This is a genomic window from Micromonospora polyrhachis, from assembly GCF_014203835.1.
GTDB classification, from domain to species: Bacteria; Actinomycetota; Actinomycetes; order Mycobacteriales; family Micromonosporaceae; genus Micromonospora_H; species Micromonospora_H polyrhachis.
Window position 1 is genome coordinate 230687 of record NZ_JACHJW010000001.1, and the last position, 57671, is coordinate 288357.

Sequence of the window (57671 nt, forward strand, 5' to 3'; positions counted from 1 at the left end):
CCAGTCCCGGTACCGCAACCGACGACTGGATCGCCGCCGGAGCGGCGGGCGGCGGGGCAATCGCTGGGTGGTTGGCCACCGGCGGCGGTACCGGCTCGGCGGGCACCCCGGGCGGTAGCGGAGACGGCGACTGGCCGGGCGGGGTACGACGGGCACGCACCGGCCCCAGCGGGGGCAGCAGGCGACCGGCCAACCCCGGTTCGTCCGCGCCGTTCGGGTGCCAACACCAGAACTGCCCGTCCGCGAAGGCACGCCCGAAGGTGAAGCGGATTCCGGCGTCCGAGGCGTACACCGGTGCGCCCAGGTCGACCGCGAGCTGGCGCAACACCGGCCCGGCACCGTCGGCCGGCGCGGACGCCTGGGTGACCAGCAGCACCGGCCGACCCCGCCACCGGGGACAGTGCCAGATCGCCCGGGCCAGGTCGGCGGCGACCATTGGCCGGCCGCCCAGCCGGAAGCCGGACCGGTCGGCCTCGACCACGAGCGCGAACCAGCCCGCCGGGCCCGGGGTGACCGATCCCGGGCTCTCCCACGGCCCCCAATTGAGCACCGGTACCCGCGAGCCGGCGTCCGGCAGGATGCGGGCCACGGCGGCCCCCACCACCTGGGTTGCCTGGCGCAGATACCGCGTCACGTGCTGTCCGGCCGGTACGGCCCGGTCGGGCTGCGGACGTCCCCAGAAGGACGGCAGGGGTACCCGCTGCACCGGAGCAAGCACCTCACCCACGGGATCTCCGGTTCGACAGCTCCACTTCGGTTTCGGGGGGTGAGTTCGTCCGCCACGGGTTCACCGGCACCACGCCGTCCGGCGACGCGACGTCGGCCGGGAGATCCTCGGCCGGTGGTACCGGGTCGGCGTCAGCACCGGGTACCTGCCACACGACCGCCTCGGAACGGTGCTGGTACAGGTGCGCCAGGGCACGGTGTAGGGAGATCTCGTCCAGTGGCTCGGCAGGCTCGGCCCCGGCCAGCAGCCCGGTCAGGTGCGCGGTCAGCTCCGGATCCGGCAACAGACCGTAGTTCTCCAGGTAGTACGTGGTCGCCTCGCTCCACACCCAGGTTCCGTCGGTGCGCAGATGTAGCGGAACCACGTCTCCCCGCTCCGGGGCCAGGATGTCGGCCATCGCGGCGCTGCTCCACGCGATGACCACCCCCGCGCGCAGGGCGGCAAGCAGTTCGTCGCGTTCCGTGGTGTCCGCGACCACCGGCCGGTTGGTGGCGAACCACGGGCCGCGTACCGGATCGACACCATCGAACACCCGAGCGGTGGTGATCGGCACGGCCGGCCGCGCCGCCCACAGCAGGACGCCACACGAGCGGGCCAAGGTCTGGTAGTAGGGCGCGTCCAGCCCGGCCCAGCAGACCTCCACCTGGGCCTCGGCGTCCCCGGCCTCGACCATGCTCCGGCGCAGGTGGACGGTGAGGGTGGGCAGAATGTCCAGGGTGCCATCGACACTGACGACGGCCACCCGTACCGGGTCCTGCCAGGGCTGGGCGCTGGGCGGCATCCGCCACGCCCGCCACACCGCCCGTACCGCCGGGACGGCCGACGCCGCGGCAACCAGCGCCCGGTCCACCGGGTCGCGGTCCTCAGCCGCGTCGGCGCTACGGTCCTGCGGCCTTATCACCAGGCCCGCGTCGTCCTGCGTGACTGGCAGCGCGGACAGGAACAGCCACGGTGCCGGTGGACGTTCCCCGCGCAACTCCTCCAGCGCCAGGGCGAGGTCGATGTCGCCGCCGAGGGCCAGTTCCTCGCGCAGCGCACCGATCTCGTCCGCGGCCAGTTGCAGCGGCTGGGAGATCGCCGCGAAGGTGACCACCTGTGCAACCTCCAGCCGCCGACCGGCGGCCAGCGCGTCCCGCGCGTCGGCCAGCACCCGGTCCGGCAGCGAACCGGCCAACCGCAGCAGGAGCGCGTGCATCGTCGCCTCGGCTCCCACGTCACGGTCGTCCCGCGTCACCTCCGATGCCACGTCCCGGTCAGTGTCCAGGTCCACGGTCACCCCCCTCCTTCGCCGACGCCCGGATGCAGCGCCTGGATTCATCTGTGGCACGCCCCGCGCGCCAGTCGGGGTTCACCTACCGTCACGGGTCGTCCGTCGGGCGGGCCTATTTGTGTCGCCACCATGACCGCGTGTTGGCCCGGTCGTACTTGCGGAACTCCGTGCTGACCTGGCGACCGTGCACGATCATTCCCGCGTACCAGGTGCGGGCCACGTAGTTGAACGGCCCCATGTCGACCGGGCCGGACTCCCGGCCGTTGGTGACGCAGAAGTCGAACAGGTCCCGGCAGAAGTCCAGCACCGTCTCCCGCCGGCCACCGGTGAGACCGGCGTTGAGCAGTGGGGCACCCCGGTTGTCGGACAGGAACTGCAACAGTTTGGCGCTGCCGCCGTGCTGGTACACCATCCACGGGATGCACAGGGGCGCGGGCTCGTCCCCCAGGTACAGTCGGTCGTCCATCTCCGGGAACGGATCGTGCAGCATCTCCACGTCGGTACCGTCGACGCACCACACCTGGTCGATCTCGGGGTGCTCGCGCAGGTAGCGCCAGTAGCACAGCCAGCGGTGGAAGTACGGCGAGCCGCCGGCCCCGCCCGGAGCCACCCGCACGTGCGTGACCAGATCGGTATCCGGCTCGTCGAGGCAGTCGTGCAGCACCACCAACCGTCGGCCGTGCCCTTCGACGGAGTGGCGCAACTCGGTCAGGTCGGCGTAGTTCGGCGTCCAGGCGGTGCCGCGCTGCGGGTCGGGCTGCGCGGTGAGGTAGGTCGTCAGCACCACGTTCTGGGCCGCCGCCGCACCGACCGGGCGGGTACGGAACTCGCGGTACTCGGTCGAGGTGTAGCTGGCCTCCGAGCGGGTCTTCAGGTTGCGCACCAGACGGAAGCGCTCGCTGTCGGCCACGCTGGAGCCGACCCTGGTGCGCTCGTCGCAGCTGAAGATGAGGTCCTCGCTGCCCACCACGTCGGCGAACCGGAACGAGGTCAGGCCGAGATTGTAGATCCGGTTGGAGATGTCCACGTGCTCGTAGCCCCACCGGCCGTACCGGGTGTCGTACCCGCCCACCCGGTCCAGCACCCGCCGCTCGAAGTAGAGCATGCAGCCACGGGGATGGGTGTACGCCCGAAGCTGCCCGTCCCGGTAGATCTCCATCGAATCGGTCAGCCGGCCGCGCGGGGTGTCGGTGAAGATGTACATCAGATGCGGCTCGGGGCTGTCGATGTACGGCCGCTCCCAGCCGTCCACGACCGGCCAGCAGTCGTCGTCGAACAGGAACAGGTGCGTACATCCTCGCTCGACCAGCAGTTCCAGACACTTGTTCTTGGCTCGGGCGATACCGGCGTTGCACTCGAAGCGGAACGTCGCCTCCTCCACCGGCTCGTCACTGGCGTCGTCGACCACGACGATCACGGCACCGCTGGGCGCGTACTTGCGGATCGCCTCCAACGCGATACGGAGCACGGCGCCCCGGTTGTGCGTCGTGATCCCGATGCCCACCGCCGGAAAGTCCGTCTCCTGCATGCCCACCTCATCGGTCGGGGCGCCATGGCGCCGTCACTCGGGATCGCCGCCGGGCAGCGGTGCCAGCCGTCACGGCGGTGCCGGACGACGGTTACCACCGGCCCACCGCCACCGGGTGCGAGGTCGTCCACATGGGGCACGGCATCGCGGCACCGTCGGGTTCACCGGTCGAACGGCGAACCGGCGGTGACACCCGGTGAACCGCCGGTACCGGCGGAAAAGGTAGGGATAACCCTCGCCAAGCCGCGGGTTGGCCCCCATCGGGAGCAGGGGCCGCACCATGTCGGGTCACCACCCTCCGGCGGCACTGTCATGGCATGGCCGATCGAGTGCAGAGCAGGCAGCACAGCAGCGCGCTGGCGAGCGAGTCCCAACTGCGCGAACTGATGGATACCTACCAGCAGCCGCTGCTGAGGTACGCCCAGCGGCTGACCGACGGCGACATCGGACACGCCGAGGACGTGGTGCAGGAGGCGTTCCTGCGGGCGTGGACGCACCTGGACCGGCTCACCGCCGACCGCGGGTCGGTGCTGGGCTGGCTGCGCCGGGTGGTGCACAACCTGGTGATGGACGGGTACCGCAGGAAGCGGGCCCGGCCGACCGAGGTGGACATCGAGATCGCCGCCGCGGAGGCCACGGCCGACCCGACGAGCGTCGTACTGGACTCCCTGGTGGTCGATCAGGTGCTGCGTGGACTGTGGCCGGAGCACCGGGCCGCGCTGGTGGAGGCGTACCTGAACGACAGGACCGCGGCCGAGATCAGCGCGGAACTGGGGGTACCGGTCGGCACGATCAAGAGCCGGGTGCACTACGCGCTGCGGGCGGCCCGCAAGGCGTCGGCGGCTCACCTGCTCTGCGCCGTGTGAACGCGCGGAAGCGACCACAGCCGCATGAGCGCCCTGAAGGCGACCACAGCCGCAGAAGCGCACCTGGAGGCGATCACAGCCGCAGAAGCGCATCTGGACCCGACCGTGGCACAAGGCCACCGAGCCCACGATCCGGGCCGGTACGGGTCGACCGGGGTCGCCTACAGTGGGCACATGCACCGCGCGACGGAGCAGACCAGCGGGTCATTCCCGGTGCCGATGCCATCGGACGAGGTGGCACGGGTGGTCGACGCGGTACATGGCCTGCCGGGGTGGGCGTCGCCGGGAACACAGGCTGAGGCCCTGGTTCGGGCGCTGGGTGGTTGCCTGGACGCCGCCGTCGTCACCATCGCGCTACGGCTGCCCCTGTCCGCCGATCGCGACGCGGACCCGCCGGGCGAACAGGTCGTACAGGAATACTGGTGGACCGCCGCCGGTACCGAAGCCGCGATATCCGTGACCGGGACGGCACCGATCCGGCTGTACGACGGCGAGCAGGTTACCGCCGACCTCGTGGTCGAGCCTCCAGCGGCAGCCGAGCGACTGCGCCGGTGGCCCGAGCTGGAAGCGGTGATCCGCCTGCTGGTCGACGACATCCAGGCACAGTTGGTCACCAGCAGTGCCGAGAGGCTGATCGCCCAGAACGCCGTACTGGTGGCCGACGCCCGGCTGCGGGCGGCGGGCGAGATGGAGCGCCAGCGGTACCAACTGGAGCGTGACCTGCACGACGGCGCCCAGCACCACATGGTCGCGTTGCAAATGTCGCTGGCCATGGTGGAGCACCAGCAGGAGGCCGGCAATGCCGCTGAGGCGGGGCGACACCTCGACCGGCTGCGTGAGCTGCTGGCCAGCACCGAGGAGGTCCTCCACACCACGGCGACCGGACTGCTGGCGCTGCCCCTGGCCGAGCATGGTCTGGTTGCCGCGCTGACGGCCCGGCTGGGCCCGTTGGAGACGGTCGCTCTCGACATCGACCCGCTGACGACCGGCCGGCGCTACCCGTCCGACGTGGAGGCCACCATCTACCTGACCTGCCTGGAGGCGATCAGCAACGCGCACAAGCATGCCCCCGGGGCGAGGGTCACCCTGACGCTGCGCACCACCGCTCGTGGCCTGTCGTTCGAGGTGGCGGACACCGGGCCGGGGTTCGATACCGGCGGACGCATGCCGCTGCACTACCTCGCCGACCGTCTGCGGTCGGTCGGCGGCACCCTGACGGTCCGGTCGAGCCCGGGCAGCGGCACCCGGGTAGCTGGGTTCGTCACGATCTGATCTGGCCGGCACCGGCCTCGGCGGAGCACCGACGGGCAGGCGAGAGCCACCACCCGGTCATCCGCCGTCGCCACCGGTGAGCAGCCGCTCGCAGGTACGGACCAGCGCCGCGCACGCACCCCGCACCTCCGGCCCGCATTCGGGCACCGTGGACTGGGCCCGCCAGAACGCGAGCGCCCGGCGCGCGGCCTCGGTCACCTGCGCCGCGTCGGCGTCACCGGCCAGACCAAGCCGGGCCCGGGAGTCCGATCCGTACGCGCCAAGCAGTCGCCGGGCGTCGTCGTCTCCGCGCGGCAGTCTGATCCGCTGCCGCTGCAGTGTCTGCAACAGATCCAGCTCTGCCACCTGGTAGGCACCGGCCACGGCCGCCTCCATCGCATGCGCGAGTTCGTCGTCCAACCGACCGACGGCGTGACAGGCAGCCAGGGCGCGCAGTACCCATCGGGCGGCCAGTACCCCGGCGTGTGCTGGCAGCAGAGCCCGCATTGTCTCGTCCACGGTGCGGCCACCGCCGGCCGACGGGTACCAGTCGACGACCGCGTCGCTCGTCGTCCGCAGCCATTGTCGTGCCCTGGGCGTCGCGGCGACCCCCTCGGCCAGCACACAGATCACCATCGGCGAGAACCCGTCCCCGTCGGGAGCCCGCAGCACCGTGAGGAACTCCGACTCTGCCGCGCTGGCCGGGCCGCCCAACGCGAGCAGGACCACGTCCGGTGAACCGTACGCTCCATCGGACCAGTGTCGCAGCCGGACGGCTAGATCGGCGTCGACTCGATCGCGACAGTGCAGCACCCGCAAGCCACGCAGCGCCTCGACGGGGATCTCGACCAAGAGCTGGTCAAGGCCGACCGCTGCGTCCGGCCAGAGGAAACCGGACCAGTCGGGGATCCGGACCGGCCGCCACGGTGCCACACCGGCCAGCGGGGCGAGGGTGATCCGCCGGCGCGGCCCGTACTCGTAGCAGGTGGGTATGGCTCGCGCCGCGACCGGCGGGGCCAGGTCGCTGTCCTCGGGAAGCGCGCACAGCACCCGCAGCAACTGCTCTGCCTGCGCCCCGACCACCAGGACCCGGGCACGGTGGTCCTGTCGCGCGAGGGCGACCCGCACCGGCACACTGTCCGCCAACGCTTCCCGGCGGTCCACGAGCAGGCGAAGCAGGCGACGCATGGCGGCACCGGCGGGGCCGCCCGCTCCGTCAAGGTCGTCGGATTCCCTGGCTGGTCCCGACGACACCGGTACGGTGTCGCGCATCTTCTCCGGCCGTTTCCCGTCGAGCCGAGGACCACCACCGAGCCGAGGGCCGCCACCGAGCCGAGCGTCCCCGCCGAGTCGTTCCGGCAACTGGACGTCCACCACCGTCGCCACTCGTCCGGGTGTCTGACCGACCCTGAGCCGCCCGCCGAGTGCGGCCAGCCGCCGAGAGTCGTGCCGCAACACCGCGGCGACGGCGGCCGGGTCGACCGCGGCACGGTGTGCCCGGACCACCAGAACGTCGCCGTCCCGGGACAGCTCGACGGACACCGGGCCGCTCCCACCATGGACGCCCAGGGCCGCCATCACCGAGGCAGCGGCCTGGTACAGGCTTGACTCGATCTCCCAGCCCTGGCGCCGGCCGAGATCCCCGTGGAAGACCACGGGTGCGGACAGGGACGCGGCGATCTCCTCCAACGCGGCGGCGACTCCGCTTCCCCGCAGGACCTGCGGATACACGCCGCGGACCACCGTCCGGAATCCCTCGATCATCTCGTGCAGACCAGCACGGATCGTGGCGGCGATCGCCTCGGCCTCCGCTGAACCGGCGGCCAGTGCGTCCTGCAGGGAGTGGGCGTGGCTCAGGATCGCCGCTAGCTGCCGGTCCGGCGTCGCCGTCACCGCCGTGGCAAGCCGGTCACGCTCCACGGCCTGCACCGCGGACAACTCCAGCCGCACGACATCGGCCTGCCGGACCGCCGGAAGGGTCCGGGCCCGCGCCGCCGTACCCGCCGCGAGATGTCGCGCCAGGCGCAGCAGCAGGCCGACACAGACCGCCGTCTCGCCCAGCACGGCCGGCGGTGTGGGCCAGGGCTCGGGCTGCTCCCGGTGGGCCAGCACCAGGATGCCGTACCGCGCCCCGCTGTCGGTCACCTCCACGGTCGCGACGACGCCGGGCGCGGTCAGCAACAGATCGGGCTCGTCGGCCCGGTCCGGTAGGTTCGCCCCTGGCGTCGGGCCCCGAAGCTGCCATGCAACGGCGGGAGCCCACTGCGAGCCGACGACATCATTGGTTGTCGGCAGCCACAGCGCCACGTACCGCACCTGGTAGGCATGGCCGAGTCCACGCAGCAGCATCCGCAGGGCCGATCGATATCCGCCGAATCCGTCATCCGACCGGTCCGCGCCGGGCAGCGCACCCAACGAGGCGAGCCGGGCCAGGATGGTGAACGGTCCGGACGGCTGCGGCAGGCACGTCGGCCCGCTACCCGGGGCGGGGGTTCGGGGCACCCGCTAACCTGCCATCCGGTTCGACCGGAGGTACGCCAGCACGGCCAGGACCCGCCGATGATGCGTCATGGGCTCGGTGGACAGCTTCAGTTTGGCGAAAATGCTGGCAATGTGTTTCTCGACCGACTTGACCGACAGAAACATCTCCCCGGCTATTCCCGCATTGGACCGCCCCTCGGCCATCAGTCGCAGCACACCACGCTCCCGGTCCGTGAGGTCCGCCAATGGGCCTCGGGTCTGCGGGCTCGGCCGGTCCACCAGGTTCACCGCCAACGCCGGCTCGATCACGAGTTCGCGGGCGGCGATACGGACAAGTGTGTCGGCGAGCACGGCCACCCCCGCCACCTGGTCCTTGAGGCGGTACCCGATGCCCTCGGTCCCGATCTCCAGCAGTCGGTAAAGGTAGTGGGCCTCGGCATGCTGGGAGAGCAGCAGCATTCCCACGCGGGGGTACCGCGCTCGAATCCGCTGGGCGGTGTCCAACCCGCCGTCCAGGCCCGGTGGCATCCGGATGTCCATGATGGCCACCTCGACCGGCGTTACGGCCAGCAGTTCGAGTAGCTGGTCACCGTCCTCCACACAGCCGACAACCCGGTGGCCCGCAGCGGACAAAAGCAGTTGCAGACCCTCCCGGAACAGCGCACCATCGTCCGCCACCGCTACATCCATTGGTCGGCCTCCTGAAACAGTGCCCGTCGTCTCGGAGCCGTCACCGCTCCGAGCACCATAATTTGTCTGGCCTCGATCCATTGTGATGGTGACTCAAACGTCGATAACCTATCGGTCCTGAACGAGGGGGCTGGATGTACGGGGTCGGTGTTGACTTGGGTACGAGTTTCGCCGCCGCAGCTGTGGCGTGCGACGGAGCCCTCGACATGATGCGGCTCGGCGGGCAGGCGATAGTGACCCCATCCGCCGTGTACCTCGACGAAGACGGCCAACTGGTGACCGGTGAGGCCGCCGATCGCCTCGGTCTCCAGGATTCCAGCCGGGTCGCTCGGGAATTCAAGCGTCGCCTCGGCGACCCCACCCCGGTGGTCCTCGGCGGCACACCACACTCCCCCAGCGCGTTGATGGCCGCCCTGCTCCATTCGATCGTGGAGCGGGTGACTCAGACCCGGGGCGCGCTGCCTGACCACATCGTGCTGACCCACCCGGCCGTGTGGGGCCCCTACCGGCGGGAGCAGTTCGCCGCCATCCCTCCCCTGGCGGGCCTGCCCCGACCGGTGAGCCCACACACCGACCCGGTACCGCCGGTCTCCGGCGAACCGACGATCCATACCGTCACCGAGCCGGTGGCCGCAGCAACCTACTACTGCTCCACCCATCCCCTGCCCCGGGACGGTCTGCTCGCCGTCTACGACCTGGGCGGGGGGACCTTCGACAGCGCCGTCGTACGCAACGGCGACGACGGACTCGAGATCGTCGGCACCCCGGAGGGCATTGAGTGGCTCGGTGGTGCCGACTTCGACCAGGCCATTCTGGATCACGTCAATCGTCAACTCGGCGGTGCCATCGACAAGCTGGATCACGTCGACCGCGACGCCGCGGCGCTGCTGGCCGCGGTCCAGCGCGAGTGCGTCCTGGCGAAGGAGGCTCTCTCCACGCGCTCGCAGGCGGATGTCACGGTGTCCCTGCCCGACGGCGATCGACACGTGACCATCACCAGGGAGCTGTTCGAGAGGACGATCACTCCCTCTCTGGACGCCACGGTCGAGGCGTTCCGGCGGACTCTGACGACCGCCGGCATCACGCCGCGAGACCTCACCGCGATCCTCCTCGTCGGTGGCTCGTCGCAGATACCGCGGGTCGCCGAGGTGCTGCGTGACACGTTACGACGGCCGATCCTGCTCAATACCCATCCGAAGCACGCGGTGGCGCTGGGCGCCGCCATGCGCGCCGCTGACACCATCACCGCGCGGATCGCGCCACCCGGGCGGCGCACCGTCATCGGTGTCATGCCGCCAGCGAACCCGCCGAAAGGTGCCACGGCCGGGGCTGAAGCCAGCCCGGCAGAAGCCGAGGCGACCACGACCGGGGCTGAAGCCAGCCCAGCGAAGGCCGACCCCGCCACGGCCGAAACTGGAAGCGGCACGGACACCCCGATCGCCACCACCACCACGGCGGGTTTGTCCGCGCCGCCTGCCCTCGCATCGGAGCCCACCGGAGCCCCCTCAGACGTACGCCGACAGGTGCCAACCACGCGCGGTCCGATACGACGCCGATTGCCGTCGCGATACCTCCTACTGCCCACCATCGTCGGTCTCGCCGCCCTGCTGGGCGCGTCGTTCCTGATCGCACCCATGCTGCGACCTGGTCAGACGCCGGTCTGCGGCACCGCCGACATCGCCCGATACCAGCCGGCGACGGCTTCCTCGACCGCGGGCATGGATTACGCCGCGGCCAACGCGGTCGACAGCAACGCCACCAGCCACTGGAGCAGCACCACCGGCGATCCACAGTGGCTCCAAATCGACCTGGGCAGGCAGGTCGACGTGTGCGGTGTGTCGATCCAGTGGGCAAGCACATTCGCGACGGCGTACCAGATCCAGATGTCGGTCGACGGCCGGACCTGGACCGACGTCTACTCCACCACAACCGGTGACGGCGGCAAGCAGCGATTCGCCGTCTCCGGCACCGGCCGGTACGTACGCGTGCTCGGCACCGCCCATGCCAACGGCTCCGGTTATTCGATTTCGGATCTCGCCGTCCACACCAACGGGGCCCCGGTCAACCCGAACATCGCGCTGCCCGGCACCACCCACTCGGCCAGCGCGAGCCCGACGAGGCCCGTCCCCACCACCGCCAAGTCGACCGCGTCCGACCGGAAGGCACAAGGTCAGGCCACCCGGAACACGGCTCCAACCGGGTCTGCGGAGGTTCCCGCCGGCAGTACCAGCGGAATACGGAGTGTGGCCACCGGACTCTGCGTGGACAGCAACACCGAGCCGGTGGTCACACTGAACGGCACGCCCATGGGTGGGCAGGCCTTCGCCGCTGCCTGCACCAGCGCGGTCAGCCAGAAGTGGCGCGAGGGACCGCCGCTTTCCGAGGACACTGCCCCGGGTGCCGACTGGTACCGGCTACTCAACCAGATGACCGGATTCTGCTTCGACAGCGATGGCAACGGTCTCGTCTACACCCTGCCGTGCCTGAACCCGAACCCGCATCAGCTCTGGCAGCGGGTCACCAATCCGCGCCCGGCCAGCGGGTCGATACGGTCCGGCACCGTGGTCGCCTACCGCAATCTGCAGACCGGACGGTGTATCAGCCTGGCGTCCGACAAGAAGGTGGAAACCCTGCCCTGCCCATCCGGCAACAGTTGGCCGACCAGCATGCTGTTCTGGCGCTGACCAACGGAGCCTCTGGCGCGCTGACCGACAGAGCCTCTGGCGCGCTGACCGACAGAGCCTGACCGGAACGCCCGATCGCATCCAAGTGGCACCGCGCTAGCTTTGCGCGGTGCACGAGTACCAAATCGGCATCCTCGGCCGGGTCGAGTTACGCGTCGACGGGGCAGCGGTGTCGCTCGCCCCACTGGAACGGGCATTCGTCGCCAGCCTTGCGGCCCACCAGGGACGCATCGTCTCCGTCGACCGCCTGATCGACGGCCTCTGGCCGAAACATCCGCCCGCGAGTGCCCGTAACCGGGTCCAGGCGATCGTCGCCTCGGTCCGACGCCGTACGACGCCAGAGCTGATCCTCACCAGGGCGCCTGGCTATGAGTTGAACACCGCGGTGGCCGTGGACGCGGCGGAGTTCGCCACCGCCGTGCAGGCCGCGGCGGCCACCACCGACGCGCGCTGCGCCGTGGAGCTGCTCGACCAGGCGCTCGCGCGCTGGCGCGACGACGCGTTCGTCGACGTCGACGCGAGGTTGGTCGACCTCGAACGCGATCGCCTGGGTGAGCTGCGCGAGCACGCGGTCGAGCTTCGCGTCGAGGCACTGCTGTCGCTCGGTCTGCACCAGGAGCTCGTGCCGGAGTTGACCACACTGGTGCGTGATCGGCCCCTGCGGGAGCGGCTACGCGGCCAGCTCATGGTGGCCCTGCACCGTTGCGGCCGGCAGGCGGAGGCACTGGCCGTGTACCGGGCCGGGGCCCGGATCCTCGCGGAGGAACACGGCATCGACCCGGGGCCGCGGCTACGGCAACTGCACCAGGAGATCCTCGGCAGCGAGCGGGAGCCGTCACCGCGAGCGTGGATACGCCCCAATCAGCTTCCCGGCGTCACCGGTGACTTCGTCGGACGGGGCAAGGAGCTCGGGCTGCTGCTGTCGTTGCTGGGTCGTATCCCACCGGCCGTCGGGGCCGCGCAGGTCGTCGTCGTGACCGGGCTGGCGGGAACGGGAAAGACCACGCTGGCCCTGCGCGCGGCACACGAGAGCCGCCATCGCTTTCCCGCCGGTTGTCTGTACGCGGACCTGCGGGGCAACACCCCGGAGCCGGCGCGGCCCGACGCGGTGCTCGGCGCCTTCCTGCGTTCCCTCGGGGTGGCCGGCGAGGCCGTCCCGACAGCGGCTGAGGAACGCGCCGCACTGTATCGATCCGTGCTCACCGACCAGCCCATGCTGGTGATGTTGGACAGCGCGGCGGACGCGACGCAGGTGCGTCCGCTGTTGCCACCCGGGGGTAGTAGTGCTCTCATCACCAGCACGTCGGCGCTGTCCGGGTTGCCCGGCACCGAGGTCGTCCCCCTCGACGTGCTGCCGGTCGGCGACGGCCTGGACCTGCTGGCCGGGCTCGCCGGCACCGAGCGGATCGACCGAGAGGCCGCGGCGGCGACCGACGTCGTGGAGCTGTGCGGTCGCCTTCCGCTGGCGTTGCGCATCGTCGGGGTGCGGTTGGCCGAGCGGGAGGCCATGACCGTGGCACGGCTGCGAGACCGGCTGCGCGACGAACGACGCCGCCTCGACGAACTGTCGCTCGACGGGCTCGACGTGCGCAGTAGCTTCACGGTCGGCTTCGAGCGCCTGCCACCGTCCGCCGCGCAACTGCTCGCAGTGCTCAGCCGGACGTCGCTGCACAGCTTCGGCATGTGGGACGAGACCACCGAGCCGCTACTGGAACAGCTGTGCCGCGCCCACCTGCTGACCGCCGACCCCGGCGGCCGGGTGCGCATGCACGACCTGGTCCGGCTGCATGCCCGGGAACGCACCGACGTCGCCGCCCAGCAGGTGATCGCCTGGTACGCACGACTGCACGCGTACGCCGCACGTGCCGACGCGTCGCTGCCCTGTAGGGCCCTGCCGGTGGCGGACGTGGTGTCCACGATCGACGCCTGGAACGCCGTCGACTGGTTCGAGGAGGAGCGGGAGAACCTGGTGGCGGCGGTGCGGGACCTGCTACGGCTGGACGCGGTCGACCTGGCCGGGCGGTTGGCCTGCACGATGGGCAACTTCGCGATGATGCGTAGCCAGCACCTGCCCGAGTTCGCCGACTGCCTGAGCGACGTGCTCGACCGTCACGCCGATCTACGGTCGGCGACCCGGATGTCGCTGCGGCTCCACCTGGGCACGGCCTACCGGCTGCTGAACCGGCAGGCCGAAGCCGTGCCGCTGCTGCGCGCGGCGCACCGGGACAGCCGTGGGTCACTGGTGGCGCACCGGCTCGTCGCTCTGCAGGGCTACTCGCTGTGCTGCCGCCAACTCGGTCGGTTGCGGGAGGCGGACGCTGCGCTGCTGCTGATGGTACGGCTGTGCGCCGCGCACTGGCCGGTCGGCCCGGTCGGCGGTCACGTGCTGCTGACCCTCGGCATGCAGTACGGGCAGTATCAGCCCACCTCATCGTTCGCCTACGCCGCCTGCTCCGCAGCGCTGCGGCTCTTCGAGGACGGTGGCGACCTGTGGGGCTCGGCGCTCGCGCGGGAGAGCATCGGGCTGCTGCATCGGCATGCCGAACGGTGGCCGCAGGCCCTGGCGCACCTGCGGCAGGCGGTGACCACCGCTGGACGGCTCGGTGACCGGATGAGCGTGACCACCGCCGAGCAGGCGCTGGCCGCGACGCACCTCGCCGCGGGGGACACCGCCTCCGCACGCCGGCTGCTGGTCCGTACCGGGTCGGCGTTTCGCGAGATGCGCCACCAGTGGGGCGAGGCGATCTCCCGCCGTTTCCTCGGCAAGGTGCATCTCGAGGAGGGCAACGCCAATCAGGCGGTGGCCGAGCTGGAGGCCTCCGCGGCCATGCTGCGCGACATCGAGCAGCCGTTCCCGCTGGCGAACTCGCTGAGCCTGCTGGCGCAGGCCCACGCGAGCCTGGGACGACACGACCGGGCCGTCGCGCTGGGCCGCGAGGCGCTGCACATCTTCGAGCACTTCAGCGCCGCGTACGCCGATGACCTGCGCGAACGGCTGGCGCAGTGGCAGAGCGCAGCCCATGCGCAGTAGAAGCGCAGGGCGAACGCAGCGACGGCCAGCACAGTGATGGGCATCCACCCACAAAGGAGGTCATCCCATGACCAAGCTCATCACCCGCCTCGGCGACGTCGTCCTCGACCGGGTGCTCGGCCGTGAGGAGGCCGGCGCCTGCGTGCCGGAGCACGGCCAGAAGTGCTCGTGCGTCGCGTCCGACGGTTACTGCTCGGGCGGTGACTACTTCCGCCGTTACCGGCAGGGCTACTACAACTGCAACGGCGCGTGCGTGACCTCGACGTCGAAGACGCTCTGCTACGTCAAGAAGGCCGGCGCCTGCTGATCTGGTTGTCCGCCGGGGGCCGCGCCGCTCGGCGCGGCCCTCACCTCTCTGACTCGCCGAGGAGTTCTCATGCAGGCTCTCGCCTACGCCGCCATCGCTGTCATCGGCGCGGTCGCCGTGCTCAACCTCGTCCTGACCTTGGCCCTCGCCCGGCGGCTGCGCGAGGTGCGGACTGGCCACGACCACGACCACGACGGCGAGCCCATTCCCGAGGTGCTGCCCGCTCCGGGCCTGAAGGTCAGCGGCCTCCCGCACGCCGACCTGACCGCCGGCCGGCGCACCGTGGTCATGCTGACCCCGACCTGTCCCCCGTGCCAGACTCTCCTTGACACCCTCACCGCCGACGCCGAGCGCTACCGCCACGACACCTTCGTGTTCATGATCGGTACGCCGCAGGAGACGGCGGCGATGGCACCGCGCCTGACCGACTTCGACACGGCGACGATCTCCGAGCCACTCGCCGAGAAGGAGTTCCAGGTCAAGGGCTTCCCTGCGGTGCTGTCGCTCGTCGACGGGGTTGTCGTCAGCGCCGACCACCAGCTTCCGGTCCTGGCCTGAGGCGTGGCCACGCTGCGAGCCGCCCTGCGGCTGGGCTGCGCCGACCCGAAGGCGCTCGGCGCCATGCTCGCCCTCATCCTCGTCGGCGCGGCACCGCCGCTCGGCGTCGCCTGGTTCACGAAACTGCTCTTCGACGAGGTCAGCAAGGGAGGCGCGGCCAGCCCGTCGACCGCGACCTGGTACGCCGTGACGATCGCCGGCCTGGGAGCCGTGGCGGCGATCGCCAACCGCGTGTCCGGCTACTTCACCACGGCACTGCAGAACGCGATCACGATCGCCGCCGACGTGCAGCTGTACCGGAAACTGAACACCTTTCTCGGCCTGGGCCCCTTCGAGCAGCCGGCCCTGCGCGACCGGCTGGCGCTGGCCCAGCAGGCCGCCAACCAGGCGCCGTACGCGGTTGTCATGTTCGCGGTCGGCGTGGCCCAGAACGTCGTCACCCTCGGTGGCTTCGCCGCGATCCTGACGTCGCTTTGGCCGCCGGCCGGCCTGCTCCTGCTCGCCGTGGCCGTACCCGACTTTTTCATCCAACTACGGCTGTCCCGGCGAGCCGCGCAGGCCGTGGAGGACAGCGCCAGCCTGTTCCGGGCCCGGTTCCTGTTCCAGGCCGTGCTGACCGATCTGCGCGCTGCCCGGGAGGTGCGCCTCTACCAACTCGGCCGGTTCTTCCACGACCGGCTCACCGGTGCCGTCCGGGGGGCCGCCCGGATCGAACTGGCCGCCGCGCGGCACGTCACGGTGGTGCAGACCTGCTGGGCGCTGGCCGGTGCCGCCGTGACCCTCACCGCGACGGTGATCGCGGTGAACGCAGCGGTCCGCGGCCGGCTCAGCCTCGGCGACCTCACCCTTCTGCTGGCCGCGTTCGGCGCGGCACACGCCGGCCTGGCCGGCATCGCTGGCCAGCTCGGCGACGCCGGCGCCGCCATGCGACTGTTCCGGCACTACGTCGCCGTTCTCGACAGTCCCGCCGACCTGGCCGACGGGACCCTGCCGGCACCGCCGCTGCGCAGCGGAATCAGGTTCGAGGACGTGTGGTTCCGCTACGACGAGGGCGGCCCCTGGATCCTGCGGGGCGTCGACCTCACGATCCCCGCCGGTGAGGCCATCGGGCTCGTCGGCCTCAACGGAGCCGGCAAGAGCACCCTCGTCAAGTTGCTCTGCCGGTTCTACGACCCCGATCGCGGCCGAATCACCTGGGACGGCGTGGACCTGCGCGAGCTACGGGTCGAGACGTTACGCCAGCGGATGGGGGCGGTGTTCCAGGACTTCATGTGCTACGACCTCACCGCAGCGGAGAACGTCGGCATCGGCCGACTGCCGCACACGGCTGAGCAGGTCGAGGAGGCTGCCGCGCGCGCCGAGATCCACGACCGCCTCCGCGCCCTCCCCCACGGATACGACACGTTGCTCAGTCGTACCTTCGCCGACCAGGACGGCGAGCCCGGGGTGACGCTCTCCGGCGGCCAGTGGCAGCGGGTCGCACTCGCCAGATCCCTGATGCGCGCCGACGCCGACCTGCTCATCCTGGACGAGCCCAGCTCCGGGCTCGACGCCGACGCCGAGACCCGGGTACACGCGTCGCTAGCCCGGATCCGCCAGGGACGCACCGGGCTACTGGTCTCCCACCGGCTCGGCACCCTGCGCGACGCGCAGCGCATCGTCGTGCTCGACGCCGGACGCGTCGTCGAGTCGGGCGCGCACGACGAGCTGATGACGGCCGACGGTGAGTACGCGCGGCTGTTCCGTCTCCAGGCCGACGGCTACCAGTTGGCACCGTCATGATCGGCTGGCTGCGTCGCCGCTGGCGCCTGGTGGTGGTACGTGGGCAGAGCATGGCCCCGACGCTGCGCGACGGCGACCGGCTCATCGTCCGCATCGGACGGTCACCGGCCAGCGGTGACCTCGTCGTCTTCCGCGCGCGCGACGTCGTCCCCGATGCGGACCTAACATGGATGGTGAAACGCGTACACCGGGTCGAGCCGGACGGTGCCGTAACGGTGCGCGGGGACAACGCCCACAGCCAGGACTCACGGCATTTCGGGGCGGTGCCACGCGAGGCGATCCTCGGCGTGGCCAGAGGGAGGCGATGACACATGTACGTCGAGATCGGGTGCCGGGTGCTGCTCGGCTTGGTCCTGCTGGCGGCGGCGGTCGGCAAGGTCTCCGGCCGGGCCGCCTACCGCGAGTTCACCCGCTCGGTTCGCGACATGGGCTTCCGACCGGCCGGCCCGCTCGCCGCAGCCGTGATCACCGCCGAGTTCACCGCCGTCGTCCTGCTGGCGGTGTCTCCACTGGCCGGGTTCCTCGTGTCGGCCGCCCTGCTGCTCGTCTTCACCACCGCCATCGTCATGAACCTGCGGCGGGGCGGTGGCACCTGCCGCTGTTTCGGCCGCACCGCCGCGCCGCTGGGCTGGCACCACGTGTGGCGCAACGTGTTCCTTGTCGGCTGCGCCATCGTCGGCATGCTCGCACCGACCGGCCCCGTACGCCCCGGTGAAACGGTCCTGGCCGTCGCCGGCGCGCTGGTCGCCGGTCTGCTGGTCGTCATGCTGGACGACCTGCGCTACCTGTTCGGCACGGCCAACCGCGCGTGACCTCCGAGTCGGTTGATTCGGGCCTCATACATGTTCGGCCACCCGGCGGACCAGTTGCTACGCAGGTTCGACCACCGGTGCTGGCAGGCGAGCCGTTACCGTCGCTCGTCGGCCGCAGGCAGGGTCACCACGATGGTCGTTCCGGCGCCGAGGCCGCTGCTGTCGGCGGTGACCCGGCCGCCGTGGTCGGTGATGATGGCGCGCACGATGGCCAACCCGATACCGGACCCATGGCGGGTCCGGTATCGGGCGGCGTCGGCCCGGTAGAAGCGCTCGAAGACGTGCGGCAGGTGTTCGGCGGCGATGCCTTCGCCGGTGTCGACGACGGTGATCCGCACACCGGCGGGATCACGGTCGGCGGTGACGGTGACGACTCCGCCGGATGGCGTGTGGCGCAGGGCGTTGTCGAGCAGGTTGCCCAGCACCTGACCGATGCGTTCGGCGTCGACATCGACCTCGGGCAGATCAGCCCCGACCTGCTCGGACAGCGTGACGCCCTGGTCCGTGTATCGCGGGTGGGCCGCTGCCACGGCGGTCCCGACGAGATCGGCCACGGCGATACGGCGGGGATGCAGGTCGAGCTGGTGTTCCTCGGCGCGGGACACGGCGGCGAGGTCTTCGGCCAGCCGGCGCAGCCGGCCGGTCTGGGCGCGCAGCACCGCCCAGGTCTCCTCGTCGGGCACCAGCACGCCATCCTCGGCGGCATCGACGTACGCCTCGATCGTGGCCACGGGAGTGCGTAGTTCATGGCCGAGGTCGGCCAGCAGCCGCCGGCGGGTGGCCTCGATCTCGGCCAGGCGGCCGGCCATCGCGTTGAACGCCGTGACCACGGTGTCGAACTCAGCCCCGAGGCCGGGGGCGGCCACCCGGGTGGTGTAGTGCCCGACGGCGATGTCCGTCGCCGCGGCGGCGAGCTGTCCCACCGGGTGTGCCACCCGGCGGGCCACGTAGGCGCTGACGGCCAGCGCGGCAGCCAGCGCGGCGACCAGCGCCACCACCAGGGACACCGCGCTGGCCGAGGCGTACGCCTCCTCCACGTGTCGGGCCGTGTCCGGGTCGACGTGGCCGGCGATCTGACGCAGGTGGTCGTGGAAGATGGCCGGGCCGACCGCCACGGCAACCAGCCCGAGGGTGATCGAGCCGGCCAGCACCACCAGGGTCTGCGCGGCGAACAGTCGGCGGGCCAAGCCCAGCCTCAGTCGGAGCATCAGCCTGCCCCCATCCGGTAGCCGACGCCGCGCACGGTACGGATGAACCTGGGCGCGGCCGGATCATCGCCGAGTTTGCGACGAAGGTGCCCGATGTGCACGTCGACCAGGTGCTCGTCGCCGACCCATCCCTCGCCCCAGACAGCGTCGATGAGCTGCCGGCGGGAAAACGCCATTCGCGGCCGGGCGGAGAGGGTGGCGAGCAGGTCGAACTCGGTGCGGGTGACCTCGACCGGCAGGTCGTCGACGGTGACCTCGCGGGCGCCGACATCGATGGACAGTGAGCCGAAGATGCGTGGTGGCTCCTCGACCATGGCCGTGGCAGCGGCAACGCTGGCGCGCGGGCGGCGCAGCATCACGCGTACCCGGGCGATGAGTTCCCGGGGGCTGAACGGCTTGGTGAGGTAGTCGTCCGCCCCCACCCCCAGACCGACCAGCTTGTCAACCTCGTCGGCACGGGCGGTGAGCATGACGACGTAGCAGTCGGTGAAGGTCCGCAGTTGCCGGCACACCTCGATGCCGTCCAGTCCGGGTAGGCCGAGGTCGAGCACCACTACGTCCGGTCGTTGCGCACGGGCAGCCGTCACGGCGGCGGGGCCGTCGAACACGCAACTCACCTCGTGGCCGTCGCGTTCCAGGTAGCTGGCTACCACCTTGGCCAGGCTCTGCTCGTCATCGACAACCAGTACACGGGTGCTCATGACGTCCATCCTGCGGGCTTGCTGCTCTCCTGGTGCAAGCCAGGGGAGCAGCAAGCCGCGTGGGAGCGGTTCCCCGGGAGCGCCGGCCGCTCAGCGGGCGCTGTCAGCCATGTCCCCCGTGGTCTCCGTGGCCTCCGGGGCTGGCGGCCGCCGATGGGGTGGGCAGGGTGACCGACGTTCGGGGTTCGGCCGAGGCGGGCGGCCGTGGGGCGTAGCTGATTCCGTTCGGCTGAGCGCCCACGTCGATCGTGGCGATCTTGGTGCGGGTGGGCAGGTCGATGACGGAGACCGTGGCGTCGTAGACGTTGGTGACCCACGCGCGGCGGCCGGTGGGGTCGATGACGACGCCGTGCGGACCTGATCCCGTGGTGATGCTGCCGGCCGGCGCCATGGTCGCGGTATCGATCACAGACAGCGCGTTACCCGGTTTGTCCTCGCTGCCCTGGTCGGCCGAGAGCAGGGTACGCCCGTCCGGGGTGAGGTAGACCTGCGCGGGTGCGGCAGGCACCCCGATCCGCCCGGTGACGCTACGGGCCGATAGATCGATCTTGACGATGCTCGGCGGCTGCGAGACGCTCGCGTACGCGTACCGGCTGTCCGGCGAGACCGCCACCTGGACGACAGGACCGCCCACCGGCACGGCGGCGACCTTCCGGTCGTTGCGGGCGTCGATCAGGTCAACCGTGCCGGCCTTGAGGTTGGCCACCACCAGGGCGGTGCCGTCCGGGCTCGGGCGCATGCCGTGCGGGCCGCCGCCGAGTTCGATGGTGCCCGACGGAGTCAGACCTGAACGGTAGACGGACACGGTCCCGGCTTCGTAGTTGGCGACGTAGGTCTTCTGCCCGTCGGGAGTCAGCACGACATGGGCGGGGCCGGCACCGGTGGGGGCGGCCGAGGCGAGCCGGTAGGTGGTGGCGTCGAGGGCAGCCACCGTGCTGGCGTGACCGCTGACCGCGTACACCCGACTGCCGTCCGGGCCGACCTGCACGTTGTGCGGGGCCTCGATGCCCTCGACGGTGGTGACCACGGTGCTGTTGGCGGCGTCGATGACCGACAGGCTGTGTCCGCCTTCATTGGCTACCCATACGGTGCCCGCGATCCCACCGGCTGACGGACTCGACGTGGGCGGGCTCGGGTCGACCCTTGGATCATCCGTCGAGGCGCATCCCCCGACCAGCACCACCAGCCCGACGACGACACCGGTGATGGCCAAGCGTGCCTGCCGCGATCTCATGCCCTGTCTCCTCCCGGCGATGCTGCCGGGAATCGGGCTCGTTCCTGGATATCTATCGGCCCTGGATTCCACAGCGAGCTTCGCCCTGTTTGTCCGCTCTGTTCTGACTGACGTTGCCGGTCGCTCGTCCCGACCCACGGTCACCCCCGGATCCGAAGAAACCAGCGGGCAAACCATGAACGTTCGATGAAGGCGCCGAGCGCCCGACACCGGAAGGCGATCGGATCGAGCGCTGCGGCTCGAACCAGCGGCCGAAGGACGTGGCAATCTCCAAGTTCTACGGCGCGAAGCGCGGCTCGCCTTCGTCCCGATAGCATCGCCGTTGTGGCTTCGGTACCAACGGTGGCTGTCGGTTGGTCGACTTCATGACGTCGACCTCGCCGCTGCGGGCTTCCATCTCGAACACCATCTCGCGGCCTGGAAGCGGCGCCCCGTCGACCTCACCGTCATCCTGCTACGAAGGCCGACCACAGTTCGAGAGAACCATCACCGCTCCCGAAGGGACACGCAGGTGAACGACCGTAGGGAAAATCTCGTCATGACCGACCTGGCCGATGTCGCATCACTGGTAGAGGTCGCACCGGACAGCACCGTCTCGCGCACCGTACTCAAGGCGGAGGGCGTGCGGCTGGTGCTCTTCTCGTTCGACAAGGGCCAGGAACTGACCGAGCACACCGCTGTGGTCCCGGTGCTGGTGCAGGTGCTCGACGGGCGCTTGCGGGTAACAGCGGCCGGCCGCGAGGTAGAGCTTCGACCCGGCGGGGTCGTCCATCTCGGTACGCGGCTGCCGCACGCCATCCTGGCTCTGGAGCCCAGCCGGATGCTGCTGACGATGCTCGACGCCCGCCAGACCGCTTGACGAGTTGGTTCGTAGATCGAATTCAGTACGGGGTACCGATCCTTCGCCACCGCCGTCCGGACGTGCCGGGCTCGGCGGGCGGTAGGGGGCGGCGGCTGCGGTAGACGATGAAGGGGCGCCACAGGTAGAACAGCGGAATGCTCCAGGCGTGCACCAGCCGGCTGAACGGCCAGACAGCGAAGATCAGCCACGCCGAAACCGCGTGGACCTGGTAGATCAGCGGCGCCTGGTTGATCACGTGCACGTCTGGCTGGAAGACGAACAGGCTGCGGAACCACGGCGCGACGGTGTCGCGGTATGCATATCCCTCGCTGAGTAGGCTGAACATGGTGGGCACGATGCCGGTGAGGATGACCAGCAGTAGCAGGATCAGGGCCAGGTAGTCGATCGGGTCGGTGGTCGCCCGTACCCGTGGCACCAGCAGCCGGCGGCCAGCCAGGATGATCACGCCAGCGGTTACCAGGACAGCGGCGATGAAGCCGGCGATCGAGGCGAACTGGTGGTAGGCCTCCTCGGAGATGCCGATGGCCTCGGTGGCCGCAACCGGGACGAGAATCCCGATGATGTGGCCGCCGATCGCGGCGAAGGTCGCGTAATGGAACAGCGGTGCGCCCCACTTGAGCAGTCGACGCTCCTGCAGTTCGGTGGAGCGGCTGGTCCAGCCGAACTGGTCGTAGCGCCAGCGCCAGATGTGTCCGACGATGAACACAGCCAGCGCGATGTAGGGCAGCACCACCCACCAGAAGAGATCCCCGGTGCTTACCTCGCTCACGGTCGGGCCGCCTTTCCAGTCAGGTATTCCGGTGGCGCGAAGGGCTCCAGGCCGACCTCTTCGCGGGGCGGTCCCTGACCCCAGGCCTGCGCGACTCGCGCGAGATCACCGGGACCGGGCCGGCCAAGTCGCGCGCAGACCGCGTGGACCACATCGACGTACGGTGTTCCTGCCTGCTGCAACGCGCGGCGCACCAGTTCCAGGTCGGCGCGGTGCGCGCGCAGCAGGGCCTCCCCCCGGGGGGTGAGCGCGGCGAAGTCAAGAACCAGCGGAAGATAGTCGGGCAGGTCCGTGTCGCATGGGTCGAACCCGGCGGTCCGGTAGGCGGCCTTGAACGACAGCAGCGCCATGCCCCGTTTGCGGGTGTCGCCGTACCGGTAGTAGGTCAGGTAGAGCGCACAACGACGGCGCAGGTCGAAGGTCTCCACGTAGTGCTGTGCCACCGCATTCGGCGGGCTCGCCCGCAGCCACGACAGAAACCGATCGAAGGGCCGCCGGCTGCCCTTGGGGCAGTCGCGCGCGGCCGAATCAAGGCGGTCGAGGCCGTCGAACAGCGCCACCGTCGGATACTGCAACAGCACCGAGGCCAGCTTGTACGGGTGGATCGTCTGCGCTGTCATCCTGGGCTCTCCGGTGGGAACAGATGCGGTGCGCTGCCCTGGCCGTTCCAGCCGAGCAGGTTGAAGTGCGTCCGGCCGTCGCGGCCATGGAAGGTGCCGCTGGCGCGCGAGTCGGTGCCGGGGTGGAAGTCCTCCACCGTGGGGGGACCCTGCCCGCCCATGCCCGGGCCGCCCTCGGTGTCGAGGGAGCAGAACAGTTGCTCGTGTTGGGCGGCGAGTCGACCGGCGTCCTCGACGTGTGCGGCCGGGATGACGTAGCGCTCGTTGTACTTGGCGATGGCCAGCAGCCGGTACAGGTCCTCCAGGTCGACGGAGGTCGCCCCGACCGAACCGGGCAGGGCCGGGTCGACCGGCAGGTCCAGCTGCTTGGCCCGCATGTAGGCGCGGATCGCGGCGAGTTTGCGCAACACCGCCCGTACCACGTCGGGGTCGCCGGCGGTGAACAGGTTGGCCAGGTAGTCGATCGGGATACGCAGCGCGTCGATGGTGGCGAAGACGCGGTCGGGGTCGGCCGGGTCGTAGCCTGCCGCGTGTACGACGTCGGCGACCGGCGACAGCGGCGGGATGTACCAGACCATCGGCAGGGTGCGGTACTCCGGGTGCAGCGGTAGTGCCACGCGGTGGCGTACCGCCAGGGCGTAGACCGGGGAGCGCCGGGCCGCCTCGATCCAGTCGGCCGCGATGCCCTGCCGGGCCGCCTCCGCCTGCACCTGCGGATCCTCGGGGTCGAGGAACACCGACAGTTGTGCCTCATAGAGCTGCTGCGGGTCGGGGACGGCAGCCGCCGGCAGCACGGCGTCGGCGTCGTAGAGGAACAGCCCGAGGTAGCGCAGTCGACCGACGCACGTTTCCGAGCAGATGGTCGGCAGCCCGAGTTCGGTACGGGGGTAGCAGAACGTGCACTTCTCCGCCTTGCCGGTGCGGTGGTTGAAGTACACCTTCTTGTACGGACAGCCGGACACACAGAACCGCCAGCCTCGGCAGCGATCCTGGTCGACCAGGACAATGCCGTCCTCGGCTCGCTTGTACATCGCCCCGGACGGGCAGGACGCCACGCAGGAGGGGTTGAGGCAGTGCTCGCAGATGCGCGGCAGGTAGAACATGAACACCTGCTCGAAGTCCATCTTGACCCGATCCTGCAGGCCGGCCAGGTTCGGGTCGTCTCGCGCGATCTCCAGCGAGCCGGCAAGATCATCATCCCAGTTACTGCCCCACCGTAGGCGCATGTCCCGGCCCGTCAACGACGAGATGGCGTGGACGCTGGGGTTGAACGTGCCCGCCGGAGCCTCGGTCAGGGTCTGGTAGTTGTAGGTCCACGGGTCACCGAAGTCGTCGATCGGGGGCAGGTCCGGGTTGTAGAAGATGGACAGCAGCTTCCGCAGCCGGCCGCCCGCCTTCAGCCGCAGCCGGCCCTTGCGGTCGAGCGACCAGCCGCCCTTCCACTGTTCCTGATCCTCGTAGCGTCTCGGATAGCCCAAGCCCGGCTTGGTCTCGACGTTGTTGTAGTAGACGTACTCCATCCCCGGACGGTTGGTCCAGGTCTGCTTGCAGGTCACCGAGCAGGTATGACAGCCGATGCACTTGTCGAGGTTCATCACCATCGCCACGTGCGCCATGATCCTCATCGCCGGGTCCCGTCCGCCTCGCTCGGCATCATCAGTACTCCACCTCCTGCGACCGGCGTCGGACTACGGTGATCTCGTCACGCTGGCCGCCCGTGGTCCCGTAGTAGTTGAACCCGAACGAGAACTGCCCGTAGCCACCGATCGCGTGCGTCGGTTTGATGATCAACCGGGTGAGCGAGTTGTCCGAGCCACCGTGCCAACCGGAGATCTCCGACTTGGGCGTCAGCAGATGCCGATCCTTGGCGTGGTACATGAAGACCGTGCCCTCGGGCATCCGGTGGCTGACCACCGCCCGGCAGGCAACCACCCCGTTCCGGTTGTACGCCTCGATCCAGTCGTTGTCGGAAACGTCGATCTTTGCCGCGTCCACCGGGCTCATCCAGATCACCGGTCCGCCCCGGAACAACCGCAGCATGTGCAGGTTGTCCTGGAATTCCGAGTGGATGGACCATTTCGAGTGCGGCGTCAGGTAGCGCAGGGTCAGCTCTGGGCGACCCTCCTCCTGCAGTCCCTGCGCACCGAAGTGCCGGGCGTAGTTCAGCGGCGGGCGGTAGGTCGGCAGCATCTCGCCGTACTCGGCCATCCAGTCGTGGTCGAGGAAGAAGTGCATTCGGCCGGTGAGGGTGTGCCATGGCTTCTTGCGCTCGACGTTGACCACGAACGGCGAGTAGCGCCGTCCCGCCGTCTCGCTGCCGGACCATTCCGGAGATGTGATCACCGCCTGCGGCCGTACCTGGGTGTCGTAGAACGTGATCCGCTCGCTGGATCGTTCCTCGGCCAGGTCGGCCAGGCGCACTCCGGTGCGCCGCTCCAACTCCTGCCACCCCCGCACGGCCAACTGCCCGTTGGTGGTACCCGACAGGGCCAGGATCGCCTCGGCAACCTGTATGTCACGCTCCAGCGTGGGGCGGCCGTCGGCCGGGCCGCCGCGTACGACCCCGTTGGCCCGGCGCAGGTAGTCGACCGCTTCGGTGGGCACCCAGCCAATGCCCTTGGCAGCGGTGCCGAGGGTGTCGACCAGCGGACCGAGCGCGGCCATCTTCTGCGCCACCATCGGATAGTCCCGCTCGACGACGGTCAGCCGGGGCATGTTCACCGCTGGAACGGGCTGCTCCTCACCGGTCTTCCAGTCCCGCACCCGGCCGCCCGGCTGAGCCATCTCGTCCGGGGTGTCGTGCAGGAGCGGGGTGGCGACCACGTCGCTGCGCCTGCCCAGATGGGTCTCGGCCAGCCGGGAGAAATCCTCGGCGATGAGCCGGAACGCGTCGAAGTCGGTACGGCTTTCCCAGGGCGGGGCGATCGCCGGGTTGAACGAGTTCACGAACGGGTGCATGTCGGTGGTGGAGATGTCGTGCTTCTCGTACCAGGTGGCGGCCGGTAGGACCACGTCGGCGAACGTACAGGTGCTGGTCATCCGGAAGTCGATGGTGGTGAGCAGGTCTAGCTTGGCCTGCGGCGCCTGCTCGCGCCAGGTCACCTCGACCGGGCGCACACGCTCCGGCGACTCCTCGGCGCTCACCGCGTGCTCCGTGCCGAGCAGGTGTCGCATGAAGTACTCCATGCCCTTGCCGGAGGAGCCGAGCAGGTTGGCCCGCCACACCGTGAGCACCCGTGGAAAGTTGCGCGGGTCATCCGGGTCCTCAACAGCGAACCGCAGTCTGCCGGCCTGTAGTTCCTGCACCACGTACTCCGGCACCGGCGTACCGGCGCGGGCAGCCTCGTCGGCCAGGTCCAGCGAGTTGCGGTCGAACGCCGGCTGCGATGGGGCCCAGCCCAGCCGCGATGCCTGTGCCAGGCAGTCGATGAAGGTCCGACCGGCGAACAGGCCCCGACCCAATGGGCTGCTCAGCTCGCCGGGACCGAAGTGCTCGTAGCGCCACTGGTCGGTGTGGACGTACCAGAACGACGTGCCGGTCATCTGCCGGGGAGGTCGCTGCCAGTCCAGCGCGAACGCCAGCGTCGACCAGCCGGTCAGGGGGCGGACCTTCTCCTGACCCACGTAGTGTGCCCAGCCACCACCGTTGACCCCCTGGCTGCCGCAGAGCAGGGTCAGGGTGAAGAACGCGCGATAGATCTGGTCGGAGTGGTACCAGTGGTTGGTGCCCGCCCCCATGCAGATCATCGACCGGCCGCGGGACAGTTCGGCGTTGCGGGCAAACTCGCGGGCCACCCGCACCGCCGCGGCGGCCGGCACCGAGCTGATCGCCTCCTGCCAGGCCGGCGTGTACGGCTGCGGGTCGTCGTAACCGGCGGGCCACTGCCCCGGCAGCCCGTCGCGGCGCACCGCGTACTGCGCCATCAGCAGGTCGAACACCGTGGTCACCAACCGGCCACCGACCCGCACCGCTGGCACCCCCCGGCGGATCGTCGACCCGCCCTCGGTCGGTCCGACATCGAAGCGGGACAGCTCCACCGCCACCGCCTCGCTGTGTCGGCCGTAGAGGGTCAGCACCGGGTCGACCCCGGCGAGGTCCAGGTTCCAGCGCCCCATCCCCGACTCGGTGTACCGGAATCCCAGCGAGCCGTTCGGCACGAACGGCTCGCCCGTCTCGGCGTTCAACAGCACCGTCTTGTGCGCGACGCCCTCCCCGTCACGACCAAGGTCCGCCGCGGTGAGGAACTTGTCCGGCACATAGCCGTCGCCGTGCTGCCGCAGGGTCACCAGGAACGGCAGATCGGTGTAGGTCTTGACGTACTCCGTGAAGTAGGGCACCTGCCGGTCGCGGAAGAACTCGGTGAGGATCACGTGACCCATCGCCATCGCCAATGCCCCGTCGGTGCCGGGTTTGGCCGCTAGCCAGTCGTCGGCGAACTTCGTGTGGTCGGAGTAGTCCGGCGAGACCACCACCACCTTTTGTCCCCGGTAGCGGGCCTCGGTCATGAAATGCGCGTCAGGGGTACGGGTGATCGGCAGGTTGGTCCCCCAGATGATCATGTAGGAGGAGTTGAACCAGTCTGCGGACTCTGGCACGTCGGTCTGGTCACCGAACACCTGAGGTGAGGCGATCGGCATGTCGGCGTACCAGTCGTAGAAGCTCAGGATCACTCCGCCGATCAGCGACAGGAACCGGCTGCCCGCGGTGTAGGAGACCATCGACATCGCTGGGATCGGCGAGAAGCCCACCACCCGGTCCGGGCCGTACTCCTTGATCGTGTGCACATGTGCCGCGGCGATGAGTTCGGTGACCTCCGGCCAGGTGGACCGTACGAACCCACCCTTGCCCCGGGCGTCCTTGTAGCGGGCGGCGCGTTCGGGATCGCCGGTGATCTCCGCCCACGCCGCCACCGGATCCAGCCGCCCCCGCGCCTCCCGCCAGAGCTCCAGCAGCGCCCCCCGCACATAGGGGTAACGCACCCGCGACGGCGAGTACGTGTACCACGAGAACGACGCACCCCGTGGGCAGCCTCGCGGCTCGTGCTCCGGCAGGTCCGGCCCCGGCGACGGATAGTCTGTCTGCTGCGTCTCCCAGGTGATGATCCCGTCCTTGACGAAGACCTTCCACGAGCACGATCCCGTGCAGTTCACTCCGTGGGTGGACCGCACCACCTTGTCGTGGTGCCACCGCTGCCGAGAGAACTGCTCCGCCGCCCGACCACCGACGCGGTGCACCTCCCGATAGTCGGGGGACGACTCGCCCGGCGAGAAGAACTGCGCCCCTCGCAGCAGCGACTCCACCGGCTCACCGATGGGCAGCAGCGGCGCTAACAGCCGTGGCGGGCGCGGGTCCGCCACGGGGCCCGGCTCTGCTGACGTTGGCCGATTCACGTGAACACCCACTCCGCCCTGGTCAGCCCATGTAGCACTGTGTCGACAATATCTGGCGTAACGGGTGATATCGGTCGTCTAACGGAATAGCAGTCGGGCCAGTTCTCCCCCGACCACCCGGAGGTCCCCGCCCACCCGGTCCAGGCTCGACTCTCCCCCGATCAGGCGGGGCCACCGCCCGCTCGGTAGACGCGGACCGCATCGGCGCGGCGGTGGACCCGCAGCCGGGCATTGACCGCCCGCAGGTGTGCGTGCACCGTTCGGACGCTCACCCCGAGTTCCGCAGCGATCGCCGCATCGGAGAGACCGCGCGCGACCGCCTGGAGGATCGCCCCTTGACGGGCGGTGACCAGTCCGCCAGCGGTCGGATCGGCAGCGACCCGCTCGGCGAGCCGGGCCCGCACCGCCGCCTGGCGGGTGCGCAGCCGCTGCCCGGGGTCCTCGCACTCCGCCAGCAGCCGCCCCGCCTCAGCCGACCAGCGCCGGGCGGCGTCCCCCCGCCCCGCGTCGAGTTCCAGCTCCGCCAGGCCCAGGGCGGCGTCCAAGGCGGTGATCCGGTCGGTCGCGGCGATCGCCAGAGCGTGGGCGTTCGCATAGCCGGCGACCGCGACGTCGGCCGCACCCGTGTGTTGGGCGACCGCCGCGTGGCAGAGGGCGAAGACCCGGTCCGTAAACGGTGCAGCGGCGTACCGGGAGCCGATCAGGGCCTCCGCTCGGGCCAACTGTTCCCCGGCGGCCGTCAGGTCCCCGCGCTCCGCGCGGACCCGGGCGAGGGTCGCCCGGCCGGCGACCTCGGCAACGGTGTTGCGCATCGGGGTGGCCGACTCCACGATCTCCGTCAGCCGGAACTCGACGTCGTCGCCGGGACCGGCGTAGTACGCCGACCCGGCCAGGATGACGTCGCAGTTCGCCCGCTGCGTGAAGTGCTCCGGCCCATGCATCGATCGGGCCCGCCGGGCCCAACGCACCGCCTCGCCGACGTCGCCGTGCAACGCGCTGAGGGAGGCCCGGCCGAGCGCGATACCGGCGGCGACCGACGGCAGGCCGTCGGCCAGGGGCCCCTGCCGGACCGGCGCCGCCTCGGCCAGCGTCAGGGCAAGGTGCACCTCCCCGGTACGGCCCGCGAACAGGCTCGCCGACGCGTGCGCGAGCAGTAGCCGCGCGTCGGCGTGTAGCTGCGCCGGGGCGATCCGGTCGATCCAGCCGAGGACGGTGGTGATGTGGCCGACGTCGAGCATCCGCCAGTACGTCGACGCGATCAGCTCGCCCGCCTCGACCTCGTCCCCGGCGGCAAGCAGGTGCGCGATCGCGCGGTCCGGCATGCCATGGTCGACGAACCAGCGGCCGGCGCGGCGGTGGGTGTCCTCGGTGTCGACGCCTTCGGTCGCCGCGGCCCGATGCAGCGCCTCCCGGAACAGCGGGTGGTAACGGAACCACACGCGGCGGCGGTCGAGCGGTACGACGAAGACTCCCGCCCGCTCGAGCCGGGCCAGCTTGCCGCTGCCGTCGGCCCCGCCGGTAACCGCCTCGCAGAGCGGGCCGCTCAGCCAGTCGAGCCCGGCGGTGCCGAGTAGGAAGCGACACAGGCCGGCCGGCAGTAGGGCGAGCACCTCCTCGACGACGTAGTCGTACAGGTGGTGGTGGTCGCCGCGGAGCCGCTCGTGTGGTTGCCCGGCGGCGAACCGCAGCGCGACCGGCCAGCCCTCGGCCCGCCGGATCGCCTCCTCGAACTCCGGGGTGGCCGGTCCGTCGAGCAGTGATCGTGCCTCGTCGGCGGAGAAGCCGAGATCACCTGTGCCGATCTCGGCCAGCGCCCCCAAGGCCCGCAGCCGGGCGAGGGCGATCGGGGGCCGGGTACGGCCGGCCAGCAGGAGCCGGATCCGGGAGCGGCCGAGCACGAGCAGTGCGAGTTCATCGCGGACGGCCGGGGTGTCGATCCGTTCGACGTTGTCGAGGGCCAGGACGAGGTCGGCGGGGGCGGACCGTCCGGTGGCGACGAGCTCCGCTATCCAGCTCCGACGGTCGCCCGACCCGGCCGGAGGCGGCGGCAGGCCGGCGAACCGGTCATCGACGCCGGCCAGCGCCTCGGTCACGCGGGTCCAGAAGACGACGGGCTCGGCACAGTCCGAATCCAGGTCGACCCGGGCGATCCGGTCCCGCCGCGCCGACGAGGCGGCCCAGCCAGCCAGACCGAGCGACTTGCCCCAGCCGGCGGGAGCGTGCACGACGGTCACCCGGTGCTGCCAGGCGGCGCTCTCCAGCCGCCGTTCCAGCGCCGGCCGGGGGCGGATCGTACGGATCATCGACGGCCAGCGTACGAGAACGTCCGCTGGCCCGTACGACCCAGGCGGCATTGCCTAGGCAGCGCTGCCGAGCCGTTGTCGAGCCGTTGTCGGCTCGGGTCGGCGACGGTGAGGCTGTCGGGACGGTGAACGGGGAACACTCGCCGGTCGACCATCGGACGGCCCGACGACCCTGGCCCAGGAGAGGACACCATGGAAGAGATCACCTGGCTCGACGCGACCGGACAGGCCGACCTGGTCCGCTCGGGCAAGATCAGTGCCCGCGAGCTCGTCGAGCATTCGATCAGCCGAATCGAGAAGCTGGATCCCGAGGTGAACGCATTCATCCACACCAGCTTCGACAAGGCGCGGGCGGTCGCCGACCGTGCGCCGGCCGGACCGTTCGGCGGGGTGCCCTTCGCCGTCAAGGACCTGTTCCAGCAGAGCGAGGGCGACCCCTACCACTACGGCACCCGGTTCCTGAAGGAGCTGGACTGGCGGGCACCGGCCGACACCTGGATGGTGTCGAAGCTGCGGGCGGCGGGGTTCGTGCTCGTCGGCCGGACGAACACGCCCGAGATCGGCGCGTGGACGACGACTGAGCCCGACTCGTACGGTCCCACACGCAACCCGTGGGACCTCCGCCGTTCGTCCGGCGGTTCCAGCGGCGGCTCGGCAGTCGCGGTCGCGACCGGCATGGTGCCGGCGGCACACGCCAACGATGGTGGCGGCTCGGTACGGATCCCGTCGAGCGCGAACGGTCTGGTGGGCTTGAAACCGACCCGGGCCCGGGTCTCGCTCGGCCCGGAGCTGGGTGAGGCGTGGGCCGGCATGACGCACGAGTCCGCCATCACCCGCTCGATACGGGACATCGCCGGCATCCTCGACGTCGTCGGCGGGATGGCACCCGGTGATCCGTACACGGCACCGACGCCGAAGCGCCCGTACGTGCAGGAGGTTGGCGTGCCGGTGGGCCGGCTGCGGGTCGGCATCCAGGTCGACCATCCGAACGTCGCGCTCGACCCCGAGGTGGTGGCGGCGGTCCGGTCGACGGCCACCCTGCTCGAGGAACTCGGGCACATCGTGGAGGAGGCACACCCGGCCGCACTGGACGCGCCGGCGGCCGAGGCGCAGGTGCTGATGCCGGTGTTCCAATACCTCGACATCGTGCGCTGGGGTAGGGCGATCGGCCGGGAACTCACCTCCGACGACCTGGACCAGGACAACTGGGCGCTCGGCAGGTACGGCAGGGACGTAACCGCCGTCGCCTACCTCGAAGGGCTGTACGCGCTGCATCGGTGGTGCCGGCGGGTCGCTGCCTGGTGGAACCACGACGACGCCGGCACCGACGGCGGGCGCGGCCCGGGCTACGACCTCCTGGTCACGCCGACGCTACCGAAGCTGCCGGCGATGCTCGGCGAGCTGCGGCCGGTACCCGGGCAGCCGCTGGCCGGCTTCCTGAAGTCGGGAGAGTACGTCAGCTTCACCTCGCCGTTCAACGCGACCGGACAGCCGGCGATGTCGCTGCCGATGCACTGGTCGGCCGATGGTCTGCCGGTCGGTGTGCAGTTCGTCGCCGCGTACGGCCGGGAGGACCTGCTGATCCGGCTGGGTAGCGTGCTGGAGCAGGCCCGGCCGTGGGCCGGCCGGCACCCGGGGATCACCGGATAGCTGGCCCGAGCGAAGTCCGGCACCCGGGGATCACCGGAGAGTTGGCCCGGGCGAAGTCCGGCACGCCGTCGTACGACTCCGCAGGCGGGCGCTCCCAACGGTGGCCGACTCCAGCGGCAACACCGGCTGGCGACGCTTCGCCGCACTGTGGGAGGGCTGAGTACCCCGGTGGGCAATGTGGACGAGGTGCCGGCCGGTGGCCCGGCGGGGAGCGTGGCCACCGGTCGGCACGAGGTGCGGTCAGGGCAGTTCGATCACGCTGACCCCGTTGACGCCCCAGTAGCAGGTGGGTGAGGGACCGAGCGTGTACCACCCGTCGGCGCTGCTGGTGTAGACGATGATGCTGTCGTAGGTGAACCCGGCGGTGCAGTCCACCCGAACCTTCCACTTCGCCACGTTGGGCGTGTAACAGGTGGCGTAACCGTTGTAGGCACCGAGACTGCCGGTTACCCCGGTCGAACAGGTCATCCCGTACACGGGGGTGACGAAGCTGGCGGTGGGTGCGGGCGTGCTGCCGGCGGATGCGGGCGATGCCGCCATGGCGGTCGCGGCCAGGCCAAGTCCGCCGGCGACCAGCGCGCCGCGTACTCGCCGGATCGTGGTTCGCATGTCCCTCTCTGCCTTCCTGTCGGTCGGTGGTTGTCTGGACGCGGTGGCTTTGGGGTGTCTCAGTAGAGCAGCCACAGGTCGTAGCCGCTGTAGTCGTAACGCAGCGCGCAGGTGAGGTTTCTCGCGAGACCCGCCGCGACATAGTCCCAACCGCTGGTCAGACATACGCTCTTGGCGTATTCGAGGTTGGCGGCGAGGACCGAGCCGTTGTAGAACCAACCCGGTCCCGGCCACAACGAGTACGGGTCGACCAACGCCGCCATCTCGACGGACGTCGACGGAGCGTTTGTGACCTCGGCCGGTGCCGCGTTCGCCGCCGTGCTCAGTCCCAGCGTCGCTCCGGTGCAGACGAGTGCCACGGTCGCCGCCCGTACGAGCAGCCTTGTCCTCAGGGATGTTCGCATGTGCTGTCTCTCCTTCCCGGATGGGCTGTGTGCGCGTCCAGGATGGGCCGGGTGGTGGATGACGCACCACGCACAGGAACCCGCACAGTCATCCGCACAGTTAGATGCGCGTGAATGTGCAACTGCTGCATCAGATGGTTGTCACACGCTGTCGGAGATTGAAGTGTGGTAGTTGAATGAGCGCATGGGGACGGCGCCCGGGGCGTTCGGGTCCGCGCTTCGAGTGCTCCGCGAGCGTGCCCGGCTGACCCAGGAACAGTTGGCCGAGCGTGCGGGCCTGAGTACGAACGCCATCAGCGCGCTGGAACGTGGGGCGCGGCGTCGGCCGTACCCGAGCACCATCCGGGCGCTCGCCGAGGCCCTCGGACTGAGCGCCGAGGAGCGCGTCGAGCTCGAACGCGTTATGCGCGGGCGCGCCGTGACACGCCGCCCCGAGCCACCGTCCGATGGCACGCCGCCACACCAGGACGCCGCGCTGGTGCCCCACCCAGAGGTCACGGTGCCCATGGTGGTACCGCGCCAGCCGCCCGTGGTGGTGCCACGGCAACTACCGGCGGTCGGCCGTGACTTCGTCGGCCGGACTGCCGACCTCGCCCAGCTTGACGCGCTGCTGTCGGCCGAGCCAGCCTCGGGGCCGGGCGTCCCATCCCCGGTGGTGATATCCGCGATCGGCGGCACCGCCGGGGTGGGGAAGACCACCCTCGCGCTGATCTGGGCACACCGGATGAAGGATCGCTTTCCCAACGGCCAGCTCTACGTCAACCTCCGTGGCTACGATCCGGGTCCGCCGGCCGCACCAAGTGACGTGTTGGAGGCGTTTCTGCGGGCACTCAACGTGGCACCGGAAGGCATTCCAGCACGGTTGGAGGAGCGCGCGGCGCTCTTCCGGTCGAGCGTGGACAACCGTCGGCTGCTGATGCTGCTGGACAATGCCGGCAACGCCGAGCAGGTGCGGCCGTTACTGCCCGGCTCGTCCACGTGTGTGGTGCTGGTGACGAGCCGGGCACGCCTCGACGGCCTCGCGGTCAGCGTGGGCGCGGTACATGTCACCCTCGACGTTCTGCCCGTCGCGGACGCCGTGACACTGCTGCGTACGTTGGTCGGAGCGGCGCGGTCCGACGCGGAGCCCCATGCCCTGACCGCCCTCGCTGGGTCCTGCGCGCGGCTGCCGTTGGCGTTGCGGCTGGCCGGGCAGCGTTTGGCGAGCCGGCCGTACCTGCGCATCACCGACCTGGTGGACGAGTTGGACGTCGAGACCCGCCGGCTGGACGTGCTGAGCGCTGGTGAGGACGCCTTCACGGCCGTTCGGTCCGTGTTCTCCTGGTCGTACCGCAGCCTGTCCACCACCCAGGCACGGATGTTCCGCCTGCTCGGTCTACACCCGGGGCCCGACATCAGCACCCATGCCGCTGCGGCGTTGGCCGGGATTCCCCTCACCGAGGCGCGGCAGCTCGTCGACGGTCTGGCCGACGCGCATCTCGTCGAGCACGTCGGGCGGGATCGGTGCCGGCTGCATGATCTGCTCCGCGCGTACGCCCGGGAACAGGCGCAGACCGTCGACACCCAGACGGATCGGTTGGAGGCGGTACGCCGGCTCGTTGGCTTCTATCTGCACAGTGCCTCGGTCGCCGGCCACCTGTTGCATCCGCGTCGGGAGCCCGCCATGGCCGATGGCGCACCGGTGCCCGTGCAGCTCGCGCCGGTCAGCGGCTACGACGAGGCGCTCGCGTGGTGCGAGGCCGAGCGGGTCAGCTTGGTCGCGGTCACCAGCGCGGCAGCCGAACACGGGATGTTCACGGCCGCCTGGCAGTTGCCCAACACCCTGTGGAGCTTCTATTACATCCGCAAGTACTGGGCGGACTGGGCAACCGTCTGTCAAATCGGGCTGGACGCCGCCCGGCGGTCGGAAGACTGCGGCGGGCAGGCTCGGATGTTGAGTGGGCTGGCCAGCGTCTATCGGGACCTGCACCGCTTCGATGAGGCGATCCTGCACTACCAACGTGCGCTCGACCTCAATCGGCGACTGGGCGATCGGTTCGGCGAAGCCCGGTTACTGAGCAACATCGGCGACGTCTATCTCGGCCTGCGCCGATACAACCACGCGCTCGACTATTCCTTCCGCGCCCTCGTCATCCTGCGCGAGGTCGGCGACCCCTATTTCGAGGGCGTGGCGCTGGGCAATCTCGCCGAGGCATATCTCGGCCTACACCGGTACGACGAGGCCCTGGAGAGCTTCCAGCGGGTCCTCGAACTCTGCCGAAAGATCGACCATCGTCATGGCGAAGGGCGCACGCTCATCCACCTCGGCGAAACCCACCTGGGCCTGCTGCGCCATGACGACGCCCTCGACCACCTCCACCGGGCGGTCCAGCTCTGCCGAGACATCGGCAACAGCCACGGCGAGGGCATGGCCTGGAAGATAGTCGGCCAGGTCCACCAGGCGACCGGCCGATCGGAGAAGGCCCGCCGTTGCTGGCAGACCTCAGCGAGGATCCTTCGCGAGGTGGGTGGACCCGAGGCGGACGAGGTCCTCGCGCAGCTGCGGAGGTTGACGGGCTGAGGTCTGCTCGTCGGGTCACGTCTCGTCGGGTTCGAGGATCATGCTGCGCTGGGCGGGGCGCAGTGGCAGACCCAACGTGGTGATGGCGAGACGTGCCGGCCCCACGCTGGATAGGACCAGATGACCGACCGCTGCCGAAGCTCAGAAGCAGCCCCAGCTTTCCTGCACCTGGATCGTGACCGGGACGCTCTGTGTCTCCACCCCGTCCGACGCCGTCAGCTCCGGTTGGTAGATCCCGAACGGTAGCGGCGGTAGGGTCATGTCGATCAGGTCGAGGGCGCTGCGACCGTCGCTTGATCCGGGTGCGAGCGGCTGATGCGGCAGACTCGTGGTCGTGCCGTCGGGCAGATTCCGCACTCCGACCTCGATGGGCGTCGACCACTCTCCGTCGATCGTGATCCAGAAGTACGTCCACCAGGGCTCACCGGCCGGAATGCAGATTCGCTGCCCGATGTCCATCAGCTGCCAGGTGGCTGTCGACGTCTTGGCACCCGTAGCAGCGGCCGGCGGACTGGCCGCCAGCGCCATGGCCACCGCGGCGGCCAGCCCGAGCGCCAGCCGAGCGACGCCTGAGGTCGATCGCAACATCAGCACCTCCCAATTCGTGGGCCGGGCGGACCCGACGATCCGCCAATCGCATTGGCCTTCTTGGATATAAAACCGAACCAAGCTGCTCTTGACAAGAGGTAAGCGACCGATTGGAACTCGGTAGAGAGCGCCGCCACGGCGCCGTCCCACGCAGGTCACCCGGTGACGGTGGGCGGCCTGCCGCCGGGAGGACCCAATCAACGACACTGATGTCGGAGACGAGGACTCGGAAACATCTCCGTGGCCGCGCTGATCCTGACCACCGGGCCTGGACAACTCAGCGGTCCGCATCCCCCCACGTCGTCGAGTTGGTCGATACGGGCGGCCGGCGGTGGTCGCGCGGAAATATCAGACCGTCAGCTCGCCGCGTACGAGCGCCCTCGCGACAACGGTCCGCAGGATGTCGTTCGTGCCCTCGCCGATGCTCATCAGGATCGAGTCCCGGTAGAGGCGCTCGACCTCGAACTCGGTGGAGTAGCCATAGCCGCCGTGCACCTTCATCGCGTCGATCGCGGCCTCGAGAGCGACCTCCGAGCAGAACACCTTGGCCATCCCGGTCTGCCCATCGGCGCGACCGCGCCGGACCGCGTCCGCCGCCCAGTACGCCATCAGGCGCGCGGCCTGCAACTGGATCGCGATGGTGGCGAGCTTGAGCTGGATCGCCTGGAACTCGGCGATCTGCCTGCCGAACGCCCTGCGCTGCTGGGCGTAGGCCAGCGCCTCGTCGTGGGCACGCTGCGCGATACCGACCGAGCGCGCGGCGATGTTGACCCGGCCCCACTCCAGGGCGGACAACGCCTGCTTGAGGCCGACGCCCTCGACGCCGCCGAGTAGCCGGTCCTTCGGTACCCGCACGCTGTCGAGAAGGATCTCGCAGGACTCGGTGCCCTTGTAGCCGAGCTTCGGGATGTCCCGCAGGACCTGGAAGCCCTCCAGCGTCGCGTCGACGAGCAGCACGCTCATGCCGGTGTGTGCGGGTGTGGCGTACGGGTCGGTCTTGACCAGCACCGGCAGCGGGTCGGCGTACCGCGCGTTGGTGATCCACATCTTGGTGCCGTCGACGACGTAGTGGTCGCCGTCGAGACGGGCGGTGGTGCGGATGCCCTGCAGGTCGGTGCCGGCGTCCGGCTCGGTGAGGCCGATGCCGGTCCGCCGGACGCCGGTGGCAAGGTCGGGCAGGTAGGCCCGTTTCTGTTCCTCGGTGCCATGCATGGCGATCATCCGGCAGGCCAGGGAGTGGCTACCGAGGATGCCGGCGATGCCCATCCAGCCCCGGGCCAACTCCTCGAACACCAGCGCGAACGAGACCGGGTCGAGGTCGAGGCCGCCGTACTCCTCCGGCACGGTGATGCCGAACAGCCCCATCTCGGCCATTCCCCGCACGATCTCCGTCGGGTACCGCCCAGCGTGCTCCCACTCCCGCGCGACCGGGATGACCTCGCGGTCGACGAAGGTACGGAGCAGGGCGCGGAAGTCCTGCTGCTCCTCGGTGAGCGTGAAGTCCATGGTGAGCCTCCGTCAGCGGTGGAAGACCGGCAGTGCCCGGCCGTCGTCGAGATCGCGCCAGCCGACGCGGACCGGTTCCCCGATCCGCCAGTCCTGGCCATCGAGCGTGGACAGCACGATCGGCCCCTCGGCGAGCCGGATCCGGGCAATCGTGTACGGCACGGCAACCCCCGGCCCGGGTGCCCGGTGCACCACGGTGAAGGTGTCCACGACGCCGTCTCCGGACGCCTCGACGAACCCGAGGTCCGCCGTATCCGAGCAGGCGGTGCACAGTGCTCGGGGCGGGTGCTGGACGTGCCCGCAGGACCCGCAGGTCTGCAGCGTGTAGCGGTGCTCCCGGGTGGCGTCCCACCAGCCGTCCGTCACGTCGTCGGGCGGCGGTACGTTCACCGCCGCACGCCCAGCACAACCGTCGGGCGGCGGTACGTTCACCGCTGCACCCCCAACACGACCGTCGCGTGTGTGGACAGGATTCCGCCGGTGCCATGCGCCACGGCCACCCGGGCGTCGGGCACCTGCCGGGCACCCGCCTCGCCGCGCAGCTGGCGGACCGCCTCCACCAGCAGCAGCACCCCGTACTGGCCGGGATGGCAGTACGACAGGCCACCGCCGGAGGTGTCCAGCGGCAGCCCACCGCCGGGGCGGATCCGGCCGTCCTGGATGAAGTCGAGCACCTCGCCCGGTCCGCAGAAGCCCAGCGCCTCGACGCTGAGCGCGGCGGTGATCGTGAACGAGTCGTACACCTGAAGCACATCCACGTCGGACGGCGTGATGCCGGCCCGGGCGAACGCCTCCCGACCGGACTCCCGCGCACCGGTGACCGTCAGGTCCTCGACGGCGGTCATCGACATGTTCGTCGACCGCTCGCCGTACCCGAGGACCCGGACCGGCGGATGCCGCAGGTCGCGGGCCCGGTCCAGCGCGGTGAGCACCACCGCTCCCCCGCCATCGGTCACCAGGCAGCAGTCGGCGACGGTCAGCGGGCTGGAGACCATCGGCGCGACAAGCACATCCTCGACGGTCAGCGGCCCAGCACCATAGCGGAACGCGGCCGGGTTGAGCAGCGCCCACTCCCGGGCGGCGACCGCGATCTCGGCCAGCTTCTCCCGTGTCCCGCCGTACCGGTGGAAGTACTGCCGCGCCGCCATCGCGTAGTACGACAGCGGATACAGCGGGCCGTACGGCGTCTCGAACTGGGCCTCCGGGGTGTGCTCCTCGACGACCCCACCGAGGCTGCGCGAACGCGCCGAGCGCTGGTTCGACGCGAAACTGATGACCACGGTGGAGACCTGGCCGGCTTCGATCGCCTGCGTGGCGCGGGCGACCATCATCTCGGCGGCCGACCCGCCGACGAACGTCGAGTCGACCCAGCGAGGCCGCAACCCGAGATACTCGGCGAGTTGGGTGGTGGAGAACCGGGACACCCCGGTGGTGGCCAGTCCGTCGACGTCGGCGAGGGTCAGCCCGGCGTCGGCGAGCGCCCGGGTGACGGCCTGGGTCTGCAGCGTGAGCGTGGACTTCCCGGTGCGGCCGAGGTCGCACTCGGCCGCACCGACGATCGCGACGCCGGTCACCGCGCGCCCGGCCCGTCGGCCGTACCCAGCAGGACCGTCGCATGGGCGGGGTGGGCCGCGGGCCGCTGCGGGCCGTACGCGCTGGCCAGGATCGTGGCGGAGAGGTCGACCCGGACGCGGTCGGCAGCGACCGCGACCACGGTGCCCGCGCACCGGACGGTCTCGCCGGCGAACATCAGGTTTCGGAACGTGAACGACAACTCGTGTACGAAGCAGCGCGGGCCGAGCGCGTCCTGCAGCAGCTCGACGAAGAGCGCTCCGAGCACCTGCCCGTCCACGACCGGGCCCGGGACCTGGGCGGCGGCCACGAACTCGGGGTCGAAGTGCAGGCGGTACCAGTCCCAGGTGGCACCGGCGTAGGCGACCATGTCGGTGAGCGTGATGGTGCGTTCCAGCGCGGGCAGCTCATCCCCGACGTGCAGTGGGGGCAGCTGGACCGTCATGCGGCACCGTCCAGGCTGACCAGGATGATCGTCTCCTCGTTGACGGCGAGCAGCTCGCCGTCCTGGTTGGTGTACGTCGCGCGGGAGGAGACCACGAGCATGTCCACGCCGGTACGGGTCTGCTTCTCGGTCAGGTCGTGGATCTCCCAGGTCGCGGTGATGACGTCGTCGGGGCGTACCCGGCGGTGGAACGTGTAGCTGTTGCCGCCACGGACCTGGCGGGTGCCGGGGACGTTCAGGTGCCAGGAGTGCCCGGCGTAGCCATCGCGGTCCATCGGGAGGTTCGCGTACTGGTTGGTTTCGCAGATGAGCGTCGGCGGGGCGGTCACACCCGGCAGGCCCTGCGCGCGGGCGAACTCGGCGTCCGAGTACAGCGGGTTGTCGTCGCCGACGGCCATGCCGAAGTACCGGCCGGCCGCCGCGCCGAGCGGTTCCGGTGCGGTGTACACCTTCCTCGTGCCCAGTAACGCGCGCAGTTCGTCGGTCAGCAGGCCCACGGCATCCCCTCCGCTTCGCTCCGGACCGCTCATGCCGGGTACACCGCCGTCGGGAAGACCTCGAACAGGAACTCGGGACGCAACAGGGCCTTGCAGATCGCCCCGGTCGACGCCGGCCAGGGCGGGCTGAGCAGCCGTTCCCGCACTCCCGCCACGCCCCGGTACGCCGGCAGCGCGGACTCGACGCAGTACTCGGTCGTCTCCAGCAGGTGCTCCGGTCCGAGGCCGGCGTAGCGCAGCAGGTGCAGGATCGCGCCATAGGTCGCCTCGGCCTGCGCCACGATGTCGTCGGGATACAGGGCCTGTTGCGTCTGCATGTCCAGCGCCGCGAACCCGGACATGTACAGCGTCCGACCGGCCCTGACCCCGGGGGCGTAGGTGAGCGTGTCGTAGCGGGACCAGCCCGGGTTGACCAGTTCCAGCGGGTGCCGGGAGGCGGTGACGTCGATCGCGACGAGCGCGTCCGGGTGGTGCAGCCGGCTCATCAGGATGCCGCCCGCGCCCGGGTACACGCCGGCACCGCCGAGGCGTTCCCTGCGTACGCGGTGCGTCCGGCGGTACACGTCGCGGCTCTCCGGGGTCGAGTAGTCGTAGGTGGTGACGACCGCATCGAGGGAGAGCCCGACCGCCTCGAGCAAGTCGCCCGCCCGGTCCAGGCAGTAGGCATACTGGGCGGCGAAGTCGCCCGGGTGGACCACTGCACCGGCGGCGTCGACCGGGAGCATCGTCGGCAAACAGACCGCGCCGTCGTGACCGGTCCGCACCGTGGAGGCCCGCCAGGTGCCGGCCCTCCGGGGCTCGCTGGCGGCCAGCATCTCGCCGCCGCCGCGCACCGCGTGCAGCTCGACCTCCACCAGCGCGGTACGCCGGACGAGTCGATCGACTACGACCGTCCGCAGCACGGGCTCGTGGTCGCCGAAGACCTCCCGCCGGAGGGCCGCAGCCGCCTCGTACTCGGCGAGCCCGGCGATTGTCACGTTCTCGGTGACCCGGGTGACGTCCTGCGGCCCGAACCCGGCCGCGGACAGGATCGTCAGCACCTTCTCGTACGCGGTGCGCGCCTGGGCTGCCATGTCCCCGGTGACCGTCATCCTGCCGACGGCCTCGTCGAACGCGGCGGAGGTGTGGCCGGAGGTCCAAGCCGCGTCGCCCTCGGCGAGGCCGAGGCAGAACGTGAACCCGTCGTACGGGAACCAGCGGAAGGACGGCGGTCTGATGGCGTGCAGTGTCACGGGCGGTCCCTACCTGTACCGGCGGCGGCCAGCGCCGCCATGAGCGGTTCGATGGTGTCCAGCTCTTCGAGTCGGTGCAGCAGGTCGACGAGGTGGGTGCTGTCGTCACCTCCGGCGTTGCCGTGGAACTTCGCGACGAGCTGCTCGTCGGTCAGCGGATTGTCCGGGCCGCCCGTGCTGCGCGGCACACTGCCGGTGATGGTCGAGCCGTCGGTGAGTGTGATGCGTGCGGTGCCGGGCGCGTCGGCCGCAGCGCCTCCGGTGGGGGTGACGTGCCAGCGGACCAGCCGGGCAACGCGTTCCACCTCGGGTCGGCCGAGCGAGTCCGGCTCGTACGTCGCGGTGGTCAGGTCACCGTCGACGACAGCGGCGGCGACGCTCCACGGCAGCGAGAACTTCGCCGCGTACGGGGACGCCGGCCGGGCCAGGTCTCGCCGGGTGTCGCAGACCGTGGGAACCGAGTCGGGGTGTACGTCGACGTCGATCGCGGCGACGTCGCCGGGCCCGAACCCACCGGGCCTGAATCCGCTGCGGCGCATCGCGTCGCCGACCGCGTCGATCGCGGCGTGCGAGAGCTGGCACGCCGGATAGGGCTTGATGCCGATCCGGGTGGTCTCCCAGCGCGTGCCGAGGTCGGCGGTGACGGACGCGAGGTCGACCGTGCCGGCGGCGAGCGCGTCGTACACCCCGTGCGGGCCGTCGAAGACGTTCGCCGGGCCGCTGGCCCCGGCTGCGGCCAGCCGGGCGGCGAGGATGCCGGCGTGCGCGGCGAACCCCGGGTGCAGTTGCTTCGTCGACGCACCACTGTGCAGGAACGCGAGCAGCCCGCCGGCCTGGCTACCGGCGATGCCGAGCGCGTCGACGGTCCGTGCGGCGTCGTGACCGAGCAGCCGGGCCGCGACGATCGCCGAGGAGAACACGCCGGCCACCATGGTGGCGTGCAGCCCACGGGCGTGGAAGCCGTGCGGCGCGGCGGCGGCGACCCGGCACACGGTCTCGTAGCCGACCACGGCGGCGTCGAGTACGGCCCGGCCGGTCGCGCCGACCTGCTCACCGACGGCGAACGCGGCCGGCAGCACCACGGTCGTCGCGTGGACGAGGCCGCTGGCGTGGGTGTCGTCGAAGTCCAGCGTGTGCACGAGGGTGCCGTTGGCGAGCGCGGCGGCCGGTGCCCCGACCCGGTCCCGCGACCCGATGATCGTCGCCTCCGGTGGCCCGCCGAGCGCCCGGGCGACGGCGACGGCCGGAATCGGGGATGGCTCATCGCACTCCGCCGCCACCATGCCGGTACGCAATCCGCCCAGCGCCGTGCCGACCCCGTCGAGCAGGTATCGCAGCGCCGCGGCCCGCACCCCGTCGGGCACCTCGACAGGGCTGGTGCCCCACTCGGCAAGCTCCTCGGCGATCATCGTGCCGCAGCCGCAGTGGTGTCGGGGCTGTCGGGGGTGCGTGCGCCGGGTGTCGGGACGTCGCCGAACGCGCCGGCCGCCCGCAGCGCCGCCACCTGCTGCGCGTCCAGGCCCAGGATTTCCTCGGTGACGAGGGCGAGGTCCTCGTTGCGCTGTGGTGCCCGACGGTAGGTGGGCGTCTCGTCGCCGACCCGGACCGGGGATGCGAGCTGCCGTACCTCGCCGTACCGGGGGTGGTCGGTGGTGACCACGAGGTTTCGGGCGGCGGTCTGTTCGTCCACCAGGGCCGCGCCGACGTCGTTGATCGGGCCGCACGGGATCGACCCGGCGGAGAGCTGCCCGAGCCAGTCGTCGACGGTCTTCTGCCGGAAGATCGCCTCCAACCGGGGCAGCAGGTCGGCGCTGTTCTCCTGGCGGGCGGCGAAGGTCGCGTACGGCGAGCCTGCCTCGGCCCACTCCGGGTGGCCGACGACGTGGCACAGTCGGGCCCAGAACTTCTCCTTCGCACAGCCGACGACCAGCCAGCCGTCCTTGGCCTCGAACGCCTGGAACGGCACCAGCGACGGGTGCGCCGAGTTGTGCGTACGGACCGGCCGGAACCCGGCGTTCAGGTGCCACGTCGCGGGGTAGGTCAGCATCGACACCGCGGTGTCGTACAGGCTGACGTCGCAGTCCATGCCGACACCGTCGCGGCGGGCGGCGTGCACCCCGGCCAGGAGCGAGATCGCGGCCACGAAGCCGCCCGAGTAGTCCACGAGAGACAGACCGGACTTGGTGGGCGGCCCGTCCGGCTCACCGGTCAGCTCCATCCAGCCGGCGAGGCCCTGCAGCACGTAGTCGTAGCCGGGTTCCCGCTTGCGTGGCCCGGTCATCCCGAACCCGGTCAACGCCACACACACGATGCGCGGGTTGAGGTGCTTGAGGTCGTCGTACCGGATACACAGCTTCTCCGGCACGTCTCCACGCAGGTTGGAGTAGACGACGTCGGAGACCGCGACGAGCTGCTCGAAGACGCCGCGCCCGGCGGCCGTACCCAGGTCGAGGGAGATGCTGCGCTTGTTGCGGTTGAACGTCTCGAAGAAGAGCGAGTCCTCCCCCTCGGCGTACGGCGGCACGTACCGGCCAACGTCACCGCCGGCCCGCGGGTCCTCGATCTTGATGACCTGGGCACCGAGGTCGGCGAGGTGAACGCTGCCGAACGGCCCGGCGCCGTACTGCTCGACCGCGACGATGCGCAGATCCTCCAGTGGTCTCATAGGGACGCTCCCGTCAGCTCACCGATCAGCGCGATGATCTCGTCCTGGGCCGCGCGGGTCTCGGCGGGCGACAGCCCATGGGTCGGCGGACTCAACTTCACGGTGTCGGCGAGGCCCGCATAGGCCGCGATCCGCGCAGCGACGTCGTCGCAGGTGCCGGTCATGGTGAGCGCGTCGATCATCCGGTCGCTGACGCTGCCGGCGAGGCCGTCCGCGCCGGCACCGGCCCGGAACGCGTCGATGACGGCCTGCTGGTCCTCGGCGAGACCGTGGAAGGCGAAGAAGTCGGCGTAGGTGCGGACCGTGGCGTAGAAGCCGACCACCCCGGCGGCGCGGCGGCGGGCGAGCGCCGGGTCGGCGGCGACCGAGCAGCACGCGGAGACCACCACGTCGAGGTCGTGGCGTGCCTTGCCGTACGCGCGGTCGATGCCGAGCGTGAGGTCGGGCAGGATCCGCTCTCGCAGGTAGTCCGGTGAGCACAGCTCGTGGCTGATCCAGCCGTCGCCGATCTCGCCGGCCAGTCGGGTCATCAGCGGGCCCATCGCGGCCAGGTAGACCGGGATGGGCCGCTGCGGCACGGCGTACGGACGCTGGTAGCCACGCATGTGCATCGGCTCGTACTCGCCGTCGACCCGGATCGCGGCACCGGTGGTGCAGGCGTCCCAGAAGAGCCGGATGTTGCGGACCGTCTCGCGAACATGTCCGACCGGTTTGCCGAACGGGACGTTGTGCCAGTCTTCGTTGAGGCGGCGCACGCCGGAGCCGAGCCCGAGCACGAACCGACCGCCGGAGAGCTCGGCCAGGTCCAGCGCCTCCAGCGCGGTGATCATCGGGCTGCGGGTGAAGGCCAGGACGATCGCGGTGCCGATCCGTGCGGTGGACGTCGCCCCGGCCAGGGCGGCGGCGGTGCCGGTCGCGCTGCGGTGCAGCTCCGAGACCCAGAGCACCTCGGCACCCGCGCGTTCCGCCCGGCGTCCGGCGTCGGCCAGCTCCGCGAGCGTCTCACCCCACGGCTGGTAGGTGAGCCTCATGCCGTTGCCTCGCCATTGCCATTGCCATTGCCGGTGCCGTTGCCGGTGCCGGTGCCGGTGCCGTTGAGGGAGAGCGGGGACTTCCCGACTGGGAAGAGGTTTTCCAGTTGCTCGGCACCCCGGCGGTACACATAGAACGTCCGCTTGAAGGAACAGACCTCGTCGCCGTGCTGGTTCAGTGCACGGGTACGCACCATGACGATGCCGGCATGCGGGCGGGACGCGGACTCGCGCTTCTCCAGCACGATCGACTCGCTGTAGAGCGTGTCACCGGCGAACACCGGGTGGGTCATCCGGATCTCGTCCCAGCCGAGGTTCGCGAACGCGTTCTGGGTCAGGTCGGTGACGCTCTGCCCGACCGCGATGGCCACCGTGAGCGTCGACACCACGAGCGGCTTGCCGAACTCCGACCGCGCGGCGTACTCGGCGTTGAAGTGCATCTCGTTTGTGTTCATGGTCAGCAGCGTGAACCAGGTGTTGTCGGTCTCCGTGATGGTGCGTCCCAGGGGATGCTGGTAGACGTCTCCGATCTCGAAGTCCTCGAAGAACCGCCCGGTCCAGCCCTGCTTGAGCCCCATCAGTCGATCTCCTCTCGACGCTGAGCACCCGAAGAAGGGGGGACTTCGTCCCGCGCGAGGTACCTGTCGCGGATGACCCGCTTGAGGATCTTGCCGCTCGGGTTGCGCGGCAACACCTCCACGACGTGCCACTCGCGGGGCACCTTGTAGCGCGCCACGTGCTGCCGGACGTGGCTCTCCAGCGCCCCGACGTCGATCCGCGTCCCCGGGCGGCCCACCACGAACGCGGCGATGCGCTCGCCGTACACCTCATCGGGCACGCCGACCACGGCGACCTCGTCGACCGGCTCGTGGCGGGCGATGGCCTCCTCGATCTCGCGTGGGAAGACGTTGACCCCGCCCGCGATGATCATGTCTTTCTTCCGGTCGACGATGGTGATGAAACCCTCCTCGTCGCGCACGGCCACGTCCCCGACGGAGAAGAACCCGTCCGCGTCGTACCCGGCCCGGGTGGCCTCCTCGTCGTCGAGATACCCGGCCAGCAGCAGCGGCGAGCGCGCGAACAGCTCGCCGGGCTCACCCGGCCCGACCTCGTTACCGTCGTCGTCGGTGAGCCGGACCTCGTTCCAGAACCAGGGATGCCCGACACTGCCGGCCCGTTCCAGGGCGAACCTCGGGCGCAGGTTGGTGACGATGGAGCACTCGGTCGAGCCGTACAACTCGTGCACGTCGACGCCGGGGAACGCGGCGATCACCCACTCCTTCAGCGCCACCGGCAACGCGGCGGCGTTGAAGTACAACGTCCGCAGCGCCGACAGGTCGTACCGGGCGGCCGGCTCCGCACAGAACCGGCGGAGGTGCTGGGCGTGCGTGGGCACCAGGAACACCGTGGAGGCGCGACTGGCCACCATCAGGTCCAGCAGCCGCTCCGGATCCCAGGTCGACAGCACGGTGCACGAGCCGCCGAGCATCGGGGCGGTGTAGGCGAACGCGAACCCCGCGCCGTGGTGCATCGGCGCGACCGCGATCGTGCTGCGGTTGGGGCCGAGTCCGTAGTCCAGCCCGACCCCGAACGCGGTGAGGACCCGTCCCCGGTGGGTCAGCAGGACGCCCTTGGGCCGCCCGGTGGTGCCGGAGGTGTACGTGACGCAGAACGGGTCGCACTCGTCGACGGGGACCTGCGGATCGACCGCGCGGCCCTGTCCCAGGAACGTCTCGTACCGCTCGCCGACCTCGCCGGCGAAGCTGAGCACGAGCGGCAGGCCGTCGAGCAGCCCGTCGACGTTGCCGGCCAGCTCGTCGGCCAGGATGATCCCCTTCGCCTGCGAATGGGCGAGGATGTAGGCGTTGTCCGGGCTGTTGTTCTTCGTGTTCAGCGGTACGGTCGGGATGCCGGCCTTGGCCATCGCCGCCGATATCTCGAAGTACTCGTAGCGGTTGTCGCTCAGCACCGCGATCCGTTCACCGGGGGCGATGCCGCGCGCGAGCGTCGCGGACGCGAGCCGGTTGGAGCGCTCGTCGAGCGCGCCGAACGTCACGGTGTGGTCGCCGTCGACGACCGCGACGCGGCCGGGCGTGGCCCGGCCGAACTCGCGGATCCCGGCGGCCATGTTGAGCTGCACACCCTTCACCCGATGCCATCCTTCCCTGAGTCGAACCGGTCAGAGTCCGTAGCGGGCGAGCACGTCCCGCTTGCCGGGGGCGAGGAACCTGCGGGTCATCCGGCCGATGGTGAGCCAGGCGATCGCGTCGCCGTTCCTGGTGCTCGCCAGCATCCGCTCGACCAGGTACGGCGCGACGTCGTCGACGTGGTCGCAGAGGATGTTGAGCAGTCGGCGCTGCCGCGCCACCTGCTCCGGCGCGGCGGCGGCCTCGCGCAGCCACCCCTCGGTGACGAGGATGCCGGGGCGGATCTGGCCGACCCGCACACCGGTGCCGGTGACCTCCTTGACCAGTGCCCGGGTGAAGGAGTCCAGACCGCGCTTGGTGGCCGAGTAGACCCCCATGCCGGGGCGGATCCGGCCGTCGCTGCCGCCGCCGAGCACGTTGAAGACCTGGCCGCCGCCGGCGGCGAGCATGCCGCGCACGGCGACCTGCGAGCCGTACACGGTGCCGAGCATGTTCGTGGTCACCATCGTCCGGACGTCCTCCGGCGTGGTCTCGACGATCCGCCGGGTGGTGTTGGCGACCCCGGCATTGTTGATCCACAGGTCGACGCCGCCCAACGCCTCGGCCGCAGCACTCCACATTCGCTCGATTTGAGCGGCGTCGGTGACATCCACCGCGAACCCGTGGACGGCGGCCGTTGCGGTGGCCTGCGGGCGCAGGCGTGCGACAGCATCGTCCACGGCCGGGCGCGTACGCCCCGAGACGACGACGGAGTGACCCCGCGAGAGCAGTTCGCGGGCGAGCGCGAAGCCGATCCCCCTGGTGCTGCCGGTGATGACTGCCTTTCGCATGGCTGCTCCTGCCCAATCAAGTCGGGAGAACGGGTCCGGTCAGTCGCCGGCCAACCGGGCGACCGCGTCGGCCAGCGGCACCACGTCGGCATACTTGGCGTCGAGGTCGAAGAGGTTGGCCTCGTGTGGGCCGGGATCGCGGTCGGCGCACGCCTCGCGCACCACCATCGGGCGGAATCCGTGCTGCAGGGCGTCGACCGCCGACGCGCGGACGCATCCGCTGGTGGAGAAGCCGCCGAGCACCACCGTGTCGACGCCGGCTGCGGTGAGCCAGGGGGCCAGCGCGGTGCCGGCGAAGGCGCTGGCGTAGTGCTTGTGCACGATGTGCTCGCCCCGGGCAGGCGTCACCTGGGCCGGGAAGTCGCCGAGCGGGTTGCCGGTGGCGAACGCGGTCAGCGCCGGCACCTTCGCGGCGAACAGGGGCGCTTCGGCGCAGGACTCGTCGGCGTACCGCACGGCGGTGAAGGCCACCGGGACCCGGGCCGCGCGGGCCGCCGCCAGCAGCGCGACCATCGCGGCCAGCGCGGCCTGCGCGGTGGCCAGGAACAACGGCGACGAGGGTACGGCGTACGCGGCGACCGGGTCGACCAGCACGAGCGCGGGCCGGGTGCCCCAGCCGAGCCGACGGGCGAACCCGGCACCGACGTAGTCGGCGTCGAGCCTGCCACTGTGCATGGCGTCGTCGGACATCTCAGATCACCCCGTCCGTGCGTAGGGCCGCCCGCTGCTCGGCGCTGAGCCCGAGCAGGTCGCCGTACACCTCGTCGTTGTGCTGCCCCAGCTCGGGTCCGGACCAGTTCACCGCGCCGGGGGTGGCGGACAGCTTCGGCACCGGCGCCTGCATCGGCAGCTCGCCGAAGCGTTCGTGCGGCACCCGTACGATGGCCTCGCGGGCTGCGACGTGCGGGTCGGCGAGCAGGTCGGCGGCGGTGTAGATACCACCGGCCGGAACCCCGCCGGCGTGCAGCCGATCGAGCAGGTCGGCGGCGGTGTGGGTGGCCGTCCACGCGGCGATGAGTTGGTCGAGTTCGGCCTGGTGGGCACCGCGCGCGCCGTGGCTGGCGTATCGGGGATCGTCGGCCAGTTCGGGGCGGCCCATGATCTCGGCGAGCCGGCGAAAGACGGTGTCCTGGTTGGCGGCGATCAGGATGTCGCCGCCCTCGGCGGTCGGGTAGACGTTGCTGGGGGCGACGTTGGGCAGAATCGCCCCGGTGCGCTCCCGCTGGTAGCCGGTCACCGACCACTCGGGCAGCAGCGACTCCATCATCGCCAGCACCGCCTCGTAGATCGCCGAGTCGACCACCTGGCCCCGCCCGCTGCGCTCCCGCGCGTGCAGGGCGGCGAGGGTGCCGTACGCGGCGTAGGTGGCCGCGAGCGAGTCGCCGAGTGAGATGCCGGCCCGCGACGGGGGTCGGTCGGGCTCGCCGGTGACGTAGCGGATGCCGCCCATGGCCTCGCCGATGGAGCCGAAGCCGGCGCGCGGCGAGTACGGCCCGGTCTGGCCGTAGCCGCTGACCCGGACCAGGATCAGGCGCGGGTTGAGCGCGCTGAGCACGTCGTAGCCGAGTCCCCATCGCTCCAGCGTGCCGGGGCGGAAGTTCTCCAGCAGCACGTCCGACTCGACCACCAGCCGGCGCAGCAGCTCCTGGCCGGCTTGGCTGCGCAGGTTGCAGGTGACGGACTTCTTGTTGCGGGCCACGACCGGCCACCACAGCGACTGGCCGTGTGGCTTCTCCCGGCCCCACTGCCGCATGGGGTCGCCCCGGCCGGGGTCCTCCAGCTTGATCACTTCGGCGCCGAAGTCGCCGAGGAGCTGACCGCAGAACGGACCGGCGAGCAACGTGCCGGTCTCCAGGACCCTGATGTCGGAGAGTGCCCCATCCATTCGATGCATGGTAGGCGTTGGATACATCGTTTCGCTAGGGGGAACAATGCGGGCGACAGGCTTGCCGTGCCCATGGAAACGGTGTTTCCATTGCAGCCATGCTGGTCCCGGACGGCACCGATCTCACCATCGCCGGGCTACCGGGCGCCTGGCACCGCCGGCTACCGGGCACCTCCGGCCGGGTGGTGCGCCGCCTGCGACGCCGCCGGGAAGACCCTGAAACGCGACCTGAGGAGCAGCGGGTGCGAGCGCACGTCGAACTGATTCACGAGAACGACTACATCTGGCACGTCGGGGAGCTGCCGCACGGCGAGGGCGGGGTCCGCGAACGCCGACTTTCGGTGGACGAGGAGGACGGGTCGTCCTCGCTGTCGCTGCGGTTCGACAGCGACTGGGGGCGCGGGCCGGGCGTACCACACGCCGACACCGAGTTCTTCGTACAGTCCGGCTCGCTGATCTACGGCGATCGGGAGATCGGCCCCGGCGGCTACCTGCAGGTGCCCCGAGGCGTGCCGATGGACTGGATCAGGATCCGTGAAGGCTCGTCGGTGTTGCACTGGCGCGAGTATGGCGACTGCGGTTTCGACGTCGAAAAAGCACAGTGGAGCCCCGCCTCCGGCCGCTGGGACACCGCCGTCGGCGAGGTGACGGTGGTGGACTCCGACGCCATGGAGTGGACCCCCGCCCCGACCGTCGGGCCGATCACCCCGCTCTACATCAAGCTGCTGCACCGCGACCCGGTGACCAACTTCTACACCCGGCTGATCCGGGCCCACAAGGGTTGGAGTGACCATCGGTTGGCCCACCACCCCTGCTACGAGGAGTTCTACACGCTCGGCGGGAAGATGGCCTACAACTTCGGCGACATCGACGAGGGCACCTACTGCTTCCGACCGGCCGGGGTGAAGCACGGCCACTTCGTCGCCGAGACCGACATCGACTGGATCATTCGGTCGGACGGCGAGCTGGTCAACTGGTACACCACCGATGAGTGGATCAAGTGGGGCGGCACGGCGACGAACTACCACGAGCACGACGAGGCACCGGTCATCTCCACCCTGCCGGTGCGGTCCCGGTCGCGCGGTCCGTGGTCCGGCGACGGAATGTAGACGCCATGTGATGGCGACGGGATGTGACCCAGCCGCTGTGTGCGGCCACGTCACATCCCGGTCACACCTGTTGGGACTAACGGGCGACGTACGCCCCCTGCGGCGCGCCGATGACCGCGCCATCGCGGTATGCGACGTGCCCACGGACCACCGTCGCAACCGGCCAGCCGCGGACCTTGCGCCCCTCGAACGGACAGTGGTCCTGCCCGGACAGCAGCAGGTCGGTCGTCACCTCCTGCTCCAGGTCGGGGTCGACGATCGCCAGGTCGGCGTCCGCGCCCACGACCAGGTTGCCCTTGCGTCCCCACAGGCCGTAGGCCCGCGCGGGATTCGCCGAGGCCAGCTCCGCGACCCGAACCGGTGACAGGCCACGCTTGTGCATCCCCTCGCTGATCAGCAGCGGGTAGAGCAGCGCGGTGCCACCGAAGCCGGGCAGCGCCGGCCAGAGCGCGTCGCCCTTGTTCTCCTCGAGGCAACACGCGTGGTCGGAGGCCACCCAGTCGACCGAGCCGTCGAGTACGCCGGCCCAGAGCGCCTCGGTATCGGCCACCGTACGGATCGGAGGGTTCACCTTGCCGCCGAGCCCGGTCAGCGCGTCGTAGGAGAGGCAGAGGTGGTGCAGGGTGACCTCGGCACGGATGTCGGCACCGGGCAGCGCGGCCCGGGCCGCCCGGGCCGCGTCCAGCGCGTCCGCCGAGGAGAGATGCAGCAGGTTGACCGGGCAGCCGGTGGCGCCGGCCAGGGTGGTGGCCTCGCCGATCGCGACCCGCTCGGTCAGCGGCGGGCGGGCGTCGGAGTATGCCTTGAGGGTTTGCGGGTCGCCGGCCGCCCGGACCCGGTCGATGAAGAGCCGCATCAGCTCGGCCTGCTCACAGTGCAGCGACAACGAGACCCGCCGGTCCGCGCCGTTGGCCGCCGCGACCGCCTCCATGATCTGGTAGAGGTGGCCAAGATCGTACTCGTCGCTCATGGTGAAGGCTTTGGCGTCGCGGGAGTCCGCGCTGAGGTTGAAGCCCTTGTAGAACATGTAGTACTTGAACGACGACACGCCATGCTCGCCGACCAGCGCGGGCACCTCGCCGACCTGCGCGGTGTCCATCGGCGCGAGGTGGAACCCGTAGTCGGTGTAGGCGCGACCGCCCACGGCCGCGAGTACCTCCGGGAAGATCTCGGCGTACGGGCCGGTGCGGTTGAGGTAGTGCTGCCCGGTCCGGAAGTACGACAACACCGTACTCGCCCCGCCGACCAGGGAGGATCGGGTCTCCTCGGCGGCGTCCTCGGCAAGCGACCGGTAGATGCCCAGGTGGTAGTGCGCATCCACCGCACCCGGGAAGACCAGCCGGGAGTCGGCGTCGAGCACCTCGGCGGCATCCGCCGGGTCGAGCTCAGCCGCGACAGCGGCGATCCGGCCGTCACGAGTGGCGAGATCAGCCCGGACCGTTCCCACGTACGGCAGTACCAGCGTGCCGCCCTTGACCAGCAGATCGTAACGCGCCACCGCGCACCCCCTTCACCTTTGGCGTTTCGGACAATGTAACGGGGTTTCCATTGCTGAGAAAGGGCGGTTAGATTGACGTCCCACACCTCGATCGGTCCCGTGGAGGTCCCGTGCCCGGCGCACTGAACGGCATCACGGTGGTGGACGCCTCGACGCTCTTCGCCGGTCCCCTGGCCGCCACCATCCTCGGCGACTACGGCGCCGAGGTCATCAAGATCGAGCATCCGGTCAAGGGTGACCCCGCGCGGGGACACGGCCCCGCCAAGGACGGCGTGCCACTGTGGTGGACCATGCTCGGCCGCAACAAGCAGACCGTCACCCTCGACCTCGGTCGACCCGAGGGCGCCGCGCTGGCCCGCCGGTTACTCGCCGAGGCCGACGTGCTGATCGAGAACTTCCGGCCCGGCACGCTGGAGCGCTGGGGCCTGGCCCCGGACTCGCTGCACGAACACAATCCCGGGCTGGTCATCGCCCGGGTCACCGCGTTCGGCCAGCACGGACCGTACCGGGACCGGCCCGGATTCGGCACCCTCGCCGAGGCGATGAGCGGCTTCGCGGCCATCACCGGCCAGCCGGACGGACCACCCACGCTGCCACCGTTCGGGCTCGCCGACGGCATCTCCGCGCTCACCTGCGCCCAGGCCGTCATGACCGCGCTCTACCACCGCGACGCCGGCCGACCCGCCGGTACCGGCCGTGGCCAGGTCATCGACCTGGCGATCATCGAACCGCTGGTCACCGTGCTCGGGATGCAGGCGATGGCGTACGACCAGCTCGGCACCGTGCAGCAGCGCAGCGGCAACCGGTCGGTCAACAACGCTCCGCGCAACACGTACCGCACCCGCGACGGCCGGTGGGTGGCGATCTCCACCAGCGCCCAGGCAGTCGCCGAACGGGTGCTGCGGCTCGTCGGGCACCCCGAGGTGATCGACGAACCGTGGTTCGCCAACGGCGTCACGCGGGCACAGCACGCCGACGAACTCGACGGCTACGTCGGGGGCTGGATCGCCGAACGGGACCTCCCCGAAGTGGTCGCCGAGTTCGAGGCGGCCCAGGCCGCGGTCGCCCCGATCTACGACATCGCCGACGTCTTCGCCGACCCGCAGTACCGGGCCCTGGACACCGTGACCACGGTGCAGGAGCCGGTGCTCGGTCCACTGCGGATGCCCAACGTGCTGTACCGGATGTCCGAGACTCCCGGTGCCATCGCCTGGACCGGGCGCCCGCCCGGTGCCGACAACCAATCCGTGTACGGCAAACGGCTCGGCCTGCGCGCCGACGAACTCGCCGACCTGAAGTCGAGAGGCGTGATCTGAGTGGGCCCACGCACCGGCGGCATGACCGACACGGGAGGTCTCCCGGCCCTGACCGGTGGACCGCAACCCGACCTCGACTCCGGCACCACCGCGCTGTGGTCGGCGCTGGCCGGGGCCCGGGTCATCGACCTGGCCCAACCGATGCGCCGGGGAATGCCCCAGTCACCGAACCACCCACCGTTTCGGATGGTGATCGAGCGTCGCCACGGCGACCTGGTACGCGCCGACGGCGGCAGCGCCGCCAACGAGGTCATCATCACCGGTGGTCACGTCGGTACCCACGTCGACGCGCTGGCCCACGTCTCGCAGGACGGGCTCGTGCACGGCGGCCGGCCGGCCGGGGCGGCGCAGTCCCACGAGGGCTTCGCGGAGCTGGGCATCGAGACGTTCGACCCGTACGTCGGACGGGCCGTGCTGCTTGACGTCGCCGCCATACATGGGACCGCCGTGCTGCCGGCCGGCTACGAGATCACCCCGGACGACCTGGAGCAGGCTGCCGGGCACACCCGGATCGCACCGGGCGACGCGGTCCTGATCGGCACCGGCTGGTCGCGTCGGTGGGACGAGGGGGCGGCGTTCGTCGGGCTCGCCGACGGAGTTCCCGGCCCCGGGGTGGCCGCCGCGCGCTGGCTCGCCGAACGAGCCCCCAGGGTGGTCGGCGGCGAGACGATCGCCTTCGAGCACCTCGGTGCCGGACGTGGCCACGCCACCCTGCCGGTGCACCGGATCCTGCTGGTGGAGCACGGGATCAACATCGTCGAGACGATGAACCTGGCCCCGCTGCTGGACACCGGGGCCCGGGAGTTCCTGTTCGTACTCAACCCGCTGCCCATCGTCGGGGCCACCGGAGCTCCGGTCCGCCCGCTGGCGGTCCTGCCGTGACGTCGGGCGGGAGCACGGCCGGGATGGCGGGCGGGAGCACGGCCGGGATGGCGGGCGGAAGCACAGCCGGGACCGTGGCCGCGCCGGGGGACGAGCCCACGCTCAGCGCCCGGCTGGCGCGCTTCGCGGTCGACTGTCGTGACCACGGGGTGCCCGACGCCGTCCGCGCCGACATCCCCGGCCGGGTACTGGACATCCTCGGGCTGGCCCTGGCCGCGCACGCCGACCCGGGGGCCGAGGCGGCGAGGGCCGCACTGCGCTCCGTACGCCGCTGGGGCGGCGTCGGCGAGGCCACCGTCATCGGCGCCGGCGACCGGCTGCCCGCACCCGCCGCCGCACTGGTCAACGGGGTGCTGGCCCACTCGCTGGACTTCGACGACACGCACCTGCCCTCGGTGCTGCACCCCAGCGCCAGCGTCGTACCGGCCGCGCTCGCCGCCGCAGAGGCGGTCGGGTCCGGTACGGCTGCCGACGTCGCCGCCGTGGTCCCGGCGGTGGCCGCCGGGATCGAGATCACCAATCGGCTCGGCATGGCCGGCTATCTGCCCGACCCCGGGGTCAACGTCTACTTCGAGCGGGGCCAGCATGCCACCTCGATCTGCGGCACGATCGGTGCGGCCGTCGCGGCCGGTCTGCTCTACGGCCTGGACGCCGCAGGCATCGGCCATGCCATCGGAATCGCCGCGAGCATGGGTGCCGGCATCCTGGAGGCCAACCGCACCGGCGGCTCGATCAAGCAGGCCCACTGCGGCTGGGCCGCCCACGCCGGGGTCAGCGCGGCGGTGCTGGCGGCCGACGGGCTGACCGGGCCACCGACCGTACTGGAGGGACGGTTCGGCTTCTTCACCGCGCACACCGGCGACTTCACCGCCGACGCGCTGCTGCGCGGGCTGGGCACCGACTGGGAGGTGCTCCGCACGGTCTACAAGCCGTACCCGTCGAACCACTTCACCCACCCCGGCATCGACTGCGCCCTGGCGCTGCGGGCCGGCGGGCTCGACCCGGCCGACGTCGCCGAGATCGAGCTGGGGGTGGCTGCCCCGGTACTGCGTACCATCGCCGAACCCACCGCCGAGAAGATCCGCCCGCGCAGCGCGTACCACGCGAAGTTCTCCGGGCCGTACACGATCGCGGCGGCGCTGCTCGGCGGTGGCGGCCTGGGGCTGTCGCTCGACGACTTTGTCGGCGAGCTGCCGGCCGACCGGCTGGCGCTGGCGGCCCGGGTCCGGTGCGTGGCCGACCCCCGGGCGTCGGAACTGTTTCCGCGGGCGTTCGCGGCGGTGCTGCGGGTGCGGACTCACAGCGGTGCTCTCCTGGAGCACCGGGTCGACTCGTCGCGCGGCGGGCCGGAGCACCCGTTGGGCGCGGCCGATCTTGCGACGAAGTTCCAGCTCAACGCCGAGCGGGCTCTTCCGCCGACGCGGATCGCCGCGCTACGCGACGCCGTGCTCGGCACCACCGAGGGCGGGGTGACGCCATCGGCGCTACTCGCGCTGACCGCCCCGACTCCCTGAGGCCGGCGCGGCTTCCTGGGGCCGGTACGGGTGCCTACACCGCCAGGGCAAGCAAGCGGCGGGCGGAGCGGACCACCGCCTCGTCCACCATCCGGCCCTGTGCGTCGAGGCAGACCCCCGTGCCGTCGCGGACCGCCGCGTCGAAGCGGGCCACCAGGTCCGCCGCCGTCGCCACCTCCTCCGGTGTGGGGGTGAACACCTCGTTGACCACAGCGACCTGCGCCGGGTGGATACAGGCCCGACCGACGAAGCCGAGCCGCCGCAGTGCCATCGTCGACGCGCGCAGCGTGACCAGGTCGCGGAAGTCGGTGCTGACCGGCGCCACCGGAGGCGCGATACCGACCGCCGCGCTGGCCAGCACCACCTGCGAGCGGGTGAAGAGCAGTTCCCGCTCGTCCGGCCCGAGCGTGACGCCGAGGTCGGCGCGCAGGTCGGCCTCGCCGAGTTGCAGTCGCCGTACCCGGGGCGCGCGGGCGATGTCGAGGGCCGCGACCACGGCCGCCGCCGACTCCAGCAGCGGCACCACGGCGGTCGTGCCCGCTGGTAACCCGGCCGCCGACTCGGCCGCGCCGAGCACCTCGTCGAGGGCGACCAGTTCGGCTGCGGACTCGGCCTTCGCCACACAGATCCCGGCTAGCCCCGGTCCTACGACGGCT

At 70.7% G+C, this 57671-nt stretch carries 48 protein-coding genes (2 of these 48 running past the window's edge); 16 read left to right on the forward strand and 32 right to left on the reverse strand.

Translation table 11 applies throughout. The features are described from left to right. From FHR38_RS00795 to FHR38_RS00805, 3 genes are all read right to left on the reverse strand, one after another. Positions 1-727, reverse strand: the beginning of a protein-coding gene (locus tag FHR38_RS00795; protein WP_184531895.1) for a hypothetical protein. 1229 nt of this gene lie to the left of the window's left edge; the window shows 727 of its 1956 coding nt (coding positions 1-727); the start codon lies at positions 725-727; the stop codon falls past the left edge of the window. After that, positions 720-1997 (reverse strand): hypothetical protein, encoded by a 1278-nt coding sequence (locus FHR38_RS00800; RefSeq protein ID WP_184531897.1) that lies wholly within the window; start codon positions 1995-1997, stop codon positions 720-722. The genes FHR38_RS00795 and FHR38_RS00800 overlap by 8 nt, the downstream gene beginning before the upstream one ends. 112 nt (positions 1998-2109) lie before the next feature. Further along, positions 2110-3525 (reverse strand): glycosyltransferase family 2 protein, encoded by a 1416-nt coding sequence (locus FHR38_RS00805; RefSeq protein ID WP_184531899.1) that lies wholly within the window; start codon positions 3523-3525, stop codon positions 2110-2112. A 317-nt stretch (positions 3526-3842) separates the two neighbouring features. Here FHR38_RS00805 and FHR38_RS00810 point away from each other — a divergent pair, with 317 nt between their 5' ends. Continuing rightward, positions 3843-4391, forward strand: a complete 549-nt coding sequence (locus tag FHR38_RS00810; protein ID WP_221448864.1) for a sigma-70 family RNA polymerase sigma factor — start codon at positions 3843-3845, stop codon at positions 4389-4391. Between the two features lie 24 nt (positions 4392-4415). Next, a complete protein-coding gene (locus tag FHR38_RS00815) occupies positions 4416-5663 on the forward strand; it encodes a sensor histidine kinase (RefSeq protein ID WP_184531901.1) in 1248 nt (415 codons plus the stop codon). 57 nt (positions 5664-5720) lie between these two features. Here the strand turns inward: FHR38_RS00815 and FHR38_RS00820 are convergent, their stop codons facing one another. Beyond that, positions 5721-8144 (reverse strand): hypothetical protein, encoded by a 2424-nt coding sequence (locus tag FHR38_RS00820; protein ID WP_184531903.1) that lies wholly within the window; start codon positions 8142-8144, stop codon positions 5721-5723. A 3-nt stretch (positions 8145-8147) separates the two neighbouring features. Next, entirely contained in the window at positions 8148-8813 is a 666-nt protein-coding gene (locus tag FHR38_RS00825; RefSeq protein WP_184531905.1) for a response regulator transcription factor, read from the reverse strand. Positions 8814-8968: 155 nt separating this feature from the next. Here FHR38_RS00825 and FHR38_RS00830 point away from each other — a divergent pair, with 155 nt between their 5' ends. The 7 genes from FHR38_RS00830 to FHR38_RS00860 all read left to right on the forward strand — a co-directional run bounded on the left by FHR38_RS00830 (position 8969) and on the right by FHR38_RS00860 (position 17987). Next, positions 8969-11497 (forward strand): Hsp70 family protein, encoded by a 2529-nt coding sequence (locus tag FHR38_RS00830; RefSeq protein WP_221448865.1) that lies wholly within the window; start codon positions 8969-8971, stop codon positions 11495-11497. Between the two features lie 109 nt (positions 11498-11606). Next, positions 11607-14528, forward strand: a complete 2922-nt coding sequence (locus FHR38_RS00835; RefSeq protein WP_184531909.1) for an AfsR/SARP family transcriptional regulator — start codon at positions 11607-11609, stop codon at positions 14526-14528. Positions 14529-14595: 67 nt separating this feature from the next. Then, positions 14596-14835, forward strand: coding sequence for a hypothetical protein (locus FHR38_RS00840; RefSeq protein WP_184531910.1), 240 nt, complete (start codon positions 14596-14598; stop codon positions 14833-14835). A gap of 69 nt (positions 14836-14904) precedes the next feature. After that, positions 14905-15393, forward strand: a complete 489-nt coding sequence (locus FHR38_RS00845) for a thioredoxin family protein (RefSeq protein ID WP_184531911.1) — start codon at positions 14905-14907, stop codon at positions 15391-15393. A gap of 3 nt (positions 15394-15396) precedes the next feature. Then, positions 15397-17175 carry an ABC transporter ATP-binding protein gene (locus FHR38_RS00850; protein ID WP_184531912.1) on the forward strand — a complete coding sequence of 593 codons (1779 nt, stop codon included), beginning with the start codon at positions 15397-15399 and terminating at the stop codon, positions 17173-17175. Further along, positions 17172-17483: a S24/S26 family peptidase gene (locus FHR38_RS00855; protein ID WP_184531913.1), complete on the forward strand. Its 312-nt coding sequence runs from the start codon at positions 17172-17174 to the stop codon at positions 17481-17483. Before FHR38_RS00850 ends, FHR38_RS00855 begins: the two co-directional genes overlap by 4 nt. Before the next feature lie 3 nt (positions 17484-17486). Then, a complete protein-coding gene (locus tag FHR38_RS00860; protein ID WP_184531914.1) occupies positions 17487-17987 on the forward strand; it encodes a MauE/DoxX family redox-associated membrane protein in 501 nt (166 codons plus the stop codon). Between the two features lie 95 nt (positions 17988-18082). Here the strand turns inward: FHR38_RS00860 and FHR38_RS00865 are convergent, their stop codons facing one another. The 3 genes from FHR38_RS00865 to FHR38_RS00875 form a co-directional block, all read right to left on the reverse strand. Beyond that, positions 18083-19195 (reverse strand): HAMP domain-containing sensor histidine kinase, encoded by a 1113-nt coding sequence (locus FHR38_RS00865; RefSeq protein WP_184531915.1) that lies wholly within the window; start codon positions 19193-19195, stop codon positions 18083-18085. Continuing rightward, a complete protein-coding gene (locus FHR38_RS00870) occupies positions 19195-19896 on the reverse strand; it encodes a response regulator (protein ID WP_184531916.1) in 702 nt (233 codons plus the stop codon). The genes FHR38_RS00865 and FHR38_RS00870 overlap by 1 nt, the downstream gene beginning before the upstream one ends. Positions 19897-19999: 103 nt before the next feature. After that, positions 20000-21130 carry a beta-propeller fold lactonase family protein gene (locus FHR38_RS00875; RefSeq protein WP_184531919.1) on the reverse strand — a complete coding sequence of 377 codons (1131 nt, stop codon included), beginning with the start codon at positions 21128-21130 and terminating at the stop codon, positions 20000-20002. Positions 21131-21668: 538 nt separating this feature from the next. Between FHR38_RS00875 and FHR38_RS00880 the strand changes: the two genes are divergently transcribed. Continuing rightward, on the forward strand, positions 21669-21989 hold the full coding sequence (locus FHR38_RS00880) for a cupin domain-containing protein (RefSeq protein WP_184531921.1): 321 nt from the start codon (positions 21669-21671) through the stop codon (positions 21987-21989). A 22-nt stretch (positions 21990-22011) separates the two neighbouring features. On the opposite strand, the gene narI is transcribed toward FHR38_RS00880, so the two are convergent. The 5 genes from narI to FHR38_RS00905 all read right to left on the reverse strand — a co-directional run bounded on the left by narI (position 22012) and on the right by FHR38_RS00905 (position 31075). Beyond that, positions 22012-22761 carry a respiratory nitrate reductase subunit gamma gene (gene narI / locus FHR38_RS00885; RefSeq protein ID WP_221448866.1) on the reverse strand — a complete coding sequence of 250 codons (750 nt, stop codon included), beginning with the start codon at positions 22759-22761 and terminating at the stop codon, positions 22012-22014. Further along, complete coding sequence (gene narJ / locus FHR38_RS00890) at positions 22758-23381, reverse strand: nitrate reductase molybdenum cofactor assembly chaperone (RefSeq protein WP_184531924.1); 624 nt, start codon at positions 23379-23381, stop codon at positions 22758-22760. Before narJ ends, narI begins: the two co-directional genes overlap by 4 nt. Continuing rightward, positions 23378-25006, reverse strand: a complete 1629-nt coding sequence (gene narH, locus FHR38_RS00895) for a nitrate reductase subunit beta (protein WP_184531926.1) — start codon at positions 25004-25006, stop codon at positions 23378-23380. The genes narJ and narH overlap by 4 nt, the downstream gene beginning before the upstream one ends. A 31-nt stretch (positions 25007-25037) precedes the next feature. Continuing rightward, entirely contained in the window at positions 25038-28700 is a 3663-nt protein-coding gene (locus FHR38_RS00900; RefSeq protein ID WP_246446825.1) for a nitrate reductase subunit alpha, read from the reverse strand. 233 nt (positions 28701-28933) lie between these two features. Then, positions 28934-31075 (reverse strand): LuxR family transcriptional regulator, encoded by a 2142-nt coding sequence (locus tag FHR38_RS00905; RefSeq protein WP_184531928.1) that lies wholly within the window; start codon positions 31073-31075, stop codon positions 28934-28936. Between the two features lie 192 nt (positions 31076-31267). On the opposite strand from FHR38_RS00905, the gene FHR38_RS00910 reads away from it, so the two are divergent. After that, a complete protein-coding gene (locus FHR38_RS00910) occupies positions 31268-32725 on the forward strand; it encodes an amidase (protein WP_184531930.1) in 1458 nt (485 codons plus the stop codon). Positions 32726-32965: 240 nt separating this feature from the next. Here FHR38_RS00910 and FHR38_RS00915 read toward each other — a convergent pair whose 3' ends face one another. After that, positions 32966-33334 carry a hypothetical protein gene (locus tag FHR38_RS00915; RefSeq protein WP_184531932.1) on the reverse strand — a complete coding sequence of 123 codons (369 nt, stop codon included), beginning with the start codon at positions 33332-33334 and terminating at the stop codon, positions 32966-32968. Positions 33335-33393: 59 nt separating this feature from the next. After that, positions 33394-33738, reverse strand: coding sequence for a hypothetical protein (locus tag FHR38_RS00920; protein WP_184531934.1), 345 nt, complete (start codon positions 33736-33738; stop codon positions 33394-33396). Between the two features lie 184 nt (positions 33739-33922). Between FHR38_RS00920 and FHR38_RS00925 the strand changes: the two genes are divergently transcribed. Next, complete coding sequence (locus tag FHR38_RS00925; protein WP_184531936.1) at positions 33923-36298, forward strand: ATP-binding protein; 2376 nt, start codon at positions 33923-33925, stop codon at positions 36296-36298. A gap of 141 nt (positions 36299-36439) precedes the next feature. On the opposite strand, the gene FHR38_RS00930 is transcribed toward FHR38_RS00925, so the two are convergent. From FHR38_RS00930 to FHR38_RS01000, 15 genes are all read right to left on the reverse strand, one after another. Further along, positions 36440-36886 (reverse strand): DUF5980 family protein, encoded by a 447-nt coding sequence (locus FHR38_RS00930; RefSeq protein ID WP_184531938.1) that lies wholly within the window; start codon positions 36884-36886, stop codon positions 36440-36442. A gap of 348 nt (positions 36887-37234) precedes the next feature. Beyond that, complete coding sequence (locus FHR38_RS00935) at positions 37235-38392, reverse strand: acyl-CoA dehydrogenase family protein (RefSeq protein WP_184531940.1); 1158 nt, start codon at positions 38390-38392, stop codon at positions 37235-37237. Between the two features lie 12 nt (positions 38393-38404). Further along, on the reverse strand, positions 38405-38824 hold the full coding sequence (locus tag FHR38_RS33035) for a Zn-ribbon domain-containing OB-fold protein (RefSeq protein WP_221448867.1): 420 nt from the start codon (positions 38822-38824) through the stop codon (positions 38405-38407). Further along, on the reverse strand, positions 38821-39966 hold the full coding sequence (locus tag FHR38_RS00945) for an acetyl-CoA acetyltransferase (protein WP_184531942.1): 1146 nt from the start codon (positions 39964-39966) through the stop codon (positions 38821-38823). Before FHR38_RS00945 ends, FHR38_RS33035 begins: the two co-directional genes overlap by 4 nt. Beyond that, the gene (locus FHR38_RS31785; protein ID WP_184531944.1) at positions 39963-40409 is read right to left on the reverse strand and encodes a MaoC/PaaZ C-terminal domain-containing protein; all 447 of its coding nucleotides are present in this window, start codon (positions 40407-40409) and stop codon (positions 39963-39965) included. Before FHR38_RS31785 ends, FHR38_RS00945 begins: the two co-directional genes overlap by 4 nt. Further along, complete coding sequence (locus FHR38_RS00955; RefSeq protein WP_221448868.1) at positions 40406-40939, reverse strand: FAS1-like dehydratase domain-containing protein; 534 nt, start codon at positions 40937-40939, stop codon at positions 40406-40408. The genes FHR38_RS31785 and FHR38_RS00955 overlap by 4 nt, the downstream gene beginning before the upstream one ends. Beyond that, a complete protein-coding gene (locus tag FHR38_RS00960; protein WP_184531946.1) occupies positions 40936-42138 on the reverse strand; it encodes a RidA family protein in 1203 nt (400 codons plus the stop codon). Before FHR38_RS00960 ends, FHR38_RS00955 begins: the two co-directional genes overlap by 4 nt. Then, a complete protein-coding gene (locus tag FHR38_RS00965) occupies positions 42135-43547 on the reverse strand; it encodes an MmgE/PrpD family protein (protein WP_184531947.1) in 1413 nt (470 codons plus the stop codon). Before FHR38_RS00965 ends, FHR38_RS00960 begins: the two co-directional genes overlap by 4 nt. Next, the gene (locus FHR38_RS00970) at positions 43544-44803 is read right to left on the reverse strand and encodes a CaiB/BaiF CoA transferase family protein (RefSeq protein WP_184531948.1); all 1260 of its coding nucleotides are present in this window, start codon (positions 44801-44803) and stop codon (positions 43544-43546) included. Before FHR38_RS00970 ends, FHR38_RS00965 begins: the two co-directional genes overlap by 4 nt. Beyond that, positions 44800-45834 carry an LLM class flavin-dependent oxidoreductase gene (locus FHR38_RS00975; protein WP_184531949.1) on the reverse strand — a complete coding sequence of 345 codons (1035 nt, stop codon included), beginning with the start codon at positions 45832-45834 and terminating at the stop codon, positions 44800-44802. The genes FHR38_RS00970 and FHR38_RS00975 overlap by 4 nt, the downstream gene beginning before the upstream one ends. Beyond that, positions 45831-46412, reverse strand: a complete 582-nt coding sequence (locus FHR38_RS00980) for a MaoC family dehydratase (RefSeq protein ID WP_184531950.1) — start codon at positions 46410-46412, stop codon at positions 45831-45833. The genes FHR38_RS00975 and FHR38_RS00980 overlap by 4 nt, the downstream gene beginning before the upstream one ends. Further along, entirely contained in the window at positions 46412-47983 is a 1572-nt protein-coding gene (locus tag FHR38_RS00985) for a class I adenylate-forming enzyme family protein (protein ID WP_312881697.1), read from the reverse strand. Before FHR38_RS00985 ends, FHR38_RS00980 begins: the two co-directional genes overlap by 1 nt. Before the next feature lie 30 nt (positions 47984-48013). Beyond that, the gene (locus FHR38_RS00990) at positions 48014-48811 is read right to left on the reverse strand and encodes an SDR family oxidoreductase (RefSeq protein WP_184531951.1); all 798 of its coding nucleotides are present in this window, start codon (positions 48809-48811) and stop codon (positions 48014-48016) included. 39 nt (positions 48812-48850) lie between these two features. Beyond that, positions 48851-49501, reverse strand: coding sequence for an isochorismatase family protein (locus FHR38_RS00995; protein ID WP_246446209.1), 651 nt, complete (start codon positions 49499-49501; stop codon positions 48851-48853). A gap of 1 nt (position 49502) precedes the next feature. After that, positions 49503-50696 (reverse strand): CaiB/BaiF CoA transferase family protein, encoded by a 1194-nt coding sequence (locus tag FHR38_RS01000; RefSeq protein WP_184531953.1) that lies wholly within the window; start codon positions 50694-50696, stop codon positions 49503-49505. A gap of 98 nt (positions 50697-50794) precedes the next feature. On the opposite strand from FHR38_RS01000, the gene FHR38_RS01005 reads away from it, so the two are divergent. Then, a complete protein-coding gene (locus FHR38_RS01005) occupies positions 50795-51805 on the forward strand; it encodes a DUF4437 domain-containing protein (protein WP_184531955.1) in 1011 nt (336 codons plus the stop codon). A 76-nt stretch (positions 51806-51881) separates the two neighbouring features. Here FHR38_RS01005 and FHR38_RS01010 read toward each other — a convergent pair whose 3' ends face one another. After that, positions 51882-53303 (reverse strand): dihydroorotase, encoded by a 1422-nt coding sequence (locus FHR38_RS01010; RefSeq protein WP_184531957.1) that lies wholly within the window; start codon positions 53301-53303, stop codon positions 51882-51884. 110 nt (positions 53304-53413) lie between these two features. Here FHR38_RS01010 and FHR38_RS01015 point away from each other — a divergent pair, with 110 nt between their 5' ends. Genes FHR38_RS01015 through FHR38_RS01025 form a run of 3 tightly spaced genes read left to right on the forward strand, consistent with a single transcriptional unit; the run spans position 53414 to position 57015 of the window. Continuing rightward, entirely contained in the window at positions 53414-54619 is a 1206-nt protein-coding gene (locus tag FHR38_RS01015) for a CaiB/BaiF CoA transferase family protein (RefSeq protein ID WP_184531959.1), read from the forward strand. 21 nt (positions 54620-54640) lie between these two features. Continuing rightward, entirely contained in the window at positions 54641-55501 is an 861-nt protein-coding gene (locus FHR38_RS01020; RefSeq protein ID WP_184531961.1) for a cyclase family protein, read from the forward strand. A gap of 47 nt (positions 55502-55548) precedes the next feature. Continuing rightward, positions 55549-57015: an MmgE/PrpD family protein gene (locus tag FHR38_RS01025; protein ID WP_221448869.1), complete on the forward strand. Its 1467-nt coding sequence runs from the start codon at positions 55549-55551 to the stop codon at positions 57013-57015. Between the two features lie 34 nt (positions 57016-57049). Here FHR38_RS01025 and FHR38_RS01030 read toward each other — a convergent pair whose 3' ends face one another. Next, on the reverse strand, positions 57050-57671 hold the 3' portion of the coding sequence (locus FHR38_RS01030) for an HpcH/HpaI aldolase/citrate lyase family protein (RefSeq protein ID WP_312881699.1). It continues 260 nt past the right edge of the window; the window shows 622 of its 882 coding nt (coding positions 261-882); its start codon lies beyond the right edge, outside the window; the stop codon is at positions 57050-57052.

Excerpts from the sequence above, each read along its gene's own strand:
- FHR38_RS00845 (WP_184531911.1), top strand. The coding sequence starts at position 14,905 with ATGCAGGCTCTCGCCTACGCCGCCATCGCTGTCATCGGCGCGGTCGCC.
- FHR38_RS00860 (WP_184531914.1), top strand. The coding sequence starts at position 17,487 with ATGTACGTCGAGATCGGGTGCCGGGTGCTGCTCGGCTTGGTCCTGCTG.
- FHR38_RS00825 (WP_184531905.1), bottom strand. The coding sequence starts at position 8,813 with ATGGATGTAGCGGTGGCGGACGATGGTGCGCTGTTCCGGGAGGGTCTG.
- FHR38_RS01020 (WP_184531961.1), top strand. The coding sequence starts at position 54,641 with ATGACCGACACGGGAGGTCTCCCGGCCCTGACCGGTGGACCGCAACCC.
- FHR38_RS00925 (WP_184531936.1), top strand. The coding sequence starts at position 33,923 with ATGGGGACGGCGCCCGGGGCGTTCGGGTCCGCGCTTCGAGTGCTCCGC.
- FHR38_RS00810 (WP_221448864.1), top strand. The coding sequence starts at position 3,843 with ATGGCCGATCGAGTGCAGAGCAGGCAGCACAGCAGCGCGCTGGCGAGC.
- narJ (WP_184531924.1), bottom strand. The coding sequence starts at position 23,381 with ATGACAGCGCAGACGATCCACCCGTACAAGCTGGCCTCGGTGCTGTTG.
- FHR38_RS00970 (WP_184531948.1), bottom strand. The coding sequence starts at position 44,803 with ATGAGACCACTGGAGGATCTGCGCATCGTCGCGGTCGAGCAGTACGGC.
- FHR38_RS00930 (WP_184531938.1), bottom strand. The coding sequence starts at position 36,886 with ATGTTGCGATCGACCTCAGGCGTCGCTCGGCTGGCGCTCGGGCTGGCC.
- FHR38_RS00935 (WP_184531940.1), bottom strand. The coding sequence starts at position 38,392 with ATGGACTTCACGCTCACCGAGGAGCAGCAGGACTTCCGCGCCCTGCTC.
- narH (WP_184531926.1), bottom strand. The coding sequence starts at position 25,006 with ATGAGGATCATGGCGCACGTGGCGATGGTGATGAACCTCGACAAGTGC.
- FHR38_RS00880 (WP_184531921.1), top strand. The coding sequence starts at position 21,669 with ATGACCGACCTGGCCGATGTCGCATCACTGGTAGAGGTCGCACCGGAC.
- FHR38_RS00805 (WP_184531899.1), bottom strand. The coding sequence starts at position 3,525 with ATGCAGGAGACGGACTTTCCGGCGGTGGGCATCGGGATCACGACGCAC.
- FHR38_RS00905 (WP_184531928.1), bottom strand. The coding sequence starts at position 31,075 with ATGATCCGTACGATCCGCCCCCGGCCGGCGCTGGAACGGCGGCTGGAG.
- FHR38_RS00840 (WP_184531910.1), top strand. The coding sequence starts at position 14,596 with ATGACCAAGCTCATCACCCGCCTCGGCGACGTCGTCCTCGACCGGGTG.
- FHR38_RS00965 (WP_184531947.1), bottom strand. The coding sequence starts at position 43,547 with ATGATCGCCGAGGAGCTTGCCGAGTGGGGCACCAGCCCTGTCGAGGTG.
- FHR38_RS00995 (WP_246446209.1), bottom strand. The coding sequence starts at position 49,501 with ATGTCCGACGACGCCATGCACAGTGGCAGGCTCGACGCCGACTACGTC.
- FHR38_RS00875 (WP_184531919.1), bottom strand. The coding sequence starts at position 21,130 with ATGAGATCGCGGCAGGCACGCTTGGCCATCACCGGTGTCGTCGTCGGG.
- FHR38_RS00980 (WP_184531950.1), bottom strand. The coding sequence starts at position 46,412 with ATGGGGCTCAAGCAGGGCTGGACCGGGCGGTTCTTCGAGGACTTCGAG.
- FHR38_RS00870 (WP_184531916.1), bottom strand. The coding sequence starts at position 19,896 with ATGAGCACCCGTGTACTGGTTGTCGATGACGAGCAGAGCCTGGCCAAG.
- FHR38_RS00955 (WP_221448868.1), bottom strand. The coding sequence starts at position 40,939 with ATGAGCGGTCCGGAGCGAAGCGGAGGGGATGCCGTGGGCCTGCTGACC.
- FHR38_RS00815 (WP_184531901.1), top strand. The coding sequence starts at position 4,416 with ATGAGCGCCCTGAAGGCGACCACAGCCGCAGAAGCGCACCTGGAGGCG.
- FHR38_RS00855 (WP_184531913.1), top strand. The coding sequence starts at position 17,172 with ATGATCGGCTGGCTGCGTCGCCGCTGGCGCCTGGTGGTGGTACGTGGG.
- FHR38_RS00910 (WP_184531930.1), top strand. The coding sequence starts at position 31,268 with ATGGAAGAGATCACCTGGCTCGACGCGACCGGACAGGCCGACCTGGTC.
- FHR38_RS31785 (WP_184531944.1), bottom strand. The coding sequence starts at position 40,409 with ATGACGGTCCAGCTGCCCCCACTGCACGTCGGGGATGAGCTGCCCGCG.
- FHR38_RS00915 (WP_184531932.1), bottom strand. The coding sequence starts at position 33,334 with ATGCGAACCACGATCCGGCGAGTACGCGGCGCGCTGGTCGCCGGCGGA.
- FHR38_RS00865 (WP_184531915.1), bottom strand. The coding sequence starts at position 19,195 with ATGCTCCGACTGAGGCTGGGCTTGGCCCGCCGACTGTTCGCCGCGCAG.
- FHR38_RS01000 (WP_184531953.1), bottom strand. The coding sequence starts at position 50,696 with ATGGATGGGGCACTCTCCGACATCAGGGTCCTGGAGACCGGCACGTTG.
- FHR38_RS00920 (WP_184531934.1), bottom strand. The coding sequence starts at position 33,738 with ATGCGAACATCCCTGAGGACAAGGCTGCTCGTACGGGCGGCGACCGTG.
- FHR38_RS00990 (WP_184531951.1), bottom strand. The coding sequence starts at position 48,811 with ATGCGAAAGGCAGTCATCACCGGCAGCACCAGGGGGATCGGCTTCGCG.
- FHR38_RS01005 (WP_184531955.1), top strand. The coding sequence starts at position 50,795 with ATGCTGGTCCCGGACGGCACCGATCTCACCATCGCCGGGCTACCGGGC.
- FHR38_RS01025 (WP_221448869.1), top strand. The coding sequence starts at position 55,549 with ATGGCGGGCGGAAGCACAGCCGGGACCGTGGCCGCGCCGGGGGACGAG.
- FHR38_RS00975 (WP_184531949.1), bottom strand. The coding sequence starts at position 45,834 with ATGAGGCTCACCTACCAGCCGTGGGGTGAGACGCTCGCGGAGCTGGCC.